The sequence below is a fragment of the Acinetobacter sp. 24-47-62 genome, from assembly GCF_056779765.1.
Genome location: NZ_JBWYIN010000008.1, coordinates 115,343 through 166,013, shown reverse-complemented (window position 1 = coordinate 166,013; position 50,671 = coordinate 115,343). Strand labels below are relative to the sequence as shown.

42 protein-coding genes and 2 tRNA genes (1 of these 44 only partly in view) are annotated in these 50,671 nt (G+C 39.8%); 22 read left to right on the top strand and 22 right to left on the bottom strand.

Annotation, left to right across the window (positions count from 1 at the left end):
• The coding region (locus AC1M87_RS08170; protein ID WP_481593411.1) for a hypothetical protein at window positions 1-250 on the bottom strand (250 nt) is incomplete at its 3' end.
• A 371-nt stretch (window positions 251-621) separates the two neighbouring features.
• The gene (locus tag AC1M87_RS08165) at window positions 622-1,746 is read right to left on the bottom strand and encodes an endonuclease/exonuclease/phosphatase family protein (RefSeq protein ID WP_481593410.1); all 1,125 of its coding nucleotides are present in this window, start codon (window positions 1,744-1,746) and stop codon (window positions 622-624) included.
• Between the two features lie 186 nt (window positions 1,747-1,932).
• On the opposite strand from AC1M87_RS08165, the gene asd reads away from it, so the two are divergent.
• From asd to truA, 4 genes are all read left to right on the top strand, one after another.
• Window positions 1,933-3,051, top strand: a complete 1,119-nt coding sequence (gene asd, locus AC1M87_RS08160) for an aspartate-semialdehyde dehydrogenase (protein WP_035264122.1) — start codon at window positions 1,933-1,935, stop codon at window positions 3,049-3,051.
• Between the two features lie 284 nt (window positions 3,052-3,335).
• Window positions 3,336-5,258 (top strand): hypothetical protein, encoded by a 1,923-nt coding sequence (locus AC1M87_RS08155; protein WP_481593409.1) that lies wholly within the window; start codon window positions 3,336-3,338, stop codon window positions 5,256-5,258.
• Window positions 5,259-5,295: 37 nt separating this feature from the next.
• Window positions 5,296-6,273, top strand: coding sequence for an asparaginase domain-containing protein (locus AC1M87_RS08150; protein WP_481593408.1), 978 nt, complete (start codon window positions 5,296-5,298; stop codon window positions 6,271-6,273).
• Window positions 6,274-6,281: 8 nt separating this feature from the next.
• Complete coding sequence (truA, locus tag AC1M87_RS08145) at window positions 6,282-7,079, top strand: tRNA pseudouridine(38-40) synthase TruA (RefSeq protein WP_035264128.1); 798 nt, start codon at window positions 6,282-6,284, stop codon at window positions 7,077-7,079.
• Window positions 7,080-7,127: 48 nt separating this feature from the next.
• Here truA and AC1M87_RS08140 read toward each other — a convergent pair whose 3' ends face one another.
• Window positions 7,128-8,135 (bottom strand): AraC family transcriptional regulator, encoded by a 1,008-nt coding sequence (locus tag AC1M87_RS08140; RefSeq protein WP_035264130.1) that lies wholly within the window; start codon window positions 8,133-8,135, stop codon window positions 7,128-7,130.
• A gap of 228 nt (window positions 8,136-8,363) precedes the next feature.
• Between AC1M87_RS08140 and infA the strand changes: the two genes are divergently transcribed.
• Both infA and AC1M87_RS08130 read left to right on the top strand, forming a co-directional pair.
• Window positions 8,364-8,585, top strand: a complete 222-nt coding sequence (gene infA / locus AC1M87_RS08135) for a translation initiation factor IF-1 (protein WP_004692529.1) — start codon at window positions 8,364-8,366, stop codon at window positions 8,583-8,585.
• A gap of 330 nt (window positions 8,586-8,915) precedes the next feature.
• Window positions 8,916-9,269, top strand: coding sequence for a hypothetical protein (locus AC1M87_RS08130; RefSeq protein WP_481593407.1), 354 nt, complete (start codon window positions 8,916-8,918; stop codon window positions 9,267-9,269).
• Here AC1M87_RS08130 and leuB read toward each other — a convergent pair.
• The 4 genes from leuB to leuC form a co-directional block, all read right to left on the bottom strand.
• Window positions 9,262-10,341 carry a 3-isopropylmalate dehydrogenase gene (gene leuB / locus AC1M87_RS08125; protein WP_179998721.1) on the bottom strand — a complete coding sequence of 360 codons (1,080 nt, stop codon included), beginning with the start codon at window positions 10,339-10,341 and terminating at the stop codon, window positions 9,262-9,264. The two genes, AC1M87_RS08130 and leuB, sit on opposite strands and share 8 nt — an antisense overlap.
• Before the next feature lie 30 nt (window positions 10,342-10,371).
• Window positions 10,372-10,950 (bottom strand): hypothetical protein, encoded by a 579-nt coding sequence (locus AC1M87_RS08120; protein WP_179998722.1) that lies wholly within the window; start codon window positions 10,948-10,950, stop codon window positions 10,372-10,374.
• A gap of 97 nt (window positions 10,951-11,047) precedes the next feature.
• Entirely contained in the window at window positions 11,048-11,698 is a 651-nt protein-coding gene (leuD, locus tag AC1M87_RS08115) for a 3-isopropylmalate dehydratase small subunit (protein WP_481588649.1), read from the bottom strand.
• 14 nt (window positions 11,699-11,712) lie between these two features.
• Window positions 11,713-13,161, bottom strand: coding sequence for a 3-isopropylmalate dehydratase large subunit (gene leuC / locus AC1M87_RS08110; protein ID WP_180028647.1), 1,449 nt, complete (start codon window positions 13,159-13,161; stop codon window positions 11,713-11,715).
• Between the two features lie 234 nt (window positions 13,162-13,395).
• On the opposite strand from leuC, the gene AC1M87_RS08105 reads away from it, so the two are divergent.
• Window positions 13,396-13,632 (top strand): DUF2061 domain-containing protein, encoded by a 237-nt coding sequence (locus AC1M87_RS08105; RefSeq protein ID WP_035264169.1) that lies wholly within the window; start codon window positions 13,396-13,398, stop codon window positions 13,630-13,632.
• Window positions 13,633-13,762: 130 nt separating this feature from the next.
• On the top strand, window positions 13,763-14,620 hold the full coding sequence (locus AC1M87_RS08100; RefSeq protein WP_035264171.1) for a LysR family transcriptional regulator: 858 nt from the start codon (window positions 13,763-13,765) through the stop codon (window positions 14,618-14,620).
• A 70-nt stretch (window positions 14,621-14,690) separates the two neighbouring features.
• On the opposite strand, the gene AC1M87_RS08095 is transcribed toward AC1M87_RS08100, so the two are convergent.
• Complete coding sequence (locus AC1M87_RS08095; RefSeq protein ID WP_035264173.1) at window positions 14,691-14,942, bottom strand: DUF2789 family protein; 252 nt, start codon at window positions 14,940-14,942, stop codon at window positions 14,691-14,693.
• A 184-nt stretch (window positions 14,943-15,126) separates the two neighbouring features.
• Complete coding sequence (locus AC1M87_RS08090; RefSeq protein ID WP_481593406.1) at window positions 15,127-15,777, bottom strand: HAD family hydrolase; 651 nt, start codon at window positions 15,775-15,777, stop codon at window positions 15,127-15,129.
• Window positions 15,778-15,960: 183 nt separating this feature from the next.
• On the opposite strand from AC1M87_RS08090, the gene AC1M87_RS08085 reads away from it, so the two are divergent.
• Together AC1M87_RS08085 and ptsP are read left to right on the top strand one after the other, a co-directional pair.
• On the top strand, window positions 15,961-16,431 hold the full coding sequence (locus AC1M87_RS08085) for an RNA pyrophosphohydrolase (protein ID WP_035264177.1): 471 nt from the start codon (window positions 15,961-15,963) through the stop codon (window positions 16,429-16,431).
• A 98-nt stretch (window positions 16,432-16,529) separates the two neighbouring features.
• Window positions 16,530-18,824, top strand: coding sequence for a phosphoenolpyruvate--protein phosphotransferase (gene ptsP / locus AC1M87_RS08080; protein ID WP_035264179.1), 2,295 nt, complete (start codon window positions 16,530-16,532; stop codon window positions 18,822-18,824).
• Window positions 18,825-19,094: 270 nt separating this feature from the next.
• Here the strand turns inward: ptsP and AC1M87_RS08075 are convergent, their stop codons facing one another.
• The 6 genes from AC1M87_RS08075 to AC1M87_RS08050 all read right to left on the bottom strand — a co-directional run bounded on the left by AC1M87_RS08075 (window position 19,095) and on the right by AC1M87_RS08050 (window position 27,465).
• Window positions 19,095-19,271: a DUF7230 family protein gene (locus AC1M87_RS08075; RefSeq protein ID WP_180028638.1), complete on the bottom strand. Its 177-nt coding sequence runs from the start codon at window positions 19,269-19,271 to the stop codon at window positions 19,095-19,097.
• A 217-nt stretch (window positions 19,272-19,488) separates the two neighbouring features.
• Window positions 19,489-21,033 carry an MBL fold metallo-hydrolase gene (locus AC1M87_RS08070; RefSeq protein WP_481593405.1) on the bottom strand — a complete coding sequence of 515 codons (1,545 nt, stop codon included), beginning with the start codon at window positions 21,031-21,033 and terminating at the stop codon, window positions 19,489-19,491.
• A 321-nt stretch (window positions 21,034-21,354) separates the two neighbouring features.
• Window positions 21,355-23,268, bottom strand: coding sequence for an ABC transporter permease (locus AC1M87_RS08065; protein ID WP_481593404.1), 1,914 nt, complete (start codon window positions 23,266-23,268; stop codon window positions 21,355-21,357).
• The gene (locus AC1M87_RS08060) at window positions 23,265-24,431 is read right to left on the bottom strand and encodes an efflux RND transporter periplasmic adaptor subunit (protein WP_481593403.1); all 1,167 of its coding nucleotides are present in this window, start codon (window positions 24,429-24,431) and stop codon (window positions 23,265-23,267) included. The genes AC1M87_RS08065 and AC1M87_RS08060 overlap by 4 nt, the downstream gene beginning before the upstream one ends.
• A 213-nt stretch (window positions 24,432-24,644) precedes the next feature.
• Window positions 24,645-26,294 carry an acyl-CoA dehydrogenase family protein gene (locus AC1M87_RS08055; protein ID WP_481593402.1) on the bottom strand — a complete coding sequence of 550 codons (1,650 nt, stop codon included), beginning with the start codon at window positions 26,292-26,294 and terminating at the stop codon, window positions 24,645-24,647.
• Between the two features lie 151 nt (window positions 26,295-26,445).
• Window positions 26,446-27,465, bottom strand: coding sequence for an AraC family transcriptional regulator (locus AC1M87_RS08050; protein WP_481593401.1), 1,020 nt, complete (start codon window positions 27,463-27,465; stop codon window positions 26,446-26,448).
• A 108-nt stretch (window positions 27,466-27,573) separates the two neighbouring features.
• On the opposite strand from AC1M87_RS08050, the gene AC1M87_RS08045 reads away from it, so the two are divergent.
• Entirely contained in the window at window positions 27,574-29,811 is a 2,238-nt protein-coding gene (locus AC1M87_RS08045) for a fatty acid desaturase (protein ID WP_481593400.1), read from the top strand.
• 426 nt (window positions 29,812-30,237) lie between these two features.
• Complete coding sequence (locus AC1M87_RS08040; protein ID WP_035264193.1) at window positions 30,238-31,758, top strand: catalase; 1,521 nt, start codon at window positions 30,238-30,240, stop codon at window positions 31,756-31,758.
• A 45-nt stretch (window positions 31,759-31,803) separates the two neighbouring features.
• On the opposite strand, the gene AC1M87_RS08035 is transcribed toward AC1M87_RS08040, so the two are convergent.
• A complete protein-coding gene (locus AC1M87_RS08035; protein ID WP_481593399.1) occupies window positions 31,804-32,925 on the bottom strand; it encodes an MBL fold metallo-hydrolase in 1,122 nt (373 codons plus the stop codon).
• A 681-nt stretch (window positions 32,926-33,606) separates the two neighbouring features.
• On the opposite strand from AC1M87_RS08035, the gene hcaR reads away from it, so the two are divergent.
• Entirely contained in the window at window positions 33,607-34,512 is a 906-nt protein-coding gene (gene hcaR / locus AC1M87_RS08030) for a DNA-binding transcriptional regulator HcaR (RefSeq protein ID WP_481593398.1), read from the top strand.
• A gap of 44 nt (window positions 34,513-34,556) precedes the next feature.
• Here hcaR and AC1M87_RS08025 read toward each other — a convergent pair whose 3' ends face one another.
• The 3 genes from AC1M87_RS08025 to AC1M87_RS08015 form a co-directional block, all read right to left on the bottom strand.
• Window positions 34,557-35,225, bottom strand: coding sequence for an HAD family hydrolase (locus AC1M87_RS08025; protein WP_481593397.1), 669 nt, complete (start codon window positions 35,223-35,225; stop codon window positions 34,557-34,559).
• 126 nt (window positions 35,226-35,351) lie between these two features.
• A complete protein-coding gene (locus AC1M87_RS08020; protein WP_481593416.1) occupies window positions 35,352-36,317 on the bottom strand; it encodes an RluA family pseudouridine synthase in 966 nt (321 codons plus the stop codon).
• 553 nt (window positions 36,318-36,870) lie between these two features.
• Entirely contained in the window at window positions 36,871-37,008 is a 138-nt protein-coding gene (locus tag AC1M87_RS08015; protein WP_179998737.1) for a hypothetical protein, read from the bottom strand.
• Window positions 37,009-37,074: 66 nt separating this feature from the next.
• On the opposite strand from AC1M87_RS08015, the gene AC1M87_RS08010 reads away from it, so the two are divergent.
• The 4 genes from AC1M87_RS08010 (at window position 37,075) to AC1M87_RS07995 (ending at window position 42,797) form a co-directional block, all read left to right on the top strand.
• The gene (locus AC1M87_RS08010) at window positions 37,075-40,449 is read left to right on the top strand and encodes an Rne/Rng family ribonuclease (RefSeq protein ID WP_481593396.1); all 3,375 of its coding nucleotides are present in this window, start codon (window positions 37,075-37,077) and stop codon (window positions 40,447-40,449) included.
• Between the two features lie 205 nt (window positions 40,450-40,654).
• Window positions 40,655-42,496 carry a long-chain-acyl-CoA synthetase gene (locus AC1M87_RS08005; RefSeq protein ID WP_481593395.1) on the top strand — a complete coding sequence of 614 codons (1,842 nt, stop codon included), beginning with the start codon at window positions 40,655-40,657 and terminating at the stop codon, window positions 42,494-42,496.
• A gap of 130 nt (window positions 42,497-42,626) precedes the next feature.
• Window positions 42,627-42,702, top strand: a tRNA-Lys gene (locus tag AC1M87_RS08000).
• Between the two features lie 19 nt (window positions 42,703-42,721).
• Window positions 42,722-42,797, top strand: a tRNA-Lys gene (locus AC1M87_RS07995).
• A 91-nt stretch (window positions 42,798-42,888) separates the two neighbouring features.
• Here the strand turns inward: AC1M87_RS07995 and AC1M87_RS07990 are convergent.
• Window positions 42,889-43,500: a hypothetical protein gene (locus AC1M87_RS07990; protein WP_179998740.1), complete on the bottom strand. Its 612-nt coding sequence runs from the start codon at window positions 43,498-43,500 to the stop codon at window positions 42,889-42,891.
• A 270-nt stretch (window positions 43,501-43,770) separates the two neighbouring features.
• Between AC1M87_RS07990 and AC1M87_RS07985 the strand changes: the two genes are divergently transcribed.
• From AC1M87_RS07985 to AC1M87_RS07975, 3 genes are all read left to right on the top strand, one after another.
• The gene (locus tag AC1M87_RS07985; RefSeq protein WP_481593394.1) at window positions 43,771-44,034 is read left to right on the top strand and encodes a PspC domain-containing protein; all 264 of its coding nucleotides are present in this window, start codon (window positions 43,771-43,773) and stop codon (window positions 44,032-44,034) included.
• 147 nt (window positions 44,035-44,181) lie between these two features.
• The gene (locus AC1M87_RS07980; RefSeq protein WP_481590073.1) at window positions 44,182-44,964 is read left to right on the top strand and encodes a sulfite exporter TauE/SafE family protein; all 783 of its coding nucleotides are present in this window, start codon (window positions 44,182-44,184) and stop codon (window positions 44,962-44,964) included.
• A gap of 97 nt (window positions 44,965-45,061) precedes the next feature.
• Window positions 45,062-46,471 (top strand): SLC13 family permease, encoded by a 1,410-nt coding sequence (locus tag AC1M87_RS07975; protein WP_092766697.1) that lies wholly within the window; start codon window positions 45,062-45,064, stop codon window positions 46,469-46,471.
• A gap of 69 nt (window positions 46,472-46,540) precedes the next feature.
• Here the strand turns inward: AC1M87_RS07975 and AC1M87_RS07970 are convergent, their stop codons facing one another.
• Window positions 46,541-47,650 (bottom strand): HPP family protein, encoded by a 1,110-nt coding sequence (locus AC1M87_RS07970; protein WP_035264211.1) that lies wholly within the window; start codon window positions 47,648-47,650, stop codon window positions 46,541-46,543.
• Between the two features lie 198 nt (window positions 47,651-47,848).
• Window positions 47,849-48,676, bottom strand: coding sequence for a transglutaminase-like domain-containing protein (locus tag AC1M87_RS07965; RefSeq protein ID WP_481593393.1), 828 nt, complete (start codon window positions 48,674-48,676; stop codon window positions 47,849-47,851).
• Between the two features lie 315 nt (window positions 48,677-48,991).
• Between AC1M87_RS07965 and glyQ the strand changes: the two genes are divergently transcribed.
• Entirely contained in the window at window positions 48,992-49,981 is a 990-nt protein-coding gene (gene glyQ / locus AC1M87_RS07960; protein ID WP_481593392.1) for a glycine--tRNA ligase subunit alpha, read from the top strand.
• Window positions 49,981-50,671 carry the 5' end (the start) of a glycine--tRNA ligase subunit beta gene (gene glyS, locus AC1M87_RS07955; RefSeq protein WP_481593391.1) on the top strand. Its footprint extends 1,379 nt past the window's final position, so only the first 691 of its 2,070 coding nucleotides appear in the window; the start codon lies at window positions 49,981-49,983; the stop codon falls past the right edge of the window. Before glyQ ends, glyS begins: the two co-directional genes overlap by 1 nt.

The following is a 50,671-nucleotide window of genomic DNA, read 5'->3' as shown; positions in this document are numbered from 1 at the left end:
CTTTAGCTTCTTTAGCTTCTTTAGCTTCTTTAGCTTCTTTAGCTTCTTTAGCTTCTTTAGCTTCTTTAGCTTCTTTAGCTTCTTTAGCTTCAGTGTTCGCGACCTGTTCTTGAGATGGAACCGCATCCATCATTTTTTCATCAGCTTCTTGTGCAAAAACATTGGTACTCATTAGTACATTTAACACAACGATCGAAGCGAAGGATTTGCTTGTAGTTATGTCTTTCATATTTTTAAGAAACAAACTCATACCCCATCTGCTCAATATTTTCATTTTGGCAAATCATAGCATTAATAAAAGATTAGAGCTGAATAACGAGATTTAATTCATTCGACCTGTATGCATTTAAACGTTTAAATCCACCATAAACTAAACCCGAGTTCTACATCCTGTAAAACTCGGGTCGATGAGGTTGTGCTTTTCAAAAATCATATTATTGTTTTATTGGCTTTCCTTTCCTACATCATCTCCATGATGATTTTCCGTCGGCGTCGTCTTCCATATTGGGATCATTCCATTCCCACTCCCTGTGCCGATAAGCTTAGATTACGCTTAAGCTCGCTTCGTGACTATGGGTCAACAGACACATTCATTGTAAGCAATTTCTTACACGCATCCATTCACACTTGTTTGCCATCTTTATAATCTTGCGCAATTTCATCTGTCACTTGTTTCTCTTCTTTCTCAGCTTTCGCAATACCTTCTTGAATCGCCTCCTGAGCCTCTTGCTCATCAGCATCCGTCTGTTCTAATTCTTGCTGTACTTGCTCAAATTGTCGTCCAGTTTGTAAAACAACGTACACAGGAAAGTGATCCGAACCAATATGCGGTAATCGCTCCATTTTTACCAAAGCAAAATCAGTGCTGTGGAATACATGATCGAGTGACCATCGTAATAGCGGATAGTCCGCATGGAAGGTATTGACATAATGACGTCCAACACGCGGATCTAATAAACCACTGATACGTTGAAATAGTCGTGTGGTACGAGACCATGCCACATCGTTTAGATCTCCCATGACAATGCAACTTTCATCCAAGTCTTTAATTTGATCACCCACAATCAACAATTCAGCATCACGTAATGTAGAGTCTTTGGCTTCAGTTGGACTCGGCGGTTTGGGATGTAAACAATATAATTGAACTGGCTGTCCAGAACGTAATTTCACTGTGGTATGAATAGAAGGAATCTCATTACTCAGTATGAATTTGACTTCGGTATCACTCAATTCCAACTTACTGTAGAGATGCATTCCATAGAGATTATCTAAAGGTACTGGAACACGATAAGGATAATCCGCTTCGATGACTGAAAGTTCATTCTGCCAGGTTTGGTCTGTTTCAAGCGTCAATACGATATCGGGTTGATGCTGATGAATCTGTTCAATCAAACGATGATATTCTGTATTTGGTGTTAAAACATTCGACACAATTAAAGAGATTTGCTTTGATGGATCAAGTTGATTTGGTTGGACCTGTTTCACCTGTTTTTTCCAAATTAAGGTATAAGGCAAAACCATCTTCAATTGATATGCTAATGCAGCAATTAATCCAACAAATATGACTTGGCGTCTTAAATCCCATTCCCCATCCCAAATCAACAGGAGGATAAATGCGATAAAGCCTAGGGCTAAAATTTGTAGTCTTGGAAAATCGGCACCTCGAAACCACCACTCATCACGCGGAATCAAAGACCAAAAACTTAACCAAATCACAACAACAGCCAGTATCTCAATCCATAGCATAGCGCTTCTCTTTATATATTCTTAATTTTTCGATGATTCATAAATTTATATTAGTTTTGCATGTAACATAAACAAGATATATTGCACAATATATTTGCTGTTTTGATTGTGTACCACTTGCAGTTATACACTCTTTTGATACACTCGAACCCCCTTTTTTATTTTAACGCACCGAGGCAAAGTGACATGAAAGTAGGTCTGGTCGGTTGGCGCGGGATGGTTGGTTCCGTCCTTATGCAACGTATGGTTGAAGAGAATGATTTCGCTCATTTTGAGCCATTCTACTTCTCTACCAGTAATGCAGGTGGTGAAGCCCCTGCGTTTGGTGGTAAAACTGCCCCAGCACTTATGGATGCGACAGACATTAATAGTCTGAAGCAAATGGATGTCATTATTACCTGCCAAGGTGGTGATTATACCACTGAAGTTTTCCCTAAGTTGAAAGCTGATGGTTGGAATGGTTACTGGATTGACGCTGCATCTACATTGCGTATGGACGATGAAGCAATCATCGTATTAGATCCAGTCAACATGAATGTGATCAAAGACGGTTTGGTAAAAGGTACGAAAACATTTGTAGGCGGTAACTGTACTGTTTCATTGATGTTAATGGGTCTTGGTGGTCTGTTCCAAAACAATCTTGTTGAATGGGCGACTTCAATGACTTACCAAGCTGCTTCTGGTGCGGGTGCGCAAAACATGCGTGAACTCATCACAGGTATGGGCTATTTGTATAACAATACAAAAGATCTATTAGACGATCCACGTTCTCCAATTTTAGATATCGACTCTAAAATTGCTGAATTACAACGTGGTGAAGGATTCCCTTCAGCAAACTTCGGTGTACCTTTAGCAGGTTCTTTAATTCCTTATATCGACAAACAGCTTGAAAGCGGTCAATCGAAAGAGGAATGGAAAGGTCAAGTTGAAACCAATAAGATTCTTGGTAATTCACAAATTGTACCTATTGATGGTCACTGTGTACGTATTGGTGCAATGCGCTGTCACTCACAAGCATTGACTTTAAAACTTCGTAAAGATGTTCCTTTAAATGAAATTGAAGACATCATTGCAAGTGCAAATGACTGGTCTAAAGTTGTGCCGAACACACGTGAAGCATCAATGACTGATCTTACACCTGTTGCAGTAACAGGCACGCTTACTGTTCCAGTAGGTCGTTTACGTAAACTTAATATGGGTAAAGAGTATTTAGGCGCGTTCACTGTTGGTGACCAATTACTTTGGGGTGCTGCTGAACCTTTACGCCGTATGCTACGCATCTTGATTGACTATAAAAATGCTTAATTTTTAATAGTTACTTCAATAAAAAGCCGGTCTGATTAGATCGGCTTTTTTTATGCAATTTGAATTGATGAGAACTTGGAGTGCTATTTGAAAGGAAATATTATGACATCTATACAAAAAACAGTTAAATTACAATCTCATCACTTCTTATTTCGAACATCTTGATCGATGCATAATGATGAACTGAGAATATAAAAAATCGAGATTAAAAACAGTCCAATATTTCGAGCACTCAGGTATTAGATTTGCAATAAATTCATTGAATTCAATGAAGGGGAAAAATTATGTTGTATGTCATTCCATTTGTCGTCTTGCTGTTAATCGCACTGGTGCTCAAAAAACGTGAGGATAAACAAAAAAATGGTGACACAGGATCAACAAAATCTAAAAAAAATGTGAGTGTAAAACGCGCTAAGAAAAGCCCTAAAACTCGCTCCACCCCACAACAAGCCTATTCACAGCACGGTCATGGCGCACCACAAGACTTAAGTGCCGAACCAGTGGCTGATGAACTTAAAGCCAGCATTGAATACTTAATTCAATCAGAAAGCTATATGTCAGCCGAAGCAAAAATCAATCAAGCATTGAATCGTGATCCTAGACAACATGAGCTTTACTCGTATTTGATTGATATTCACATCCTACAGAATGATGAATTTGCTTTAAAACAATTAAGTAATTATTTACGCTCCACTGGATTACATTACATTGCGGATGAAGCTGAAGACAAACTTAAAGCTGCAAAAGAAGCGGAACAGAATAAAGAAATTGCGAAAGAATCACGGGATATATCGAACACCGAGAATCAGCCTCGTCATGCTGCACAGTTTCATAGCACCAGTTTTATAACTGAAATTCCTGCAGTTCAATCAGAACAAGCCTTTGATCATCTCATCAAATCACAGGATGAACAACATAGCACTCAGGAAAGCACACCCACTGAAACAAATGAGACCACAGAGCAATCTTCTCTTCCTTCTCAAAGCTCAACCTTTGTGTTTGAAACAGAACAATACCCACATCCCTTACAAGCCAAAGAGAAGAAAAGCACTCCTGAGGAAGAAACTGAGCATGTCTCTGCTGAACCTACTGCTCATTTTGTATTTAGCTCAGAACAGCTGGATTTAGCAGAAGAGTTTACGCTCAATAAAACCAATGAAGAAATCATTGACCAGCTCCCTTCTGATCAGGCTGAAAATCAGCAGGCAACTGAACAACAGACTCCATCGCAAAACGAGCATTTTGAACTCGATTTTTTTATGGAAGATACACCGCAACCAACCTCACAACACCCATTCGAGCAAGATGATGAGAAGACTCCTGCATCAAAAGAGCAAACACCTTTAGAATTTATAACGACAGATTTAACTTTCGAGCCAAATGCTCAAACACAGACTGAATCTGAAACAACCAATCAATCGACTGAAGATCGCGCACCCTTAGAGTTTGATTTAGATTTCTCCAGTTTTCAGTCTGAAAATAAATCACAAACAGCATCAGTGCACTCAACTGATGCTGAGAACCTTGCTTCAGAAAATGAGTCCATCCAAAATCTCGACTTCACACTTGATTTAAGTCAAGAATGGGTTGAAAAAACAGATCTCTCTCATTCAGCACTGAGCTCTTCTCCATTAGAAAAAAATCCACAAGAACTGAATATTGAAATAGATCCATTGGAATTTAGCTTTTCAGATCAGTCGGAACAGCCTCATTCTCAAACAACATCTAAGGATGAACTCACTTTTGATCTTTCAGATGATTTTAACTTTGATGCTGAAATATCTAGCTCAGCAAAAGTTCCAGAACAAAGCGTGAATGATCAAAATTTAGATTTTGTAACTTTCGACTTTGAGGAAAATCTTGATTCAAAATCTACAATAGAAAGCTCAATTGAACCGACAAACGAGTTTAATTTTGACCTCAATTCATCAGATGAAAACGTGGATGTGCAACAGAGTCATTCGCATGAAACATCTGCGATAAAAATGAATCCGAATCGTCCTGATGATCCTCTTGTACAACGTTTTCCTGAATTACTCAACGTTGATGAAATTCAACTTAACTTAGATTTAGCGGATCAATACATTAAATTTGGCGCGTTTGATGAAGCAGAAAAATTAATTACGGAATATGAATCGCATTACAATGACGAACAAAAAATGCGTGCAGCAAAACTCCGAGAGAGCATGGAATCTGATTCCAATTAATCTTAATATGAAGCAGTCTAATCAGGCTGCTTTTTTTATGAGTTCAAAAATAGCTTTAATCTATATGGGTGGTACATTTGGTTGCGTTGGTGAACCTTTAGCGCCTATGCCTGCTGCCGATTTTTTTCCGCAATTAAAAGAAATTTTGCCCGTTCAAAATCAAATCGAGTTTGTCCAGGCTCATGAGATTAAAGACAGTAGTGCATGTACGGCGCGTGATTGGTTGCTGTTAATCCAACAAATTCAACAATTACAAGCTAAACAATTTCAAAATTTTATTGTCATTCATGGTACCGATACCATGAGTTATGCTGCGGCTATTCTTTCTCGATTTCTCCATGATACGTGTCGAGTCATTATCACAGGTAGCCAATTTCCTCTGCTCAATCATGCAGCGACATCTTTGCATCCATCGAGCGATGCTTTAGATAATCTGAATCATGCCATCCAATATATGGAAAATGTGTCTGATGGTGTTTACTTATGCTTTAACCATCAAATTTTTCATGCCAGAACTGCAGTTAAGACTCATCGCACGGCACTAAATGCATTTTGTGGTGAAGCATTTACAAATGTCATGAAGCCCATATCAAGTTCTTTTGTCGACATTACTGAGCAACATATTGAACGCTCGACACAACTCAATATTGCGAATCTGAATCTTCGCCCCATTGAAATCAAATTATTCAATCAGCATTTAACGCGTTTTATCGACATCCCGCCTCATGTACTCATACTTCAAGCATATGGAACTGGCAATTTAGCAATTAATGCGGATACCACAGATATTTTGAAGCAGCTTCGCGCCTCAGGCTGCCATATTGTATTAAGTAGTCAGGTCATGTTTGGAGAATTAGATCAACGCTATGCTATTAGCAGCTGGATTAAAGCATCTGATATTTTAATAGACGATACACTCAGTGATGCCGATCTTTATGCCAAAATTCTAAAAATGTATTTACAATACCCTTCCACAGATCAATGGTTACAACATTGGTATGATTCATCAAATTAGAGGTTCAAATGCCGCGTTTTGCAATCGGAATTGAGTTTAGTGGCGTTCGGTATCGAGGTTGGCAAACACAGCAACCTGGTGTGCCGAGCGTACAAGAAACCATGGAAAAAGTGTTGAGCAAAATTGCTGATGAACCCATCATTTTGCATGGTGCGGGTCGAACAGATGCAGGTGTTCATGCCACAAATATGGTGGCTCACTTTGACACAAATGCAATACGTCCAATTCGTGGCTGGCTTATGGGGGCTAACAGTACACTCCCTAAAGATATTGCCATCCAATGGATTCAAGAAATGGATAGTGATTTTCATGCACGCTTTAAAGCGCAAGCTCGCCGTTATCGTTATGTCGTTTATAACAGCCCCATGCGCCCTGCCTTACTCCACAAACAAGTAACGCATGCTTATTACCCACTTGATGTAGATAAAATGATTGCTGCAGCCTCAAAATTTGAGGGTACTCATAACTTTGAAAGTTTTCGAGCTGCTGCGTGTCAATCCAACCAACCTGTACGCCATGTGAGCCATTGCAAACTCATCAAACACGGTGCTTACCTTGTTCTTGACATCCAAGCAGATGGTTTTTTACATCACATGGTTCGCAATATTATGGGCTGTTTACTGGAAATTGGTCAGGGGATGTACGACATTGACCATATTGATGAAATATTCGCAGCAGAAGACCGTAAAGCAGCAGGGATCACAGCACCACCTGACGGCCTTTACTTTATCCAAGCACACTATCCTGAAGAGTTTAACTTGCCTAAAGTTCCGCTAGGCCCTCATTGGTTAAACATGCCTGAATAGATTTTTTATTTTGAATTGAAAAAAATCCCTTCATAAGAAGGGACTTTTTTAGCGCTGTTTACGCTTACGATATTCAACAGGTGTCTCATTGGTCCATCGTTTAAAGGCACGATAGAACGTACTTGGTTCTGAGAAACCCGTCAGATAGACAATTCTCTCTACGCTTTCATTGGTGTTTGCCAAAAGTTTTTTAGCTAAACGACAACGATAGTCAGATAAAATTTGCTGGAAGCTTGTATTGGCTTCACTGAGCTGTGTTCTCAAACGACGTGGGGTGATATTCAACTGAGCTGCCACAGTTTCTAGCGTTGTTTCTCCACTCTCAAGTGTAGAACCAATGGCACGGCGCACCTCACCCACTAAATCGTATCGAGCCAACTCCTGTAATTTTTCAATCGCCAACTGCTCATGCAGTTGAAGTAATTCTGGCTCGGCTTGCCAAAGTACATAATCTAAAATTGCAGGATCAAAATAAAGTCGCGTTTCTTTTTGGCCTAAACTTACCGGGCACTCATATACACGGAAATACTCATCGTCTGAAGCACCCTCGCTAAAGTTAAAATCGATATATATAGGTTGAAATCGACCTTCAGTAATAAATTTGAAGAATCTTAAAATGCCTGAAATCGCGCACTCAGAAAAATGACGATTGACTAGGTTTTCAGAGAAAGGTTGTTCACCATTGGTTAGGTAGCAACGATCATCTTCAATAACCAATTTAGCATGAAATGCATCACTGATTAGACGTTGATACGCTAAAGCCCTTTTCAGGCCTTCGCCAAAATTTTCAGATGAAATAAAAAGATGTTCAATCACTTGACCACGATAAAGTGGTAAATGCTCACCTAAATGTAGACCAATGTCTGGATCTTTACTGACTTCTTCGGCAGCAACCCAGAAAGCGTACTGCGCGCTTAAAGGCGTACGCGCATTTTGATCTACTTGATTTAAGGCCACACCCGCTTTTGTTAAAATTTCTTCTGTGGGCAATCCAGCACGACGAATTGCTTGATAACCTAATCGTAGAACAACCGAAGCATCAGTTAGCTGACTCACGCAGTGCCCTTCCTTGTATGTTATTAATATTTACTTAAAACTTATGAATTAGATTACAGTCGATTGACCAAACTGACAACATAGTTAAGCATTTTTTTGTTTAAAAATTTTATTTGTTTGTTCGACAAGTTTGACCATAGAAACGCCGACTGAACTTGGTTTAACCTTGTTTTTTTCTAAAATTTTGCCTATAATTTGCGCCTTTCCAATTTGATCATCAGGTAGGCTATGGCCAATAAAGAGGAACTTATCGAGTTCGAAGGCGTTGTCACCGAAACGCTTCCTAATACTATGTTCCGTGTACGTTTAGAAAACGGTCACGAAGTAATTGCACACATTTCTGGTAAAATGCGTAAACACTATATTCGTATTTTGACTGGCGACAGTGTTAAAGTTGAAATGACACCTTATGACTTATCTAAGGGTCGTATTACTTACCGTGCACGCTAAGTGTTAGTAAGCGAAAAGCCACATTGAGTGGCTTTTTTTGTTTTTGTACTTTTATTTTATGAACTACAGGAGATCCATTCTACTAAAGCAATCGTCTGTCTTTGTGAGAAGATCAATACTCAGATGTTATAGAATATTAAACTCACTATTTATTTTTAATGTTCAATCAAATATAAAAACAATGCTCATATACACACTCAACCACAAAAAAATCGTCGTACTGCCCCACTATTTCGTGCACTAAATAAATTGTGTTTTTTGCCCATCTGCATATTTACACTTTTCCTGTTTACGGCATGCCAAACAGCAAATTTTCAGAACAAAAAAAATATGAATACTTATGTTTCACAATTTTTAGGACAAGATATCCAACATATCCGAGAAACTACCGAGTTGAATTCTTTTAACATTAAGCTGAAGCCCAATCTTGAGATTCGAGATGATCGATCCATTTTCACCTTTGAACGTATAGTCAACACCTCGATTCCAATGGGAAATTCGATGAGAGATGAAAATAGTTTTATGATTCCTGTATGGACAGCTTCAGCAAGTCAGTCATTCGGTAACGTAATGACTTGCTCAAGTGTTTTTAGCTTAAAAAAACAATATCGCTTTCAAAAGCTCGGCAATAAAAAAACGCAGCTCATAGGCTGCGTTTTGAATGAATCAACTGAAATTAGTTAAGCGCTGCAACAACTGCTTCACCCATTTCAATTGTCCCAACCTTCTTCATGCCTTCAGACATAATGTCAGCTGTACGTAAACCTTGGTCTAAAACATTCCCAACTGCATCTTCAATCGCTTTTGCTGCAGCTTCTTGACGGAACGTATATCGAAGCATCATTGCAACAGATAAAATTGTTGCCAATGGGTTTGCGATATTTTGACCTGCGATATCTGGTGCTGAACCATGACAAGGCTCATACATCCCTTTACCATTTTCATCTAAAGAAGCTGATGGCAACATACCGATTGAACCAGTCAACATCGCAGCCTCATCAGACAAGATATCACCGAACAAGTTACCTGTTACGATCACATCAAATTGTTTAGGTGCACGAACCAATTGCATTGCTGCATTATCGACATACATATGTGACAAGTTAATGTCAGCATACTGTTCAGCATGTAACTGAGTTACTGTTTGTTTCCAAAGCTCAGTAACTTCAAGAACATTCGCCTTATCAACTGAACACACTTTACCACCGCGTAGTTTCGCCATTTCAAACGCCACTTTAGCAATACGTTTGATTTCTGACTCTGCATATACGTCGGTATTAAAGCCTTGCTTCTCACCATTCTCTAATTCACGAATACCGCGTGGTTGACCAAAGTAAATACCACCAGTTAATTCACGGACAATTAAAATATCTAAGCCTGAAACAATTTCAGGTTTCAAACTTGAAGCATCTGCCAATTGAGGATACAAGATCGCTGGACGCAAGTTAGCGAAAAGGTTAAGTTCACTACGTAATTTTAATAAACCACGCTCAGGACGAATTGAGCGCTCAATTGTATCCCACTTCGGACCACCCACAGCACCTAACAAAATCGCATCTGCTTTTTTTGCTTGTTCAGAGGTAACTTCTGGATAAGGTGAACCATGCGCATCAATTGCAGCGCCACCCAATAAACCTTGTTCCCATGTTAAATCTAGATTGAATTTTTCATTGACACGGGTGAGGACCTGTTCAGCTGCTTTTACAATTTCAGGACCAATGCCGTCACCAGCTAAAATCAAGATTTGTTTAGACATGAGATTTTCCATTTGTAAAGTTAGTATGAACTAACGTGTTTTTAAATTTTTTTGTTCCACAAACTCACCTAGTCCATTGAGAACATTATAGGGTTTGCAGAAACGGCGAATGGTTTGTTGCTCTTGCAACAAGTCAACACATAATGGCTCTGGTGCAGAAGCATCAAGTAAACTTTTTTTCCCACTGCTTCGATCTCTAAACATTACAAATCGGTAATCTTTTTTTGCTTCGAAGCGATGGATAACATTAATAGTTTCTGCTTTTTCCTCTGAAATCGGATAAAAGCGAACCACCACTTCATGCAGTCCAGCAGGAACTGAAAGATATAAGGCTTGCGGATCTTTCAAAGAGCCAGCATTTAATCGCACGATACCTTGCTTGATCGCACGCTGATCTAATCTTCGAGATTGAGCATCAACAATGGGATGCTCATCGAATCTTTCAAACTCACAATTCAGCGTTCCTGAGCAATAAATCAAAGCATGATTTCTGGTTTCAGGCGTTTCTTTAATCTTTTTCAGTTGTAATCGGTCTACGGTCTGACAAGCGGATAAAACGGCGACAGACAATCCGAAAAACGCGTAGCGTAATAAAACTTTTGCCTTCATTTGTGCCCAACCTCACCAAACGGCGCAAAACTAAAAGAATAATTTTGCACCGATATTAGCAAGACTTGAATCAGAGCACTATAGCTTTAAGTATCAGTTACGCTTTGATTTCTTGGAATACCCATGGGCGAACAGCTTTAGTTCTTTCCTCATAAGCACGAATGTCTTCTGCCGCTTGTAACGTTAAACCAATATCATCTAAACCATTCAACAAACAGTGCTTTCTGAATGGATCAACTTCAAATTTAAATGCTTCGCCTGTAGGCGTACGCACTTCTTGTGCTTCAAGATCAATCGTTAACTGATAACCTTCTTGTGCTGCACACTCTTTAAATAATTGATCAACAATCTCTTCAGACAAGATCACTGGTAACATGCCATTTTTAAAGCTGTTGTTGTAGAAAATGTCTGCATAGCTTGGTGCGATTACGGTACGGAAACCATATTCTTCTAAAGCCCATGGCGCGTGTTCTCGGCTTGAGCCACAACCAAAGTTGGCACGTGAAATCAAGATTGAAGCACCTTGATAACGTGGTTTATTCAACTCAAAGTCTGGATTCAAAGGGCGTTTTGAGTTGTCTTGCCCCAAATAGCCTTCATCTAAATAACGTAACTCATCAAACAAATTCGCGCCGAAACCTGTACGCTTAATTGATTTCAAGAACTGTTTTGGAATAATTAAATCTGTATCGACATTGGCACGGTCTAAAGGTGCAACGATACCTTGTTCAACGGTATATTTTTTCATGTTGTTTGCTCCTCTTAGAATGAACGTACATCAACAAAGTGACCTGCAATTGCCGCTGCTGCTGCCATCGCTGGGCTCACTAAATGCGTACGACCACCATTACCTTGACGACCTTCGAAGTTACGGTTTGATGTTGATGCACAGTGCTCACCCGGTTGTAATTTGTCTGCGTTCATTGCTAAACACATTGAGCAACCCGGCTCACGCCATTCAAAACCAGCTTCAATTAAGATTTTATCCAAACCTTCAGCTTCTGCTTGTGCTTTGACTAAGCCAGAACCCGGAACAACCATCGCTTGCTTAATCGTGCTTGCAACTTTTTTGCCTTTTGCAACTTCAGCTGCCGCACGGATATCTTCAATACGAGAGTTGGTGCAAGAACCGATAAATACGCGATCCAATTTAATATCAGACAATGCTTGACCCGCGGTTAAGCCCATATATTGATAAGCACGTGTCCAATCGTTACGTTGTACATCATCTTTTGCTTGTTCTAATGTCGGTACTGCTTGAGAAACAGGAATCACCATCTCAGGAGATGTACCCCAAGACACTTGTGGCTCAATCTCTTCACCTTGTAATACAACGACTGTATCAAAGTGTGCACCCTCATCAGAATGTAAAGTATTCCAATAAGCTACAGCTTGATCCCACTGCTCACCTTTCGGTGCATAAGGACGGTTTTTCACATATTCAATGGTTTTCTCATCTACAGCAACCATACCTACACGGGCACCGCCTTCAATCGCCATGTTACATACCGTCATACGACCTTCAATCGACATATCACGGAACACTTGACCACCAAATTCGATGGCATGGCCTGTACCACCAGCTGTACCGATTTTACCAATAATCGCTAAAACCACATCTTTTGGTGTTACGCCTTGACCTAATTTACCGTCAACACGTACCAACATGTTTTTCATTTTCTTTTGAACTAAGCATTGCGTTGCCAATACATGTTCAACTTCAGATGTCCCAATACCGTGTGCCAAGCAACCAAACGCACCATGCGTCGCTGTATGAGAGTCACCACAAACAACCGTCATACCCGGTAAAGTTAAACCTTGCTCAGGTCCAACAACGTGTGCGATCCCTTGACGGACATCGTTGATATCAAACTGTGCAACATTAAATGTTTTACAGTTATCATCTAAAGTTTGCACTTGGATACGTGAAGTATCATCTTCGATCCCCGCAATCCCTTCAGAACGCTCTTTCGTAGACGTTGGTACGTTATGGTCAGGCGTTGCCACGTTTGCACTTAAACGCCAAGGTTTACGCCCTGCAAGTTGTAAGCCTTCAAAAGCTTGTGGAGAAGTCACTTCATGCAACAAGTGACGATCGATATAAAGTAAAGAAGAGCCATCATCGCGTTGTTTAACTAAATGATCGTCCCACAATTTATCGTACAACGTTTTTTTTGTTTGAGTTTCTGCTTTTTGGGTTTCGCCTGCCATGTCGATTTGCTCCACTGGACTGGGTAATTCTGTCATTAATTACGATTATAACGGCCTATTCACATAAATCTAATTTATCATTTTTATTAGTTTAAAAACTTTTTAGAATCAATGTAAACACAAAAACCATCTATAAAAACGATTAATTTAAAAATAATATTCGCTTTTACAGATTAAATAAGAATGCTTATCATTTAACCATCTCCAAGATCACCACCACCTGAGGATGTTCACATGGCACATATTCAAAAATTTGTTGAAGATAATCAACGCATGTTCAAAAAAACACTAAGCTACTACATTATGCACATTACAGTAGCCATGATTGTAGGCTACCTTGTCACAGGCAGCATTTGGATGGCAATTACTTTGAGTTTACTTGAGCCTACTGTACAAGCCGTGGCTTATTTCATTCACGAACGCGTGTGGGAGAAAAAAACGATACAACAGGAAGAAAATATCGTCGCATAGTTTCACCTGTGATCCTCCTCATCTAAGCCGCACTATGCGGCTTTTTTGCAACAGTTTATGAAGAATTACTTCGCAATAGATATAAATTTATTTTATAATTAAATAATATTTTCATAACCGAGTTTAAATTATGAATCTTGCTGCCTTTGAAGCTTTTATAAAAGTCATGGAAACGGGTTCGATTTCTATGGCAGCTGATCAACTATTTATCACTCAGCCCGCTGTCACCAAACGTATTCATAGTTTAGAAGATTATTTTGGTGTCAAATTATTTGAATCTGCTGGCCGAGGTGTACAAGCCACCCATGCGGCTCATTCCCTGCTTCCTAAAGTTAAAAATTGGTTAAATGAACTAGGTGATATTCATCACACCTTAAGCCACGACCAAAATCAGATTAAAGGAAAGCTTAAAGTTGGTACCAGCCATCACATTGGATTACATCATTTACCGCAACATTTAAAAAGCTATGTTCAGCAATATCCTGATGTGACATTAGATGTGCATTTTGTAGATTCAGAACAAGCTCATGAAAAAGTGTTAGCGGGTGATCTTGAACTGGCATTCTTAACCTTACCCCCAGTCCTAGATGAACGTTTAAAATATGTTCCTTTATGGAGTGATCCATTGGTCTTCGTTGCTGCAGTTTTTCATCCATTGGCAAATATGAAAAATTTAAGCCTTGAAGATCTCATGCAGTACCCAAGTTTATTACCTGCAGCTCAAACATATACAGCGCAGATCACCCTTGCAGAATTTGAAAAAAATGGATTAAAACCTAAAGTGTCTATGAGTAATAACCCGCTTGAATCCATTCGCATGTTGGCTTCTATTGGGTTAGGCTGGTCTGTCCTACCAAGTACTTTAGTGAATCAAGACTTAGTCAGGCTGGACATTAATTTAGAAATGCAGCGTCAATTGGGTATGGTTTGGCATCCGGGACGCACCCAATCTAAGGCAGCCAAGGCCCTGGTTGATTTAATGAAATAATTTCAGCATTCGTTCTTTAAAAAGTCATCTAAATAAGATGACTTTTTACTTTTTAAGACAAGTGAGCTACTTAAGCTTTTTTCTTCAATGAATCTTCATGTAAAGACTCATTGAGCTGATCGATAATTAATGCCCATGAACCATCTGAACATAATTTTTCTTTCAAAAATTGACGTTGACCTTCAGACCAAAAACTTGCTTCAGTCAAAAAGGTTTCAGCTTCTAACTGATGTGTTTCAATAAATTCTGCAATAGCTTGCTCGCTAGAATCTAATCCTAATTGCTCAAATAAGTTGGTCATTCTTGGCTCTGCATTTAGCATCGTGTATTCCTTATGATTTTGATTAATTTTAAGTTAGTTGTTTGCGCATAAGGTATCACTAAGGGATGAAAGCGTCTGTAAATTTATGCTGAATTTCATCTCAAGTTATTTCAATGCTGATCAATGAAAAAAAGCCATTGATACAATGGCTTTAGCAATTTTTAATTTTGAGAATAAAATTGTCTTAAATGGACCAGTCTTGGATATCCCAACCCTGCTCTTTAGCCAATACTTCAAGACGCTCATCTGGATTGACTGCAATCGCATGATCCGCATATTCCAATAAGAATCGATCATTAATGGAGTCTGAATATGCCCATGATTCAGTAACTTCTCGTCCCTGGAGCCATTGATCTAATCGTGCCAATTTACCTTTTTGATAACACGGAATATTAATGACTTTACCCGTATATTTACCATCAACCACTTCTGCATTGGTTGCAATAATTTCTGTAATACCAAATTCACGAAAAATAGGTGCAGTAATAAAATCTGATGTTGCTGTAATCCCTACTAATTGATGCCCAGCATCTTGATGACGTTGAATCGCTTTATAACCTTCAGGACGCATTTGAGGTCGAATCACTTTTTGCATAAAAAGCTGATGTAAGTCGGTCAAATACTCATTGTCATGTTGCGTTAAAAATTCAAATACAAATTCGTTGTAGGCAATTGGATCAAGTTGTCCTGCTTTGTAGTCTTCATAAAATTTGTCATTCATGGCGCGATGTCGAACTGGATCAACCAAGCCTTCATTGACTAAAAACTCGCCCCAAGAATGGTCAGAGTCGGTATTTAACAAGGTGTGATCTAAATCAAACAACGCCAATTTCATGAAATTACTCGTTCAAACTGAAATTTAAGAAAAAAAATGTAAATCTATCTCCGCTAGTCGATAGAAATTCGTTAAGATCATAGCAATTTTAAAACATTATTACTTTGAACTTTTCGAGTTGGGCATAGAGAGTGGATGCCCCCGAACCCAAAGTCAACGAATTTAATAAATTTTAGGTGCCAAATGATCGACTCAGAAGGTTTCCGACCGAATGTCGGGATCATTTTGGCAAATGATATTGGACAAGTTTTATGGGCAAAACGCATTGGTCACAATGCTTGGCAATTTCCTCAAGGAGGCATCCAATTTGGTGAAACTCCAGAACAGGCACTTTTCAGGGAACTCCGTGAAGAAGTCGGGTTATTGCCGGAGCACGTCCAAATAATTGCTCAGACCGAAGGTTGGTTACATTATCGTTTGCCACTTCGCTACATCAGATCAGATTCTGATCCTGTGTGTATCGGACAAAAGCAAAAATGGTTTTTATTGAAATTAGTCGCGTCAACGAATCATATTCAGTTGAACTTAAATGATCCGCCAGAGTTTGATCAATGGCAATGGGTCAGCTATTGGTATCCACTAGGCCAAGTGGTGAACTTCAAAAAAGATGTTTACCGTCGTGCCATGTTGGAATTGTGTATGCATCTGCCATAGCATGATTTATATTAAACATTGAATTTAAATGTTTGATTTTTATTTCGACTATTTGAATAATCACCATAATTACATCCCTTTAAGAGGAGCACCGCTACATGTCGAACATGCAATTAGACTCTTTACGGCGCATTGTCCAAGAAATCAATGCGTCTGTCAGTTTGCATGATTCGTTAGAAATTATGGTCAACCAAATTTCTGAAGCAATGCATGTAGATGTGTGCTCTATTTATTTACTTGATGAACGTAACCAACGTTACGTTCTGATGGCTTCCAAAGGCTTAAACGCTGAATCCATTGGCAATGTATCATTGCAGTTGGGTGAGGGTTTGGTCGGACTCGTTGGGCAACGCGAGGAAATCGTCAATATCGAGAATGCGTTTAAGCATGAGCGTTTCGCGTATTTCCCAGAAACGGGTGAAGAGATTTATAACTCTTTCCTTGGCGTTCCTGTCATGTATCGTCGAAAAGTCATGGGTGTTCTCGTGGTTCAAAATACTGAACCACAAGACTTTAGCGAAGCTGCTGAATCGTTTTTAGTCACACTTTGTGCGCAACTTTCTGGCGTTATCGCCCATGCGCATGCAGTTGGAAATATTGATGTTTTCCGTAAGCCAAATAATTCTCCAACCTATAAAACATTTCAAGGATCATCAGGTGCAGGTGGTATTGCATTAGGTCGTGCACTTATTCTTTATCCACCCGCAGATTTAGGTTCAGTACCTGACCGCGAAGCTGAAGATATCAGTGAAGAGCTTGAATTACTCGATCATGCGGTTGATTCAGTTCGCCAAGAAATTCAATCACTTGATGATAAAATGCAAGATTCTTTGATGTCTGAGGAACGTGCATTATTTAGCGTATTCTTGAGAATGTTGGATGAGAATGCCCTGCCTGCTGAAATCAAAGAGTTAATCCGTGATGGTCACTGGGCTCAAGGTGCAGTTAAACACGTTATTGATCGTCATGTGGCAATCTTTGCACAAATGGAAGACGATTATTTACGAGAACGTGTTGCAGATCTAAAAGACCTTGGGCGTCGTATTTTAGCAGCGCTTCAAGAAGATGATTTAAGTCACCGAGAACTGAGTAATGACAGTATCATCGTGGGTGAAGAAATCAGTACGGCAGCACTGGTTGAACTACCTGTCGATAAGATTGCAGCGATTGTGACGTCTGAAGGGGCTGCCAATTCACATATGGTGATTGTAGCACGTGCTTTGGGTATCCCCACAGTTGTTGGTGTCACCGAACTTCCGGTGACTACCCTTGATGATGTGGAAATGATTGTTGATGCCTATCAAGGACGTGTATTTATCAATCCACCACGCCGTTTACGTCAACGTTATCGTGACATCCAAAAAGAAGAAGAACAAATCGCCAAAGATCTTAAACAGTATGAAACCAAAGATGCCATCACTCCTGATGGTGTTGCAGTACGCTTATTTGTGAATACAGGTTTAATGATTGATGTCGTGCGTGGTGTACAACGCGGTGCCAAAGGTGTCGGACTCTATCGTTCAGAAATTCCATTTATGTTGCGTGATCGTTTCCCGGGTGAAGAAGAGCAACGGGCGATTTACCGTCAACAACTTAGTCACTTTGCCAATAAACCAGTCGTGATGCGTACTTTGGATATTGGTGCAGATAAAGATTTACCTTATTTCGAAATAGAAGAAGAAAACTCAGCATTAGGATGGAGAGGGATTCGTTTTACCTTGGATCATCCTGAGATTTTCTCTTCACAAATTCGTGCGATGTTAAAAGCCAGTGTCGGCTTGAATAATTTGCATATTTTGCTGCCAATGATCACCAGCGTCAGTGAAGTAGAAGAAGCGCTTTATATTATTGAACGTGACTTAGCTGCGGTTCAGGAAGAAGAACAAGTTAAAATTAATCGTCCTAAAATTGGCATCATGGTTGAAGTACCTAGTGTTTTGCTTCAAATTGGTGAGTTTGCAGAATTAGTTGATTTCTTCTCAGTGGGTTCGAATGATTTAATCCAATATTTGTTGGCAGTCGACCGTAATAACCCACGTGTATCGAGTGTTTATTCTCACTTCCATCCCTCAGTGCTTCGAGCATTGCAACGCTTAGTTCAAGAGTGTCATAAATATGACAAACCTGTCAGTATTTGTGGTGAAATGGCTGGCGATCCACTCTCAGCAATTTTACTGATGGCAATGGGCTTTAATACGCTTTCAATGAGTTCGAGCAATATTCTCAGAGTCCGTAAAGCAATTTGTCATGTTCCAATGGTAGATGCGCAAACGCTTTTAGATGAAGTGGTGAAAATGAGTAATCCACTCATTGTGAAAAGTTGGATGGAATATTATTTCCGTCACCATGGTTTAGCGGATATGGTGAAATCGAATCGTATTGTAAATGCCTAATATGAATCTCGGTTTAAGCAGAGAAAGAGCTGAGTAACAACATAATCAATTGGCTTTTTTTATCTTCATGTCGATCGTAGCGATCTCGGTAATTCTATTTCATTTATATGTTAGTAAATCAAAAAGTAGTTCAAGACCCAATAAACCTATTTCAAATTATACGCTAGATCATGGTTTAACGATGAATTCTGAACACCAAATGAGCGAATCATCATATGTAGATATAGATTATGGTGGAAGTAGTGGTGGAGCAGACTAACCTTCACGTGTTTAGGCATATAAAAAAGGGAGATAATCATTCGAATATCTCCCTTTTTTGTGCTTGCTATAGCCACGTTTTGCATTTTTCTTACGATCTACAAAAACTTGGCTTTTGTTGACTTCATGCATATGTTTTGCCACAAAGTTGTGAATCACAACTTCTGGCAACGCTTTTTTCTTTGCCATTTTATATTACCTTCAGTTTAACCACCCTAGATGATGGGAAAGCGATATTACGCTTTTTTGTACATTATACAAGCAAATTCATAATGGTTTTTTCAATGACATTCATCGTATGCATACAATGTTTAAGATTAGCTCTGCCATTTTTCTATGTTAAATTGATCAATAACTCGAGCACCCGAAGATGCTCTTACACAGCATAGAAAGGACTAAATCATCATTATTTCGGTAGAAGACTAAATGTACCTCGATGATGATTAAATTTTCCATCTGGCATTGCGATATTTTGGTAAACGATCTTTTGCTTTTGATCGATGACTAATACAACATTTTCTTTAGTCGCATCATCTGCCCAATACACCATAAACTGCTCAGGTCCAACCTGTGTGGCTAAATATTTAATATTGGCAGATGTATTTTGTCCTGATGTGATATTTAAAAGACCTTGGTCTTTGAATTCAAGATGCTGCGTTTGACCATTGATGTTTAACACCAAAGTCTGTCCAATAGCGAAGAATGGTTTGTTCAAGGCTTGTTGTAAACCGATGTCCTTGATTACACCTTTGACACCCTGTATTTTGCCTTTAAGATGAATTGTTCCATCATTCCCAGCAATGTTGGTGTAAACGATATTTCGATTATAATCTTGAATATGAACGACATTATCTCCTGATTTATCCTCATGCCAATAAACCATAAAAATATTTTTAGCAATCTCAACAGGTGTGTATTTTACCGCTTCAGAAAGATCTGCGGCACCTGTAAAAGTTAGGTTTTTATGGTCTTTGACATCAAGATCAAATTTCAAACTCGTAAAATCGACTTGAATTTTTTGTCCTATTGGCGGATAAGGAGATGCAACTTTCCAATCGGTTTCTTTGGCAAATACTTGTGCAGACATTTTTAGCACTTCTTCACTCGACTCAAGATCTGGATACTTTGCTTTCATATATCCAAAAATCCCCTCCGAGCTTTGATTTTCAGTAACTGCTGTTTTAAAGTTCGTTAAATACCCTTTAATCCAATCCAATGGCTTAGGTGAAAAGTCACTTTTTACATAATGACCTGGGATCACTTTTTCAGGATTTAAACTCAGTATTTTATCAATTTGCTTCTTCCAAAGATCGATCCCTTGCACACCACTGGTATCGGTCATCCACAAATGCTCACCATAAGCGACCGAAATACCACCCAATGCCGTTTTTAAACTTGGAATCCATAGGAAACTATGTGCGGAATCTTCTGGATCAAGTTGGACTTGAATCTTTTGCCCATCTAATTCCATATATCCTGAATTTAAGGCTTCAGGAATAATAATCTTTTCAGGAGCATCGCCTTTTGCTAATTGTGGCTGCCAAACTGATAACTTATCTTCTTTAGAGGCTTGTATCAAATAAGCTGTCTGCGCGGTTGAAACAACCTTAGCATTTGGAAATGCTTTTAAAATTTCATTGGTTCCAAAATAATAGTCAGGATCACTATGGGAAATATAAATATATTTTAAATTTTTACCTGATTTCTTAATCAGATTGACTACGTCTTTAGCGTATTGATTCTGAAATTGAGCATCGACCAAAATAGCATCTTTTTTTCCTGAAATTAAAGTTGATGCAACGGCAAAAACAGCATCCACTCCAGGAGTATAAGTCTGCAAAGTGAGTGGAGATGGATTTGATGAATCTTTTGGACTTTTATCATCAGAATCATTACAGCCACTTAAAGCAATGGTGGTCACAAATAAACTAGTGGTTAGGAGTTTTGTCATATCAGCCTCATGAGATAAATTTATCTATGGTTCTTATTGATCTTTATTTTTTAAATAAGCTTTAAAGCAAAAGTGCCATATTTCCCCTCGTCATACTGCGGATGTGGCAGTGTAACAAGGCGAATTAACAGCTTATTGAGGCAGAAGAAGGATGAGAAGTACTTACGGTTTAGTAAGTAAAAAAATCGAATTTTCAGTTAAAATATTAGACTGATTTGCAACAATAAATTCCACGATAAAAAATGTTAACTTTAGTATCTCTAACTTGGAATTCCTGTTAATACAGACAATACTCTCTGAACAGCCATCTCTAATTTTTTCTTATTCATGGGCTAAGGCTTCAATTGGTTTTAAGTTTGCAGCACGTTTAGCGGGCATATAACCAAAGATCAAACCAACCAACGTTGAAAATAGCAGTGCGATAATAGCAACTGACCATGAAAATACCATCTTATAATCTGAGCTAATCGCATTAAAAATAAAACTGGCGATCAAGGCGATCGCAACACCAATTACGCCACCAAATAAACATAAAACTGCAGATTCAATCAAAAACTGAGCCTGCACATCACTTTGGCGCGCACCAACTGCTATTCGTAAGCCAATTTCCTTAATTCGCTCGGTCACAGAAACGAGCATGATATTCATCACACCAACGCCACCTACGACCAATGAAATGAAGGCTACTGCAGAAATAAAGAAAGTCATCGTTCCTAAATATTTTTCAAAGGACTTCATAGACTCATCGCTGTTATATATATCAAAATCCTCCACACCATGACGAGCAATCAATAGTTGCCTCACTTTCTTTTCGGCTTTTACTGAGTCAGTATTTTGATGTAGTACCGCAGTCAGCAGATTGACATGATCACTACTTGAAATTTGTGACATCAATACATTATAAGGCATCCAAATTTGTGAAGAACCTGAGCTATATTGAGGTTCAGCGATTCCAACAACTTCATAAGAACGCTTATTAAATAAGACTGTTTTACCTAAAGCTAATTTTTGCTGTCCAAATAACTTTTCAGCAGCTTGCTTATCAATCACTACAATTTGGGAACGCTGTTCAACATCGCTCTGTGTAAAAAAGCGACCATGTTGAACTTTCATGTTTCTAATTTTTAAATAAAAACCATCTGCACCTGTTGCACTCACATCAATATTACGATTTTGATAAATCATGTTCCCACTTAAACTGACATGTGGAGAAACATGGATAATTTCTTTCATCTCATTGAGAGCATTTAAATCATCCATATTTAAACGGCTGGCAGATGCAGCTAAAGCTGTTCCACCAGGATAAATCTCAAGTGTTGCTGTTTTCAGTCCTCCCCAATCATTCAAAAACTTTTCTTTTGCACCATTACCAATGGCAATGACAATGGTGACTGAGCAAATGCCAATAATAATCCCTAGCATGGTCAAAAATGACCTTAAACGATTGGCGAAAATTGAGTGCAAAGACATTTTCATCGCTTCATACACTTGGGAAACAAAGCTGAATTTCATGTCCGCATGAAAAACTTTTGATGGAGAAACTTGCCCTAAAGATTGACGCTGCGTATCCGAAAGAATGCGTCCATCTTTAATTTCAATGACACGATCTGCACGTTCTGCAATACTTTTATCATGAGTGACTAAAATAATCGTATGCCCTTGACGGTGTAGATCTTCCAAAATTTGCAAGACCATTTCACCACTTTCAGAATCCAAAGCGCCTGTGGGTTCATCGGCTAAAATAACCTCACCACCATTCATAAGCGCGCGGGCAATACTGACTCGTTGCTGCTGTCCACCCGACATTTCATTGGGTTTATTATCACTCTTATCAGCTAAACCGAGCTGAGCTAAAAGTTGCAGTGCTCGATCTGCACGGTTTTCTGCATTCAAATTTGAATAAATCGCGGGCAAGGCGACATTCTCTAACGCAGATAAAGCATTCAATAAATTATAGCGTTGGAACACAAATCCAAAACTTTTTAAACGTAACGATGAAAGCTCATCATTACTCAATAAGGAAATATCTTGTCCACGAAACAGAAACTGTCCTGAAGAGGCTTGATCCAAACATCCAAGTAAATTCATTAAAGTAGACTTACCTGAACCTGATTGCCCAATAATCGAAATAAACTCACCCTGCTCAATACTGAGACTGACATCTTTTAGGATGTGCTGCTGATTATTTTCTGGACCTACAAATTTATTTATTTTTTTTAATTCAATCAAACTCATTGAGTATCGCCTGATGTATTCGCACTATCGTCAGGTGCCTCTGCCAAAATTTTTTCACCCAACTTTAAACCAGACTTGATTTCAATATCATTTGAGTCAGAAATTCCAGTCACAACTTTTCTTGGTTGAGGTTTTGCATCAGGTTGATAGAGGTAAACCATGGCATCTGATCCATATCCAATCACCGTTGTTTTCGGAATTTTCAGTACATTCTTTTTTTGATTTACGATAATGTCATTTTGGGTTGTCATACCGATACTGAGTTTACGCTCAGGGTTGTCCACCAACATTCTTGCATAGTAGAACACTGCTGCATTCGCATTTTCATTTTTGTCGTCGTAAGTTCCTTTGGTCAGGGTCGTTAAAGCAGGATCAATACTTTGAATCACACCATCTAATTTCATATTGGGGTCTGCCAAAGTGCTAAATTTAACTGGCATGTTTTCTTTTAATTTAGTGTAGTCACCTTCTGCGACCTGCATTCGAATTTCCATCTTATTCAAGTTGGCAATCGTCGCGATCAAAGGTGTCGTTTGTGCAAAGTTAATGGTTTGACCAGCTTCAACAGGCATGGAAACCACGGTACCCGTCAATGGAGAGCGAATCTGTGTGTAGCCCAATTCAGTTTGTGCTGTATTCACATTAATCTGTAATTGTTTCAGCCGATATTCATTTGACTCAACATCTGCAATCGCTTGTTTAAGCTGATTATTCGCCTGTTCAAGCTCTTCACGAGAGCCTGCTTCAGCTTTGTATAAGGTTAATTTACGCTGATAGTTTTGTTTTAAAGTTTGTAAAGCGACACGTTTCGCTGCCAAGTCTGCCTTCGCAGCTTCAAGTTCGGCTTTACTGGTATTGAGCTTGTCCAACTGTGTTGTCGAGTCAATTTCAGCGATTAATTCGCCTTTTTTTACATCCTGTCCTAACTTGATATACAGCTTTTGAATTTGACCTGAGACTTGTGCACCCACGGAGACAATATCAGATGCATAAATTTCACCTGTGGCTTTAACAATCTGCGTTAGATCACCTTGAGTGACTTCAACGGTCTGCGGTTCTGGCTGCTTTTTTTGTGACTGAATATAGAAATAAACAGAAAGCGCTAAAGCAACCAATACCACTAAGACCAAAAAATACTTTAATTTTTTTGATTTTTTTTGCATGTGCATAATGACGAATAATCTTTATTGAGGAGATAACTTTTGATCAACATGTTTTATTCACTTTAATATGATCAAAATTTAAAAATTTTTAATGACACGATTCTAGTGAATTCTATTTTTTCACACTGTTGTACTTATTTATTTTTATGTATCGATAACAGCCAACCGCATCTATGTGTTGGCTGTCTATCAGAAAAGGGTTTTGGAAAATAATTAAGCGGCAAATGCTCGATTTAAAATTGAGGTCACATCTACTTGTTTAGGATCAAGCATCCCCACCACCTGACCATGAAATTTTTGATACCGCGTCGCAATAAAAGCATTGGTAATAAAATCTGGCGCATAACGTTTCAGCAATACTGCTTGAGAGAGCACAACCAAACGACTGACTAAGCTTCTCCCCATAAATTGTAAATCATCAGGTTCCTGATGAAATAATCTAAACAGTCCCTGCAACTCTTCATTAAGTATTTTGTCTTGACTTGCAGTAGATGCTAAATCTTTAAATAAATGCTCGATTGATTCAGGATCACGTGAAATAGCACGAAGCACATCGAGACACATGACATTACCTGACCCTTCCCAAATAGTGTTCACAGGTGCTTCTTTAAAGAGACGAGCCATGATGCCATGTTCAACGTAGCCATTGCCACCGAAAACTTCCATCATTTCACCAGTCATCTCTACTGCTCTTTTACAGATCCAAAATTTTGCTGCTGGTGTCATGATACGTTTCCATGCCAAACAAAGTTCGCTGTCATGTTCATAACAATGAGCCAAATGGAAACTCAACTGCACTGCCGCTTCAGTTTCTAAAGCAAGATCTGTGAGCACAGACCGCATTAATGGCTGCTCAATGAGTCTCTTACCAAATGCTTGACGTTGACGAGTATAGGCAATGCTTTGTACTAGGGCCTGACGCATAATGCCACTTGAACCTACCGCACACGTTAATCGGGTATAATTCGCCATTTCAATAATCGTTGGAATGCCGCGTCCAGCCTCCCCCATCATAATGCCCCAAGCTTCTTTAAATTCGACCTCAGAGCTGGAGTTGCTGCGATTTCCAACCTTCTCTTTGAGTCGTTGAATATGAATCGCATTTTTTGTGCCATCTTCCAACCATCGCGGAACAAAGAAACACGCCAATCCATCATGCTCAGTTTTAGCAACAACCAAATGTGCATCGCACATAGGTGCTGAAAAAAACCATTTATGCCCAGTTAGTAAATAAGCTTGTCCTCTTCCAGACTGCCCAACTGGAACAGCTGTCGTTTCATTAGCACGCACATCAGAACCACCCTGCTTTTCAGTCATGCCCATTCCAATCCAAATCGATTTTTTCTGAGCAATTGGTAAATCACGTTCATCATATTCAGTGGATAAAAGTTTATCTCCTAGCTTTTTCCACAGCTCAGGTTCTTTTTGAATCAATGGAATGCTGCCCAAGGTCATTGAGTTTGGACATAAGTTTCCACACTCCACTTGACCACTGAGGAAGAATTTTGCTGCCCAATCCACCCAACCAGATTCTTGAGTGAAATTTAGAAAAGGATGTGCATGAACCGCATATTTACGATTTAACGCCATCCATTTGTGCCATGAAGGATGAAATTCAACAAAATCTGCCCGCCTACCTCGAGCATCAAAACTATGTAAAATAGGAGGATGTTTATTGGCAAGATCAGCATGGTGATAAAAGCTTTCACAACCTACGACTGCACCAAACTCACTTAAATGGACTGAGTTTCTACTGCCATAACGCTGTAAGATTTCTTGTAAGATTGGATCTGTTATATATAGATTGTAATCTTGAAGCTCATCAAATTGATTATGTATTTGATGTGTCATCCATGCCGACATAAACGAACCCTCTTTGGAATTTTTATCTATAACTTGATTATTTATATTATCGAGTATAGCTTTTGAAAGTAGATTATCTAGTGCAAATGATGACTTGAATTATCATTAAATTTTTATCAACGTCTTAATATGATCTCAGTATTATGTCTTACTATTGTTGCATCATCTTTCGATATTTTGCTGGTGGCATACCCTTACAGCGCTTGAATGCTCTAGAAAATACAGATACTTCAGCATAACCCAACCGTTCAGAAATTTGATCTATTGTAAGATCAGTACCCAGCAACAAATCATCTGCCAAATCCTCACGTAAATTTTTAACCAATTGGTGAAACGTAATCCCTTCATTGGCTAAATTGCGCTGAATGGTACGAACATTGACAGCTAAAGCTTTGGATATATCTTCAATCGTCGGCATTTGGGATGCATTTTTTAATAAAAACTCACGTATTTTTTTACTATAGTCCCCTAAGCTTTTTCGGCGTCGAAATACATGCTCACACTCTTTTTGATAACGCATAAAAGTGAAGTCATCAGCTTGACGCAATGGGGTAAGCAACAATTCAGATTGAATCGTGATTCGACTTTGTGGTTTATCATAAAAAATAGGATAGCCTGTTAAGCCTTCTATCTGGTTTGCATAGCAAGGCTTGGTCATCGCTAAATCTATCTGAAAGGGTAATTGAGCACCAAGAATATCATTTTGAAGTGTGATGATCGTGGCAATATCTCTTTCTAAAATAAATAATTGCATATCAGCACTTAGATCATGATGGAATAAATTTAAATGTGTAAATTCACCATCTTCTTGCAAGGCCACATCAGAAAAAATTGCGCCTAATTTTAGATACCGTATCGCGATCAGCAACGCTTCTCTGACATTGGCACTACTTAAAATTGCAAATCCCCAAGCCCCTAATGTGGTGGTGTGATGTCGAAGCCCAGCTTCGAGCGCAATGGGATGTTCATCAGAGATTAGATTCAGAATATTTCTGATGATCTGTAATTCATTTCGCTCTTGGATTTCAAAATTTTCTTGATAAAGATCTTGTTTCGTCAGTTGTGTATTTTCTAGGCATTGCTCAAAAGTAATACCGTAGCTTTCTGCAACATGACATAGTACCCGAGCTGTATTCGCTTCCCTTAAAAACTTCCATGAATTAAGCATCATTATTCGCGTTTTTATTTGTCATCTAATGTCAAATTTAACTGTTTAATTATCATTCTACAAGTGAATTCAATCTCTTATATTCATAAATAAAAGAAAATGGAATTTTTTATGAACATGTATGCCAATCTTGTTGAGGAACAGCAAAGCCTGGTCAATGAACTCACGGCGTTATATCAAAAAACCAAAGCCGAGATGAACGACCAAGATATTGATCATATTCGAAATGTTGCTGCATATTCAAAGGCTATAAAATTACGCAGTGAGCAACTTATTCGTGAATGTATAAGTTTAGAATCTTGGGGACGGGGCATTATTCTGGGTTGTTTACACACCCTACTCGAATTTTCAGAGCTCGGTCATAACATCATGCACGGAAGTTATGATCACCTCCCCCAAGCAACCGAGTTTCATTCAGAACGCTGGGTATGGGACTTTGTGACTGATCCTCGTGAATGGCGCGTCATGCATCATCAAAATCATCATCCATTTACCAACATCGTTGGCAAAGATCATGATTTAGGGTATTCCTTTTTAAGAAGCTTGGCAGGTCAAAGCTGGTACGGGCATCACAGTGTTCAATTGCTGATTTACAGTGCGCTGATGATCACTCCATCCTACTATTTCACACTCTATACAGCCACATCAGCAGCACGTACAGAAGGTCGAAAGATCCTTTCCAAAGAAACCTTTACTCAATCACTTCGTCTCATAAAAGCTCATGCTCAAAAACAGTTTATTGAAGCACCTGTCGCTGCAAAATGGTCAAAAAAATTACCTGTTTTTATCGGAAATTATCTTACAACAACGATAGGCTATGGTTTTTTACTTCATATCCTCTTCTTAGAACATCACGCTGAAAATTTGGAGCTTTATTCAGATCCTGGACCTGATGAGACGCAAGAAGAATATTTCATACGACAGATTAAAAGTACCACCAATTTTATCCCATATGCACCGCTGGATCAGTTTCTCAAAAAAATCCTTGATGAAGAGGTCCCGTATCCAAATCCACCTCCATTTGAAATCTTTTATGGCGGATTAGATACACATCTTGAACATCATTTATTTCCAGATTTAGCATGTAATCGTCAAAGACAAATCAAAGCTGTAGTACGTAGTATTTGTGAAAAATATCATTTGCCTTATCACAATTCACCCATGGAAAAGCTGATTCCAGCGATACCGCTCAGCCTCATTAAAAGAACTCTACCTTTTGGTAATCAAGAAAAAAATAACCCTTTCAAATTACTCATTCGACCAAAAGAATTATTAAAACGTATCAAACGAGGAATTCAATATCAGCCACCCTCAACCATGACATATTTACACAAGCCACAGTTCTATAATGCGTCGGCAAAAGTTGTACAAGTCGAAATACAGCTTAATGGTCAAGTCAAAACACTTAAAATGAGCAAGCCTCAAGGCTGGGAACATTTAAAATGGCAGGCAGGTGCATTTATTTCATTAAGCTTTGAAATAAATGGGCAAACTTATATTCGTCAATACAGCTTATTGCATGAAAGCCAAACCGCAGATGGCTATTTTGAAATTGCAGTGAAACGTACACCTGCTGGCATTGTTTCTCACTATATTCATGATCATGTTCCTGTAAATACAGAGGTGACGATTGTAAGTCCACCACAATCTACACCTGATTTTGTTTTAGACACCCTTCCGCCGAAGTTAATCTTTATCGCAGCAGGAGTCGGTATTACACCAATTTTAAGTATGTTAAGAAAATATCAGCGTATCGAAAGTAAAGCTGAAGCTCATTTGTTTTACTTTAACCACGATGAAAATTCTATTTTGTTTGAAAATGAGATTCGTCAAATCTCGGGGCATTCGAATTTGAATGTTCACTTTATCTGCTCCAAAGTTCAGAACGAGTCGGCATCTGATTTACGACAAGGACGTTTTAGTCTTGAAATTTTCCAACCTTATATTCGAGATTTTAAATGCCAACACGTATATGCCTGCGCCCCTCAAGCATTAATCGATTCTGCTCGCCAACAACTTATTCAAGCAGGCGTTAAAGCAGCAGCATTTCACACAGAAAATTTTAAACCTGCTCCTCTCAGTTTTGAGTCTGATGGTGTTACACGTCGAGTAATTTTCAAAAAAAGTAATACAAGTATCGACATTCAAGGCAATGTCACTTTACTTGAAGCCGCGCGTCAAGCTGGTTTAAAACTGCCAAGCGGTTGTCAACAAGGTTTATGCAAAGCCTGTGTATGCACTAAATTGGAAGGTCAAACTCAGTTAGAAGTTGATTCATCCACTATTCAACATCGCATTACGCTATGCAACACTGTGGCTCGCTCACCAATCATTGTGCTTGATGTTTAACAAAGATTATTAAGTTAATCGCCGTCATGAAGTAATCATGCAATGCTTCATGACAGCACGATTCAAACACTTAAACAACCAAACTTATGATTCATATCCAAGAATTGCACAACCAAAACCTTACTGTAAATCATCGTTAAATCCTTTTAACCTGAACCAAATATTCTATTGGTGAATATTCAAATAAACCCTTAATTTATATGAGGGTAATTGGAATTTTATTTACAAATTAAACTCTCCAATTGAACGCATCATGATTTATGATGAATTTGTAAACTCAATAAAACACACATTCTTGTCACAATGTTGCTTTAGAATGATCGAACAAAACGGTTCATGTCTCTGGTATTGGAAGCGCTAGATCTTATAAAAGTGAATGCTCAGCCAACCATCAAGAAAGACATATATTATAAATGGAGAATGAATATGAGCGATGACTCAAAAAAATGTCCTGTCACCCACTTAACAACTGATGCTGGTGCTCCTGTAGTAGACAACCAAAACAGTATGACAGCAGGTGCACGTGGTCCTTTACTTGCACAAGATTTATGGCTGAATGAAAAACTAGGTAACTTCGTTCGTGAAGTGATTCCTGAGCGTCGTATGCACGCGAAAGGTTCTGGGGCATTTGGTACCTTCACTGTTACCCATGATATTACGCAATATACTCGCGCTAAATTATTCTCTGAAATCGGTAAAAAAACCGATATTTTTGTGCGCTTCTCTACAGTTGCTGGCGAACGTGGTGCAGCAGATGCTGAACGTGATATCCGCGGTTTCGCAATGAAATTCTACACTGAAGAAGGTAACTGGGATTTAGTAGGTAATAACACTCCAGTTTTCTTCTTACGTGATGCGCGTAAGTTCCCTGACTTAAACAAAGCAGTAAAACGCGATCCTAAAACCAACAAACGTAGTGCAACCAACAACTGGGATTTCTGGACTTTACTTCCAGAAGCATTACATCAAGTGACGATTGTCATGTCAGACCGAGGTATCCCAGATGGTTACCGTCACATGCATGGTTTTGGTAGCCATACCTTCAGTTTCATTAATGCCAACAACGAACGCTTCTGGGTTAAATTCCATATGCGCACGCAACAAGGCATTAAGAATTTAACTGATGCAGAAGCTGAAGCGATTATTGCGAAAGATCGCGAAAGCTCTCAAACTGACTTATTTGATGCGATTGAACGTGGTGATTTCCCGAAATGGAAAATGTACGTCCAAATCATGCCTGAGCTAGATGCAGAGAAAGTTCCATATCACCCATTTGACTTAACCAAAGTATGGCCTAAAGGTGACTATCCTTTGATCGAAGTCGGTGAATTCGAACTTAATCGTAACCCTGAAAACTACTTCCAAGACGTAGAACAAGCTGCCTTTGCTCCAAGTAACTTAGTGCCAGGCATCAGCTTCTCACCTGACCGTATGCTTCAAGCACGTCTGTTCAACTATGCAGATGCTGCACGCTACCGTGTTGGTGTTAACCATTATCAAATTCCAGTGAATGCACCCCGTTGCCCTGTTCACTCAAACCGTCGCGATGGTCAAGGTCGTACTGATGGTAACTACGGTGCTTTACCACACTATGAACCAAATAGTTTCAGCCAATGGCAGGAACAGCCACAATATAAAGAGCCACCATTAAAAATTTCTGGTGCGGCAGATTTCTGGGATTACCGCGAAGATGACAATGACTATTTCAGTCAACCACGCGCATTATTCAATCTCATGAATGATCAGCAAAAACAGGCTTTATTTGACAATACAGCCGCAGCAATGGGCGATGCATTAGATTTCATTAAGTATCGTCATATTCGTAACTGCTATGCTTGTGACCCAGCATATGGCGAGGGTGTTGCAAAAGCATTAGGCATGACCGTAGCTGATGCACAGGCTGCACGTGCAACTGACCCAGCACAAGGAAATCCTGGCCTACTTTAATTAATATCTCCATAAAAAAACCGCTGTTATCAGCGGTTTTTTTATTCAAACAATTAGTTTTTTACCTTCCCGAATACAATAAAATGGACTGATAAATTTAGATGCATTTTTCATCGCTTGGTGCAGATCCAACTCAGGTTGATTCCGATCTTCATCTGTTAACTGAAAAGTACGATAGTGAATCGCTAATGAACGTTTTGCGTGTAAATCTATATGTGCTTGGAATGCATCAGCAGGATTCATATGTAGATATTGCATCAATACTCTTGGTTCATATGCACCGATTGGCAGTAAAGCAATCCTTGGTGCACCTAAGCGCTGGTGAATCTCTTTAAAATGTTGTGCATAGCCTGTATCACCAGCAAAGTAACAATGACCATGCTCAGATAAAATTGAAAAACCACCCCATAATGCAAGGTTTTGATCACGAAGCCCTCGACCAGAACCATGTTGGGCAGGCGTGTAGACAATTTTAAAATCTTTGAATAAGGCAGACTGCCACCAATCCATCTCAATCACATGAAATGCTTTCGGCAAATAGGCTGCATTTCCTAGACCTGTATAGATCGGCATAGCAAATTTTTGATGTAGCCAATTCAAACTCGCTAAATCCATATGATCATAGTGATTATGACTGAGTAATACTGCGTGAATCTGTGGTAAATCTTCAAGTGCAATCCCTGCAGGGATAACACGTTTCGGTCCACTCCCATGCTTTGGGCTTACATAATCTGCCCATACAGGGTCGGTTAAGAAGTTATATGGACCAATTTGAATTAAAACCGTAGCATGACCAACAAACCATACTTGCCAATCTTCTAAATCTACATGCGGACGAGACTCAGGCTTAGCACGTTTGGTTTGAATAAAATCCTGTTGCTCTTTCGCGAAATCACCTTGCCAGGTAAAGCTTTTACGAGCCATCAACCATTTATATAAATTCCATTGGTTGAGCTGTGCAGGACGTGGTTCCTGATTAACGAATCTTTGCCCATTATGGTGATCCAGTGAAACCAATTTAAGTTTTGGTTTAAACCACACATGCCGAATACAATCTTCAGTCTTTAGTTGATAGTGCAGATTAGAATCCTGCGGCTTCCGTCCAACAACAAGTGTAGACTCTGGATTACTCGAAGTCGTCGTTGGAATATCAGTCAAATTAGACATAATAAATGTAAGCACCTTAAACCGAAGCGATTTTGAAATAGTTGATTATTCAGTTATATAAATAGATTATGTTCATCATCTATTCGCATTTTTAAATTATGTTTTTAAAAGATACACTGTTCGTGTTTCATTTAAGACAACATCAATCTCAATTCCCATGAAGTGGTTATAATTTCATCAATAAATTGTGAAATAGACCACCAATCATCCCTATATTATTCATCATATACAACTCAGACTTTCTTTTTGTTTATGATTTTGTTGTTTTTTTCTGATTTTTGATGTTTTTTTAATCACCCACAGAAATCTTAAATAGAGGAAGTTAAATTTTGTTTAGGATGTGACTTAACGCTGAACAACTGATCTCCCAAAGCTTCAACGTACTTTTCTCTACATTATTATTTTTCATAGACTTAAAGCCGAAACAATTGGTTTCAACTTTAATAGATACAATCTTTTCTAAACCTATACAAATCAGTCACTCATTCGCGATGAGAGTTCGATCTTGAAATGTAGAATTTCTATCTAAGTAAGAAATTAAATGCATGTGAATTTTAAAATACAAAAAAATGCTTCATTCACTAACTAAATACCAAAATACATCTACTTATTGATCAATTTCACTTATACTCATCTTTAGCAACATTAAGACATTTTTTAGATTATTCTCTGGAAGGCTATATGGAATTACGGCATTTGCGCTATTTTATTACAGTTGCAGAAGAGCTTAATTTTAGCAAAGCTGCACTTAAGCTCTACACAGCACAGCCTTCACTCAGCCAACAAATCAAAGATTTAGAAGAAGATGTTGGTGTGCGTTTACTAAATCGTACCAAACGAAAAGTTGAATTGACCGAAGAAGGCGCTGTTTTTCTGGAACAGGCGAGACTCACTATTGCTCAAGCAGAAAAAGCAATTAATATGGCGCGCCAAGTGTCTAAAGCAAAACAAAAAATGCTACGCATTGGTTTTGTGCCAGTTGCAGAAATGAAAATCTTTCCTTATGTATTACCTAACTTACGTGTTCAAAATCCCGAATTAAAAATTGAATTACAAAGCTTAAATAATATTGAGCAATTCAAAGGCATAAAGAAAGGTGAATTGGACATTACTTTTACTCGTCAACGTTTAGATTCTGAAGAGATCGAGAGTCGCTTTGTACTCCGTGAGCCTTTAGTTTTTATTCTGCCTAAAGATCACCCTTTGGCAAAGTACGAGCGTATTCCTGTAAAAGCGCTTGATGGCATTGATTTTGTGATCCCTTCAGATGAGCAATCTAAAACCTTACATGACACCATTCTAGGCTTTGCTGAACAAAATGGCGTTTCTTTTAAAATTGTTCAAAAAGCTGACAATATCTTGTTTAACATTAACTCTATTGGTATTGGCTTAGGGTGTACGATTCTTCCTGGCTATATTGTGCCACTTCTCTTGGAAAATAGTGTGACTCGACCACTCGATGTAGAGCTACCTTCGCTCGATCTCTTTGTAAGTTATCGCAAAAATGCCACTGGTATTGCTGTGCAAAAATTTATGGAGTTACTCTCAAAAGTCTTTTATTTAGACTTTAATCAAAGTTCATCGTGAATAAAAAACCCGCTGAATCAAGCAGGTTTTTTATTCACTGTGCTTTAACACGCAACAGACTGTTTGATCACATGTTTTAAAAATTGATGTAACTCATCAATGGAATCAACAACCGCAAGGGGATGATATTGCTGTAATACCTCAGGTAAATGAACGCCATACGTCACCCCTACACTTGGCATACGAATATTCAATGCCATTTCAAGATCGTATGAAGTATCTCCTACCATTATCGCTTGATCTGCATTAAAACCAGTTTCGGCTAAAATTTCAGCCAACATCAACGGATCTGGTTTTGATTTTGTTTCACTGGCTGCACGTGTCGCTGAAAACAAACTCACACTCTGAGTTTGCCCCAGTACTCGATCTAGCCCCTTACGACTTTTTCCTGTCGCAACAGCCAAATGAATACCTGACTCTTTGAGATCATGCAACATTTCAGCAACACCATCAAACCAACGATCATGTTTCGAGTGCTCAACATAATGCGCTGAATAAGATTGTAAAATTGCCTCGTGTAAATCAGGAACCTGAGGAAATAAAACTTGCGCAACTTCAGGTAATCCTAAGCCAATAATGCTTTTAGCATCCTCATCAGTCAAAGGTTGATTAAATTGTTTGGCGGCAAATTTTAAACTTTCAACAATTTGACCCACTGAATCAAATAAGGTGCCATCCCAATCAAAAATAATGAGTTTTACCGCTGATGTCATATTTTGTATCCTAATTTTGATCGGGCAGATGCCATTTAAATATCATATTGACATATTAAGATCTCATCGTTGCATGACCTCGTCATGACACAATGATTCGATCTTTACACAACCACTGAGACGCACTCAGTCTTGTTGAGACTGCACTGCAGGTTTATCCGCTTTTTGTGCGCGAAGTTGTGCAACCAGGCTTTGCATATCCTCAGGCAAGGGTGCTTCAATTACTGGATATCCTGGAATCTCTAAGCGCATTGCGTGTAAACATAAACGACGTGGTTTAGGTCCACGATATTCCGTCTCATGCCCGTACTTTTCATCACCCACCAAGGGATGACCGATACTGAGTCCATGTACACGAATTTGATGTGTACGACCAGAAAGCGGTGACGCATACACGAGTGATGCATGCATAAAGCGTTCCGCTACCTTCCATTGGGTTTTTGAAGGTTTTCCTTCTTTAGATACACGTACTCGACGTTCACCATTGGCTAACTCATAGCGATGTAATGGTGCATCGATTAATTGTGAGTCTAATGTGACTTGGCCTTTCACCACAGCAGCATAAGTTTTTTGAATCTTGTGTTCACGAAGCATATCTTGAAGTGTTTTTAACACGCTACGCTTTTTAGAAATCATCACCAAGCCTGAAGTATCTCGGTCAATACGGTGGATCAGTTCTAAATATTTTTTCCCTGTCGCTGCGCGTAAGCCTTCAATTAAACCATACGCCACACCACTTCCACCGTGCACTGCAATCCCAGAAGGTTTGTTCACCACTAAAAGACCTTCATCTTCATAAATCACACGGCTTAACAAGCCCTGCGCGACTTTGTCTGATACTGGAACTTGAGATTCATCTTTTTGTTCATAACGAATCGGTGCAACACGGATTTGATCACCAATATTTAATTTGGTTTCCGCTTTCACACGCTTTTTGTTGACCCGCACCTGACCTTCACGAATTAAACGATAGATTCGACTTTTCGGTACTCCTTTAAGACGAGCGAATAGAAAATTGTCGATGCGTTGCCCCAATTGGTGCTCATCCACTTCAAACCAAGTGACGCTTTGCCATTCTTGCGTAGAATTCATACAGTTACGTTGACCTAAAAAAATACTAAATTCGATTAAAAACTGATCATTTAGACTACCCAATTGACTAGAAATGTCTGTGTAGCCCATAGGCAGATGATCTAAGGTTTGCTATAGTCAGCGCACGGATACCGCCGTAAGTGAACATTTGTTTAGAGATTTCAAAATTTTGAAATTCAAACTAAATTTTTGTTTAGCATAAACTCGGAATGGTCCCAAAAGAATATGCCAACGCCGAAGGCTTATTATATCGGCAAAAAGACAAACTGTTGCGTTTAATTGTGCTTTTGCACATAAATCAGTTTGTTTAAAAAAATATGTCGCCAACAATTATGTTGGTTTTTAAACGTTAACTGATACACATCAGAATGGTCGCAACCTGATTTCTCATTCAGGCTATAACGTTAGATGCATTGGATCTGCACAATTTGTAAAGATACGACGATAATTCCGTATCAAGACACTCTATCAAAAAATTGAAGAGATGATCTTCGAGCAATGTGACAGTGAAAGTAATGAACATCCAATGCACCGTTAGTCCGCCAGTGAATGTTCAGGCTTCTTTAATCAGTGACAGGATTAAAGCCGTATTGCCATCATCAATACGTGAATCAAAATACCGAAGCCCATCAATAAAGGCCGGTAATACACTTAGATCAAACTGATTATGGTGATCTAGGAATTGATCCATGCGGGTTGATGTTCGCTACGTAAATCGCGATGTTTTGCTTGTGTATCACTATTAGGTGTTACACCCATGAAACGTATGTTGATCAATGCAACACATGCCGAAGAAGTTCGCGTTGCACTCATCACTGGTCACCGTCTTTACGATTTCGATTTAGAAAATCGTACTCGTGAACAAAAGAAAGCCAATATCTACAAAGGTCATGTGACTCGCGTTGAGCCATCTCTTGAAGCTGTGTTTGTAGAATATGGTGCAGGCCGTCAAGGCTTTCTTTCAATGCGTGAAATCGCAAACTCATATTACAAAGCTGACCCTCGTCAAACTTCAAACATTCGTGAGTTAATCACTGAAGGTACTGAGCTTTTAGTTCAAGTTGAAAAAGAGGAACGTGGCAACAAAGGCGCTGCTCTCTCAACTTTTATTTCCCTTGCGGGTCGTTACTTGGTCTTAATGCCAAACAACCCGAAAGGTGGTGGTATTAGTCGTCAAATTTCTGGTTCAGTTCGTGAAGAATTGAAAGAAATGTTGGCGTCTTTAAATGTACCTCGTGGTATGAGCGTGATTGTACGTACTGCAGGGATTGGTCGCTCACAAGAAGAGCTTCAACTTGATCTTCAGCACCTTCTCGATCTTTGGGCACGCATCCAAAGTACAGCAAATTCTGGCCCTTCTCCAATGTTGGTTCATCAGGAAGCTGGTGTAGTTACTCGTGCAATTCGCGACTATTTACGTGATGATGTTGCAGAAATTTTAATTGATTCTGAACAAGCTTATAACGAAGCCTATAACTTTGTTAAAGCCGTGATGCCGAACCAATTAGACAAGTTAAAAACATATACTTTGAATGAGCCTTTATTTGCTCATTTTGGTATCGAAAGTCAAATTCAAACAGCTTACGAGCGTGAAGTGAAACTTCCTTCTGGTGGTTCAATTGTCATTGACCAAACAGAAGCATTGGTTTCGATCGATATTAACTCTGCAAAATCTACTCGTGGTCACGATGTAGAGGAAACTGCGCTTAGTACTAACTTAGAAGCAGCAGAAGAGATCGCTCGCCAACTTCGCTTACGTGATATCGGTGGTCTGGTCGTGATTGACTTCATTGATATGACCAAAGAACGCAATCAACGTATGGTTGAAGCGAAACTGCGTGAATCAACTCAAAGTGATCGTGCACGTATCCAGTTCGGTCAATTGTCTCGTTTCGGCTTAATGGAAATGAGTCGCCAACGTTTACGCCCTTCTTTAGAAGAAGCGACTGGCTATGTATGTCCACGTTGTCATGGCACAGGTATGGTTCGTGACTTGCGTTCTCTTTCACTTTCGATCATGCGTAAAGTTGAAGAAATTGCACTTCGTGAGCGTCAAGGTGAAGTTCAAGTAGAAGTTCCTGTTGAAATTGCAGCATTCCTTCTCAATGAAAAACGTCATAGCCTCGTATATTTGGAGCAAACTTCAAATGTACGTGTGACTGTACTCCCTCACCCGCATTTAGAAACGCCACATTACGAAATCTCGTATAATCCTGAAGGCTTTGCACCAACCAGCTATGAACGTACTGAAGCGACTCGTTCTAGTGAAAAAGAGTTGGGTTATGAGTCTTCAGAATGGCACTTAGAAGAAGAGCATACAGCTCCACCTACGCATGCCCCTGTAACGCAGGAAAAAGGCAATAAGCGTCATAAAAACAATCAAAATGCTACACAACCTGCGGTAGCACAAAAAACTGCGCCAGCAGCTGCTCCAGCAACTAGCCCATGCGCATGGTTAGAAAATCTGTTTGTTCAAAAACAAGCGAGTACGATTGATCAATCTCGTACAGCCAATTCTGCAGCGGCTGCAATTGAACAAATGGTGAACGGTGGTGCCGTAAGTCGTGGTCAATTCGGTCAAATTGCACCTGTGACACCTGTGGCAATTGAAGCATCTGCACCAGTTGAAACAAATGCGTATATTTCACATACGCCTGTTGCGAAAAATGATACACGCGACCAAGAACGTCAAGCTGAAAAAGACGAGCGTCCACAACGTCATAACAAGAAAAATCGCAATAAGCAACGTGACACACGCGAAGTTAATGCAGATCAACATGTGATTGAAGAAGTTGTACAGGCACCTCGCCATGAACAACGTCAAGACAATCGTCATGAGTCACGCAATGAAAACCGTCATGAGCAACGCCAAGAACAGCGTGATCAGAAACGTCATCAAAAGCGCCCTCAACAAAACGAGACAGCTTTCGAAGCACAAACTGAACAAGCTGTGCCACGTCGTGACCGTAATGCACAACGTCCAAATCGTCCAAATCGTCACCGCGATCAAAGTGTATTAAATCAAGAGCAATCTTCAGCACCTGTTGCTCCAGAAGCTCAAGTTAAAGTTGATTTAATTGATGTACCTCGTAATGATGAGCTTAAAACAGCGTTAGTGGTTAATGTTGGTCAAGCACAAAGTGAGATTGTTGCATTAACGCCTGAAGTAGCAGCACCTGTAGCAACTGCTCCAGCACCTGTTGTGACAGACGCTGAAGTGTCAGCACCTCAAGTGGAAATTACGGTTGATGAACCTGTCATTGAAGCTGAGGTTAAACCTCAACAAGCACCACAACGTGCAAGTAACGACCCACGTCAACGTCGTCGTAACAAGCATCAACATGACCAGAAAGCAAAATCAGATGCGCCGAAGCTTCGCCCTTCACAAGTGCCAGCTTTAGCACAACATACGGTTTTAAGTTTAATTCAACATGTTTATGGTGCGGATTGCTCTGTATTGATTGAACAGTTTGGATTAATTCCAACCTTCAATCGCGCATTGCAAAAGTTCACTGAACAGTATGCAGCGAGTTTAAATACTCAATCTGCTGAACCTGCTACTGAGAAAAAACCAGTAACACGTGATGTCGCTGTTCAACAAGCTCCAGCTGAAAAAGAGCCTGCACCTGTGTTGGACTTAACACCTCCAAAACCAGTGTCTGATAAGCGTGTTGCAAACGATCCACGTGAGCGTCGTCGTCTTGCAAAACTTGCAGCAGAGCAAGCAAAACAAGCGCGCCTTGAAGAAGTTGCAGCACAAGAAGCCGTGAAAGTTGAAGCACCTGTTACGGATGCTCCACAAGCAGCTGATGCAACATCTGAAGTTGCACATCAAGAAACAGCAACACCATCAGCTGAAGTGACTCAATCTGAAGTGAAGACTGAAGAAAAAGTTCAAACTTCTTCAGAACAGCAACCTGAAGAAAAATCTTCAGAATCAACTGAAGTTGCGTCTACAGAAGCAGAAACTGCGAAAGTTGAAGTGGCAGAAGTTGCCGTAAGTGCTGAAGATAAATCTGCACAAGCTGAAGCAGATAAGGATGATGCAGAACAGCAGGAGGAAGATAAACCTGTTCGTCCGCGTCGCCCTCGTGGTCGCCCACCAAAAAAAGCAACACCATCAGCTGAGTAATTTGCTTAAACTACATTAGCTTTTGACAAACCTAGTCATTACGGTGGCTAGGTTTTTTTGTTATGGTCTTTAAAGTTTTGACTGAAAAATCCTGTTCAGAATTGATCAATTTTTCAAAATGGATAAGATATTCAGTGACAAAACCAAGTAAAAAACTTGCGAAAAATTAAAGACTAAACGGAATATCACAAAAAATAGGACCAGTATGAGCCAGACTTATCAAAACGATCTCATTGGAATCAAAGACGTAGCAGCACGACTCCCACATTTGGTCACGAAGTTGCCAAATATTCTTGTCGGGCTCAAACAGGCTTATTTACGTACTCCTAAAACGCCAGCAGGTCTTGCCCTCGCTTTTGAGCGTGCAGCGCAAAAAAATCCTCAAGGTATTGCGCTGTTATGTGAAGATCAGAAATATACCTACCAACAACTAAATGATTGGGCAAACCAAATTGCACACTACTACATCGCTAAGGGTGCAAAAAAAGGTGATGTGATTGCGGTCATTGTTGAAAACCGCAGTGAACTTATTGCCACCGTCATTGGTCTTGCAAAAATTGGGGTTGTTTCAGCGCTCGTCAATACGTCTCAAACAGGTAAGGTACTTACCCATAGTATTAATTTGGTTAAACCAATCGGTGTAATTGTCGGTGAAGAATGCCGTGAAGCTGTAGATGGAGTACGCGAACAACTGACTGTCGCAAAAGATAAGCTCTATTGGCTGGCTGATCAAAATACACGTCAAAATGCTGGTCAAGCACCTGATGGCTATCATAATCTTGCACAAGAAATTTTATCTGAATCTAAAGATAATCTAGCTGAAACACATAAGGTGACTGGCACTGACGGCTTATTCTATATTTATACGTCTGGTACAACAGGTTTACCAAAAGCCGTAGTCTTTACCAATAGTCGTTGGATGTTAGCGTATGGCACATATGGTCATGTCCTCAATCTAAATAAAGATGACGTTATGTATGTCACTTTACCGCTTTATCATGCCACAGGCATGGTGGTTTGCTGGTGTGGTGTAATTGCTGGTAGTTCGACGCTAGCGATTCGTCGTAAGTTCTCAACCTCTTCTTTTTGGAAAGATGTTCAAAAATTTAATGCTTCAGCAATTGGCTATGTTGGTGAGCTATGTCGCTATCTTCTAGATGCACCTGAATCACACCAAGATCGCAATCATCGCGTCACCAAGATGATTGGTAACGGCATGCGTCCAAATATTTGGGATAAATTTAAAAATCGCTTTGGCATTGAAGAAGTGCTTGAACTTTATGCTTCAAGTGAAGGTAATGTCGGCTTTTCCAATATTTTAAACTTCGACAATACCGTAGGTTTCTCGCCTATTCCTTATGCCATCATCCAATATGACAAGGAAAAAGAAGCTCCTATTCGTGATGCAAAAGGTCATTGTATTAAAGTCAAAAAAGGTGAAACAGGTTTATTGATTGGTAAAATTACCAATCGCTCGCCATTTGATGGTTATACCGATCCAGAAAAGAATAAATCCTCGATCATGCATGATGTTTTTACCAAAGGAGATTCTTATTTCATCACAGGTGACCTTGTGCGAGATATCGGGTGCCGCCATGCTCAATTTGTTGACCGTCTCGGTGATACCTTCCGCTGGAAAGGTGAGAATGTCTCTACAACTGAGGTTGAAAACATTTGTAGTGATTATGAAAAGATCACAGAAGCAGTGGTATACGGCGTTGAAATTCCAAATACTAACGGTCGTGCAGGTATGGCAGCCATCACTTTAGCAGAAGGTGCTGAACTGAATGAGCAAGATTTATCCAATATGGCTCAGTTCTTTAAGAAATCTTTGCCAAGCTATGCAGTTCCAGTGTTCTTACGTGTACAGAAAACACTCGAAACCACAGGAACATTTAAATATCAAAAGAGTAAGTTGAAGGAAGAAGCTTATTTTCCAGACAAAACTTCAGATCGTATTTTGGTTTTATTACCAAATGAAGATGCATATTGCGATTTAAATGAAGAGATTTTGAAAAATATTGAACAGTATAAATATCGTTTTTAAGCTAAAATCGATTGTTTTTTGGCTAGAAAACACGAAATTGTGTCATTTCTAGCCAAACGTAACAAAGTTTTATATTTTTTACTTGCGCTACTCAAATAACTTGCTAAAATACGCAACATCAAAACGAGATGGGTCGTTAGCTCAGTTGGTAGAGCAGCGGACTTTTAATCCGTTGGTCCCGCGTTCGAGTCGCGGACGACCCACCACTTATTTTGAAACTCCTATGGGTCGTTAGCTCAGTTGGTAGAGCAGCGGACTTTTAATCCGTTGGTCCCGCGTTCGAGTCGCGGACGACCCACCAGATTCTTAAAAAAGCCTTTCATCTTGAAAGGCTTTTTTATTGCCTGAAATATAATGCAAGCTTCTATCATAGAGGATCAACTCTTATATCTTCAAAGCTTTTGACGTTGCAAAGTATATGCACGTGACGGAAGCGGATTGTCTTTAAAGAAAGTTTGGTTCACTTGCGTTGCATTGGCAATTTTATCAAGATCCATGACCATATTACCCTGCTCATCCAAATCGTAAAAAAATTGAACCCCACTCTCTCTCAAAATAATGATTTGATGGTGATGCGGATCATACAACCAACGATCTTGGCGATATTGACGTTGCGTTGTAAATTCAACCTTACCACGATGCATAAAAATACGATGAGCTGTGCCATCAGCCAATAAATTGATAATAAACTCAGCTTCACCCTTATCACAACGAGCAAAGCCATCATCACATTGCATGGTGGTTTGGTAACGACCTACAAATTTCTGCCATTCTTTAGCAACAGACTGCGGTGTTGTATCCGCATTCTCTTGAACTGGAGGCCGTGCCTTACCTGCGACATTCGTTAATGAGTTAGAAGACTCAGGCGTATGCGACTCCTGAATTTGGTTGATGTGTTCAATATGTGGCGATTCATTCTGGCTACATGCCGCAAGTGCAATATTCATGATGGCGATAATGCTGAACATTGAGATTGAATGAACTTTAAAATTTAAATTCATCATTTTATATCTTGAGCCATTTCATAAATTGCGATGTATAAAAATATTATCCTTATAAAATAGGGATATACAAGTATTAGACTGATCTGACTATTTATGCAGAACCTATACCACATCAAGGTTTTATCTTTTTCATTACATAAAATTACGATATTTTTTGAATAATCTCCTTTAAAACTAAAAATTATTCTCCATATAAAATGTATAGACAAACGTTAAAGAGAAATTGCGAAGTCTATTTCATGACTATTTTAGGTTCTAAAGGAGAACTCAATGACCAATGTTGGTTTATATCGCTCAAACCGCTCTAACATGATTGCTGGTGTGATGGGCGGTATTGCTGAACGTTTTGGTTGGAATGCGAATTTATTACGAATTATTTTTGTTCTAGTGTCAGTGATGAGCGCTGCATTTCCAGGAATTTTAGTGTACTTAGTGCTTTGGTTAGTGATGCCAAAAAATAAAGTTCAGCACGAACATTCAAATACTTATGATCGTCCAATGCGCACTGTACATCAGGACAGATCACCGCTTTAACTTGAGTTTACCCTCAATCACCCACACAACCTCGGGTGAGTTTTTCAACACGATAATTTCCCCCAATTATCGTGTTTTTTTTATTCTCATTTTGCATCTTTCTCAAAATAGCGCTAACTTGAACAAAACAACAAATATGGACAATCAATGGCACAGTCGGAATGGATGGTATTGTGGCTATGCGCACTGGCCGCATTATTACATGGCCTGAGCGGTTTCGGCTTTCCCATGATGAGTACCGCCGTACTCTCTACTCAACTCCCGCTCAGCCTCGCTGTCACTTTGGTCATTCTTCCCTGCCTCATTTTAAATTTAATTCTGCTAACTGCTCACCCTCAGTATTCAATATGGCAGAGCATTCAACACTACAGCATAAGATTTTCCCCCCTTATTCTAAGTAGCTTAGTTGGCAGTCTGCTTGGGGTAAAACTTTTATTGTGGCTCAATGAAGGTTATTTAAAGCTTTTACTTGGCATGGTGATGGTGCTGTATGTGATTGATCAATTACGACAACATTCATTCACCGTCAGCCCGTCAGTGCTCAATATGCTGATATTCGGTCTGTTAGCAGGCATTATCGGTGGTGCTACCAATGCAATGGCACCATTTCTAATGATGTATTTACTCAGCTGTCAGCTGAGTAAAACCGATATTGTGATCGTGAGTAATTTAAGCTTTATCGCCAGCAAATTGATACAACTCCTTCTACTTTACCCAATTTTGGTCAATATTGATGAGCATCAACAACTTTTAGTCATGTTGATCTGTGTTTTTGCAATATTTGGGGTATGGATCGGCGGACTGATCAGGCAACACATCTCTCAACAGTTTTTTAAAAATACAGTATTGATCCTATTACTTTTGCTCGGTATTCAAGCCCTGTGGCAAAGCTATAATTTATTAGAACAATCGATTTCATTGTTTAAATAGTATATTTTGAAAAGTGATAAGGATATTCATTCTTCAGAATTAAGAAGTTTAATACATGCAACTATAAAACCTATAGCGACATTCAAAAGGAGCGAATATGACGGAACAACTCGCGACCCCAACCAACATGATGCCTAAAGGGCTCATCAAAGGTTGGGTGTTGATATTGATCGCCGCTTTTATTTCTTATGGACTCTATCAAGTCTTACCCTATGATGAAAATGCCAATAAAGGTTTGGCATTACTCTGCTTTATCGGCATTTTATGGCTGACTGAGGCCATCCACATCACGATTACCGCCCTATTGGTACCCGTACTCGCAGTTCTTCTCGCGATGCCTATGGCTAAAGGCGATGAGCTTATACCAATCACAACACAAGCGGCATTAGCTACATTTGCAGATCCTGTGATTTTTTTATTTTTTGGTGGATTCGCATTAGCGACCGCGCTGCATATTCAAAAGCTCGATAAAAAAATTGCGATGTGGATCATCTCTATGTCTGGTGGTCATCTCGGCATCTCTGTAATAGCGATTTTTGCTGTAACAGCACTTTTATCTATGTGGATTTCAAATACGGCGACTGCAGCAATGATGCTTCCACTTGCCCTTGGTTTACTTTCACATTTAGATGTCAGTCGAGATCGAAAAACATTTGTTTTTATCCTGTTAGGTATTGCCTATTCTGCAAGTATTGGTGGCTTAGGGACCATGGTTGGCTCTCCACCAAATGCAATTGCAGCAAAAGCTTTAGACTATGATTTTGCAGATTGGATGAAAATCGGTTTACCGATGATGCTTCTTATTTTACCTGCCATGCTCTTGAGTCTTTATCTGGTACTTAGACCTAAGCTCAATCATAAAGTGCAATTTGTGACTGAGGATATCCCTTGGACAGGTACTCGAATTGCAACAATGGTATTGTTTGTCTGTACGGCTATTGCTTGGATCTTCAGCAAAAAGCTGACCGAGAACTTTGGTATTTCACAACCTGATACTTGGATTGCTGTTCTGGCAGCATGCTTGGTCGTGATTATCGGCACTGCAACATGGAAACAAGTTGCTGAAAATACAGATTGGGGCGTTTTATTTTTATTTGGCGGTGGTTTAACCCTCAGTGCAATTTTAAAAGATTCAGGCAGTTCATTGGTGCTTGGTCAAACGCTTGCCAATGCCTTTGGTGATGCCTCCCCACTCCTCATTATTTTCGTCGTCGCTACGTTCATTATCTTCTTGACTGAATTCACCAGTAACACTGCATCTGCTGCACTGTTAGTACCAGTCTTTGCAGCGATTGCCGATCAAATGGGCATGCCTAAGGAAATTTTAGTTATTGTGATCGGCATTGGTGCTTCTTGTGCATTTATGCTTCCTGTTGCGACACCACCGAATGCGATTGTGTTTGGTACTGGCCATATTCAACAAAGTGAAATGATGAAAGTCGGCTTTGTCCTGAATATCATGTGTATTTTCTTGGTTTCCCTGTTTATTTACTGGTTCTTTATCTAAGTTTAAATAAATCCAGATTCCAAATAAAAAGCACCCTTGGGTGCTTTTTTAGGACAATCTAAAACAGTTTTAAGCTCTCATTTTAAAATGGTTTAGTTCCTGATTCAGGGCAGCGATAATATCTGCACGGCTAATAATTCCGACCAGACGCTGCTCGCTCACTACCGGGATATAGTTAAAAGAACGTTCCACAAAATAGGGCACCAGATCCTGAATCGGCTGCAATGGCTGCACTGTGACTACCTTGCGGGTCATAATATGTTTGACCTGATGTTCCCAGCTGCTGCGCACATCTGCAGCACGTTTAAACCATTCTACCACCTGATACATGGCCAGCGTTCCCACCAGCTTGCCTTCCGCATTAACCACTGGCAGGCTCATCAGGTTCATCTGCTTAAACTTGTCCAGTGCATGCTGAATATCATCATTGGCATGCAAGGTCACCACGTCTTTGGTCATAATGTCCTGACAAGTAAACTGGTTGACCGCACGGGCATTGGCTCGGTCCTGCGCTTCCAGAATAATCTTTTGCAGGTCATATTCACTAATGTCCAGCAGCTCGGTTTGCTGATCTAGTACTTCCTGAATATCTTGCGGCTGAATAGTGACTTTCTGGGTCGGGGTCGGATCTTTGGAACGGGTATTCAATTGCGCCTGCTGCGGATAACGCTTGCCAATCATTCGATTAAAGACGATCGCAATTACCATCAATAAGATCGAATTCAGCAGCACCGGATAGAAAACGAAAGCATAGCCGAGTTCATGGACCGCATTGCCGCCGAGTACCGCCGTAATGGCGACAGCACCACTGGGTGGATGTAGGGAATCTGTGGTCATCATCAGGATAATGGCCAAGGCCACCGCCAGACTAAAAGCTTCAGTCGGACTGGCAATAAACAAGGCACAGGTCACACCCACCACCGCAGCAATAGTATTACCTACCAGAATATTCCAGGGCTGTGCCAAGGGACTGGCCGGAACTGCAAACAGCAGCACAGATGAGGCCCCCATCGGCGCAATATACCAGGCTTCAAAATCACCCAGAATCCATAAACTCAGTAATGACGATACCGTGAGACCCAGTAGTGCCCCAATACCGCAAAGTAAACGGTCTTTGAGTGGAAGAACTTTAAAATTCGGTTTTAAGGTATTGAGCCAGTCAAGATTGGAATGGAACACGGCGCGCCTGATTTTAATGTTTACAGATTTTGCGCATTATAAAACTAGTCGCTTTAAAGATGTATTCATTTTATATCTTTTAATTACACTTAAATGGATGCTGTTTAAAAAGCCAAGTCTCTCTCCAGGCAACAGTCATCCATCTAGTTCTCTTTTACGGTTCAACTCCTCATAGGATTTTCAATAAGATCATTCATGTCAGGTAATTTTAGCCTCAGCGCCGCTATCGCATTCAGGTTTAATCAGAGGCTCGATTTTAAGCAGCTCGACCTGACCATAATAGGTTGAGAATGCCACATCTCCGGCATCTACCCCGGTGCCAATGCGAATCAGCTCGTCGACTGGAGCTAAACGGGTCGGATCAAACTGCACCCATCCTCCTTCCAGATAGGCTTCAAAAATGGCATGAAAATCAGGTAAAAACTTTTCAATTTCCACATAACCGACTACCATGCGTGCCGGAATTCCTAAAGCACGGCACAGCGCAATGCCTAAATGGGCAAAGTCATGGCATACCCCCGCCCGGTGGATCAGTACATCCGTCGCAGTCGTAAACTGGTCAGAGCAGCCAGAGACATAAAAAATATTGTTATAAATCCACTGTTCGATGGCTTTTACACGCGTATAGCCGGGTGTCATCCAGCCAAATGAGCGTTTCGCCATTTCTAGTAATAAATCTGAATTGCAATAGCGGCTGGCCAGCAAATAAGGTAGTACTTCATCCGGCAGGTCTGGAATTTTGACTTCATTCAGGTTTTGTCTCAGATCAACAGGAATGCACGGCTGACGGGTAACTGTCGCGCTATAATTCAGTTCAAATGCCTCACAAGGCTCGAGTTGCAACCGGATATGACGGTTTTGATGCTGAGCATCCCGAAATTCATGCCATTTGACCGGCATATTCATGGTGAGCTGTTCTTCGAGAATATTCTGATCGGGATGATGGGCGACCTGAACCATAAAAATAAATTCGGTAGGTTGCACAATCTTGTATTTCAAATGACACTGAATTTGGTAAGTGGTCATGAAGTTCCTTATTATTAGGCATTATTATATTGTGTGAAGATTAAACTAATTCTAAGACCGCAATCGTATGAGATCAGTTTAACTTTATCGCGCTTCAGTGAACAGGATGCTATACATCTGATTTATTCCTGATTTTTAGATCTCACCCCCATTGCTGATCTAGCATAAAATTGCAGCAAAGCCGCGCAAAATCTGGCATGAATCAAGACCATTTTAATTTTTTCCAAAATATTTTCAGCGTATTAACCCTTTGCCACTCCCCTGTAAAATCCTTATAATCAAGCACAATTTTTCTCTAATTTTAAGTGGATGACCATGAGTCGCGCCATATCGCATATTGATACCTTCCAAGGCTTAATTCTTGCCTTACAAAACTACTGGGCGGAGCAAGGCTGCGTCGTGTTACAGCCTTACGACATGGAAATGGGTGCAGGGACATTCCACACTGCAACTTTCCTTCGTGCGCTAGGTCCTGAAACCTGGAACGCTGCTTATGTTCAGCCATCACGCCGTCCTAAAGATGGCCGTTATGGTGAGAACCCGAACCGCCTGCAACACTACTATCAGTTCCAGGTTGTGCTTAAGCCAAACCCGGATAATATCCAGCAGCTTTACCTAGATTCTTTGAAAGCGATCGGTATTGATCCTTTAGTGCACGACATCCGTTTCGTGGAAGATAACTGGGAATCTCCAACACTGGGTGCTTGGGGTCTAGGCTGGGAAGTTTGGCTGAACGGCATGGAAGTGACCCAGTTCACTTACTTCCAGCAAGTCGGTGGTGTTGAATGCTACCCAGTAACCGGTGAAATCACTTATGGTCTGGAACGTCTGGCAATGTACCTGCAAGGTGTAGACTCGGTTTACGATCTGGTTTGGACTAAAGGTCAGTTCGGTACAGTGACTTATGGCAATGTGTTCCATCAAAATGAAGTAGAACAATCGACTTATAACTTCGAATATGCACCAGTAGAAAAAATGTTCGAACTGTTCGATTTCTACGAAGCTGAAGCGACCCGTTTAATTGAAGCTGAACTGCCACTACCTGCTTATGAGCAAGTGATTAAGGCATCACACAGCTTTAACCTGCTGGATGCGCGTGGCGCGATCTCTGTGACTGAACGTCAGCGTTATATCCTGCGTGTTCGTACTTTGGCACGTTCAATTGCGACCAGCTATGTGGCTGCACGTGCGAAACTTGGTTTCCCAATGGCAGAACCTCACCTACGTGACGAAGTCCTGGCCCAGCTTAAAGCTCAAGTAGAAGCAGAAGCGGCTCAAGCAGAAAAATCAGCGGAGAACAAATAATGTCTAAACATACAGTTTTATTTGAACTTGGCTGTGAAGAACTTCCACCAAAAAGCCTTAAAAAATTGCGTGATGCACTACAAGCAGAAACCGTTAAAGGCTTAAAAGATGCAGGCTTGGCTTTTGATTCTATCGAAGCATATGCTGCACCACGTCGTCTTTCCCTTAAAATCGTAAACGTTGATGGCGCACAAGCAGATACGCAAAAACGTTTTGATGGCCCTGCGAAACAAGCTGCATTTGATGCTGAAGGTAACCCAACTAAAGCGCTTGAAGGCTTTATGCGTGGTCAAGGCATCACGGTTGATCAAATCTCGACTTTTCAAGCGGGTAAAGTCGAAAAAGTTTGCTACTTAAAAGATGTCAAAGGTCAAAGCCTTGATGCTTTACTTCCACAAATTTTACAAAATGCATTGGACAATCTTCCAATTGCGAAACGTATGCGTTCAGCGGCAAGCCGTACCGAATTTGTACGTCCAGTAAAATGGGTGGTATTGCTTAAAGACAACGACGTTGTTGATGCAACAATTCAAGATCACAAAGCAGGTAACGTAACTTTCGGTCATCGTTTCCATGCACCTGAAGCAATTACTTTAACGCATGCTGATGAATACTTAGCGAAGTTAAAAGCGGCTTACGTTGTGGCAAACTTTGAAGAGCGTCAAGCAATCATTGACGGTCAAGTCAAAG

Coding starts and splice junctions, on each gene's coding strand:
- AC1M87_RS08025 (WP_481593397.1), bottom strand. CDS start 35,225: ATGACATCAGCGGTAAAACTCATTATTTTTGATTGGGATGGCACCTTA.
- AC1M87_RS08045 (WP_481593400.1), top strand. CDS start 27,574: ATGAACATGTATGCCAATCTTGTTGAGGAACAGCAAAGCCTGGTCAAT.
- AC1M87_RS08010 (WP_481593396.1), top strand. CDS start 37,075: ATGAAACGTATGTTGATCAATGCAACACATGCCGAAGAAGTTCGCGTT.
- AC1M87_RS08090 (WP_481593406.1), bottom strand. CDS start 15,777: ATGAAATTGGCGTTGTTTGATTTAGATCACACCTTGTTAAATACCGAC.
- AC1M87_RS08015 (WP_179998737.1), bottom strand. CDS start 37,008: ATGGATCAATTCCTAGATCACCATAATCAGTTTGATCTAAGTGTATTA.
- AC1M87_RS08060 (WP_481593403.1), bottom strand. CDS start 24,431: ATGCAAAAAAAATCAAAAAAATTAAAGTATTTTTTGGTCTTAGTGGTA.
- AC1M87_RS07990 (WP_179998740.1), bottom strand. CDS start 43,500: ATGATGAATTTAAATTTTAAAGTTCATTCAATCTCAATGTTCAGCATT.
- AC1M87_RS08105 (WP_035264169.1), top strand. CDS start 13,396: ATGGCACATATTCAAAAATTTGTTGAAGATAATCAACGCATGTTCAAA.
- AC1M87_RS08055 (WP_481593402.1), bottom strand. CDS start 26,294: ATGTCGGCATGGATGACACATCAAATACATAATCAATTTGATGAGCTT.
- AC1M87_RS08050 (WP_481593401.1), bottom strand. CDS start 27,465: ATGATGCTTAATTCATGGAAGTTTTTAAGGGAAGCGAATACAGCTCGG.
- infA (WP_004692529.1), top strand. CDS start 8,364: ATGGCCAATAAAGAGGAACTTATCGAGTTCGAAGGCGTTGTCACCGAA.
- asd (WP_035264122.1), top strand. CDS start 1,933: ATGAAAGTAGGTCTGGTCGGTTGGCGCGGGATGGTTGGTTCCGTCCTT.
- AC1M87_RS08035 (WP_481593399.1), bottom strand. CDS start 32,925: ATGTCTAATTTGACTGATATTCCAACGACGACTTCGAGTAATCCAGAG.
- AC1M87_RS08130 (WP_481593407.1), top strand. CDS start 8,916: ATGAATACTTATGTTTCACAATTTTTAGGACAAGATATCCAACATATC.
- AC1M87_RS07985 (WP_481593394.1), top strand. CDS start 43,771: ATGACCAATGTTGGTTTATATCGCTCAAACCGCTCTAACATGATTGCT.
- AC1M87_RS08150 (WP_481593408.1), top strand. CDS start 5,296: ATGAGTTCAAAAATAGCTTTAATCTATATGGGTGGTACATTTGGTTGC.
- truA (WP_035264128.1), top strand. CDS start 6,282: ATGCCGCGTTTTGCAATCGGAATTGAGTTTAGTGGCGTTCGGTATCGA.
- leuB (WP_179998721.1), bottom strand. CDS start 10,341: ATGTCTAAACAAATCTTGATTTTAGCTGGTGACGGCATTGGTCCTGAA.
- leuD (WP_481588649.1), bottom strand. CDS start 11,698: ATGAAAAAATATACCGTTGAACAAGGTATCGTTGCACCTTTAGACCGT.
- hcaR (WP_481593398.1), top strand. CDS start 33,607: ATGGAATTACGGCATTTGCGCTATTTTATTACAGTTGCAGAAGAGCTT.
- AC1M87_RS08095 (WP_035264173.1), bottom strand. CDS start 14,942: ATGCTAAATGCAGAGCCAAGAATGACCAACTTATTTGAGCAATTAGGA.
- AC1M87_RS08020 (WP_481593416.1), bottom strand. CDS start 36,317: ATGAATTCTACGCAAGAATGGCAAAGCGTCACTTGGTTTGAAGTGGAT.
- AC1M87_RS07980 (WP_481590073.1), top strand. CDS start 44,182: ATGGCACAGTCGGAATGGATGGTATTGTGGCTATGCGCACTGGCCGCA.
- AC1M87_RS08040 (WP_035264193.1), top strand. CDS start 30,238: ATGAGCGATGACTCAAAAAAATGTCCTGTCACCCACTTAACAACTGAT.
- leuC (WP_180028647.1), bottom strand. CDS start 13,161: ATGGCAGGCGAAACCCAAAAAGCAGAAACTCAAACAAAAAAAACGTTG.
- AC1M87_RS08070 (WP_481593405.1), bottom strand. CDS start 21,033: ATGACAAAACTCCTAACCACTAGTTTATTTGTGACCACCATTGCTTTA.
- AC1M87_RS07965 (WP_481593393.1), bottom strand. CDS start 48,676: ATGACCACTTACCAAATTCAGTGTCATTTGAAATACAAGATTGTGCAA.
- AC1M87_RS08075 (WP_180028638.1), bottom strand. CDS start 19,271: ATGGCAAAGAAAAAAGCGTTGCCAGAAGTTGTGATTCACAACTTTGTG.
- AC1M87_RS08165 (WP_481593410.1), bottom strand. CDS start 1,746: ATGCTATGGATTGAGATACTGGCTGTTGTTGTGATTTGGTTAAGTTTT.
- AC1M87_RS08005 (WP_481593395.1), top strand. CDS start 40,655: ATGAGCCAGACTTATCAAAACGATCTCATTGGAATCAAAGACGTAGCA.
- AC1M87_RS08120 (WP_179998722.1), bottom strand. CDS start 10,950: ATGAAGGCAAAAGTTTTATTACGCTACGCGTTTTTCGGATTGTCTGTC.
- AC1M87_RS08065 (WP_481593404.1), bottom strand. CDS start 23,268: ATGAGTTTGATTGAATTAAAAAAAATAAATAAATTTGTAGGTCCAGAA.
- glyQ (WP_481593392.1), top strand. CDS start 48,992: ATGAGTCGCGCCATATCGCATATTGATACCTTCCAAGGCTTAATTCTT.
- AC1M87_RS08155 (WP_481593409.1), top strand. CDS start 3,336: ATGTTGTATGTCATTCCATTTGTCGTCTTGCTGTTAATCGCACTGGTG.
- AC1M87_RS07975 (WP_092766697.1), top strand. CDS start 45,062: ATGACGGAACAACTCGCGACCCCAACCAACATGATGCCTAAAGGGCTC.
- AC1M87_RS08100 (WP_035264171.1), top strand. CDS start 13,763: ATGAATCTTGCTGCCTTTGAAGCTTTTATAAAAGTCATGGAAACGGGT.
- AC1M87_RS08085 (WP_035264177.1), top strand. CDS start 15,961: ATGATCGACTCAGAAGGTTTCCGACCGAATGTCGGGATCATTTTGGCA.
- ptsP (WP_035264179.1), top strand. CDS start 16,530: ATGTCGAACATGCAATTAGACTCTTTACGGCGCATTGTCCAAGAAATC.